The organism is Anabaena sp. UHCC 0204, from assembly GCF_009711975.1.
GTDB lineage: Bacteria > Cyanobacteriota > Cyanobacteriia > Cyanobacteriales > Nostocaceae > Dolichospermum.
In genome coordinates this window covers 57672-115342 of the sequence record NZ_VIKW01000007.1, presented here as the reverse complement: position 1 = coordinate 115342, position 57671 = coordinate 57672, and the positions used below count along the sequence as shown (strand labels likewise).

General features: G+C 37.9%; 51 protein-coding genes, 1 tRNA gene and 1 pseudogene (2 of these 53 cut by a window edge). 29 read left to right on the top strand and 24 right to left on the bottom strand.

Annotation, left to right across the window (positions count from 1 at the left end; translation table 11 throughout):
• The 5 genes from devC to FJR04_RS08035 form a co-directional block, all read left to right on the top strand.
• Positions 1-429, top strand: the 3' end of a protein-coding gene (gene devC, locus FJR04_RS08055; RefSeq protein ID WP_168493419.1) for an ABC transporter permease DevC. It extends 750 nt beyond the left edge of the window; 429 of the gene's 1179 nt are visible here — the last part of the coding sequence; the start codon falls outside the window, past its left edge; the stop codon is at positions 427-429.
• 240 nt (positions 430-669) lie between these two features.
• Positions 670-1674, top strand: coding sequence for an NAD(P)-dependent oxidoreductase (locus FJR04_RS08050; RefSeq protein ID WP_168493417.1), 1005 nt, complete (start codon positions 670-672; stop codon positions 1672-1674).
• Positions 1675-1709: 35 nt separating this feature from the next.
• Entirely contained in the window at positions 1710-2168 is a 459-nt protein-coding gene (locus FJR04_RS08045) for a DUF2141 domain-containing protein (RefSeq protein WP_168493415.1), read from the top strand.
• Positions 2169-2234: 66 nt separating this feature from the next.
• On the top strand, positions 2235-3494 hold the full coding sequence (locus FJR04_RS08040; protein WP_168493413.1) for a glycosyltransferase family 2 protein: 1260 nt from the start codon (positions 2235-2237) through the stop codon (positions 3492-3494).
• Between the two features lie 89 nt (positions 3495-3583).
• Entirely contained in the window at positions 3584-4840 is a 1257-nt protein-coding gene (locus tag FJR04_RS08035; protein ID WP_168493411.1) for a glycosyltransferase, read from the top strand.
• A 248-nt stretch (positions 4841-5088) separates the two neighbouring features.
• Here FJR04_RS08035 and FJR04_RS26450 read toward each other — a convergent pair whose 3' ends face one another.
• Complete coding sequence (locus tag FJR04_RS26450; protein WP_256366790.1) at positions 5089-5217, bottom strand: hypothetical protein; 129 nt, start codon at positions 5215-5217, stop codon at positions 5089-5091.
• A gap of 687 nt (positions 5218-5904) precedes the next feature.
• Between FJR04_RS26450 and FJR04_RS08030 the strand changes: the two genes are divergently transcribed.
• Positions 5905-7524 (top strand): serine/threonine-protein kinase, encoded by a 1620-nt coding sequence (locus FJR04_RS08030; protein WP_168493409.1) that lies wholly within the window; start codon positions 5905-5907, stop codon positions 7522-7524.
• A 22-nt stretch (positions 7525-7546) separates the two neighbouring features.
• Here FJR04_RS08030 and FJR04_RS08025 read toward each other — a convergent pair.
• A tRNA-Ser gene (locus tag FJR04_RS08025) sits at positions 7547-7631 on the bottom strand.
• Positions 7632-7728: 97 nt separating this feature from the next.
• On the opposite strand from FJR04_RS08025, the gene FJR04_RS08020 reads away from it, so the two are divergent.
• Positions 7729-8310: a Uma2 family endonuclease gene (locus FJR04_RS08020; protein ID WP_168493407.1), complete on the top strand. Its 582-nt coding sequence runs from the start codon at positions 7729-7731 to the stop codon at positions 8308-8310.
• Here the strand turns inward: FJR04_RS08020 and FJR04_RS08015 are convergent.
• The 3 genes from FJR04_RS08015 to yidD form a co-directional block, all read right to left on the bottom strand.
• Positions 8271-8987: a M15 family metallopeptidase gene (locus FJR04_RS08015; RefSeq protein ID WP_168493406.1), complete on the bottom strand. Its 717-nt coding sequence runs from the start codon at positions 8985-8987 to the stop codon at positions 8271-8273. The genes FJR04_RS08020 and FJR04_RS08015 overlap by 40 nt on opposite strands.
• 23 nt (positions 8988-9010) lie before the next feature.
• Positions 9011-9541, bottom strand: coding sequence for a TIGR02281 family clan AA aspartic protease (locus FJR04_RS08010; protein ID WP_168493405.1), 531 nt, complete (start codon positions 9539-9541; stop codon positions 9011-9013).
• A 280-nt stretch (positions 9542-9821) separates the two neighbouring features.
• The gene (gene yidD, locus FJR04_RS08005) at positions 9822-10067 is read right to left on the bottom strand and encodes a membrane protein insertion efficiency factor YidD (protein WP_168493404.1); all 246 of its coding nucleotides are present in this window, start codon (positions 10065-10067) and stop codon (positions 9822-9824) included.
• A gap of 52 nt (positions 10068-10119) precedes the next feature.
• Between yidD and FJR04_RS08000 the strand changes: the two genes are divergently transcribed.
• The 8 genes from FJR04_RS08000 to FJR04_RS07965 all read left to right on the top strand — a co-directional run bounded on the left by FJR04_RS08000 (position 10120) and on the right by FJR04_RS07965 (position 18364).
• A complete protein-coding gene (locus FJR04_RS08000) occupies positions 10120-10827 on the top strand; it encodes a diacylglycerol/polyprenol kinase family protein (protein ID WP_168493403.1) in 708 nt (235 codons plus the stop codon).
• A 290-nt stretch (positions 10828-11117) separates the two neighbouring features.
• A complete protein-coding gene (locus tag FJR04_RS07995; RefSeq protein ID WP_168493402.1) occupies positions 11118-11474 on the top strand; it encodes a CTB family bacteriocin in 357 nt (118 codons plus the stop codon).
• 829 nt (positions 11475-12303) lie between these two features.
• On the top strand, positions 12304-13812 hold the full coding sequence (locus FJR04_RS07990) for an HlyD family efflux transporter periplasmic adaptor subunit (protein WP_168493401.1): 1509 nt from the start codon (positions 12304-12306) through the stop codon (positions 13810-13812).
• A gap of 64 nt (positions 13813-13876) precedes the next feature.
• Positions 13877-16045, top strand: coding sequence for a peptidase domain-containing ABC transporter (locus FJR04_RS07985; protein WP_168493400.1), 2169 nt, complete (start codon positions 13877-13879; stop codon positions 16043-16045).
• 51 nt (positions 16046-16096) lie between these two features.
• Positions 16097-16429 (top strand): hypothetical protein, encoded by a 333-nt coding sequence (locus FJR04_RS07980; RefSeq protein WP_168493398.1) that lies wholly within the window; start codon positions 16097-16099, stop codon positions 16427-16429.
• A 408-nt stretch (positions 16430-16837) separates the two neighbouring features.
• On the top strand, positions 16838-17092 hold the full coding sequence (locus FJR04_RS07975; RefSeq protein WP_168493396.1) for a hypothetical protein: 255 nt from the start codon (positions 16838-16840) through the stop codon (positions 17090-17092).
• 345 nt (positions 17093-17437) lie between these two features.
• The gene (locus tag FJR04_RS07970) at positions 17438-17668 is read left to right on the top strand and encodes a hypothetical protein (protein ID WP_168493236.1); all 231 of its coding nucleotides are present in this window, start codon (positions 17438-17440) and stop codon (positions 17666-17668) included.
• Between the two features lie 507 nt (positions 17669-18175).
• Positions 18176-18364: a hypothetical protein gene (locus FJR04_RS07965; protein ID WP_168493394.1), complete on the top strand. Its 189-nt coding sequence runs from the start codon at positions 18176-18178 to the stop codon at positions 18362-18364.
• An 82-nt stretch (positions 18365-18446) separates the two neighbouring features.
• Here the strand turns inward: FJR04_RS07965 and FJR04_RS07960 are convergent, their stop codons facing one another.
• Positions 18447-19337 (bottom strand): alpha/beta fold hydrolase, encoded by an 891-nt coding sequence (locus tag FJR04_RS07960; protein WP_168493392.1) that lies wholly within the window; start codon positions 19335-19337, stop codon positions 18447-18449.
• Positions 19338-20266: 929 nt separating this feature from the next.
• On the opposite strand from FJR04_RS07960, the gene FJR04_RS07955 reads away from it, so the two are divergent.
• From FJR04_RS07955 to FJR04_RS07940, 4 genes are all read left to right on the top strand, one after another.
• Positions 20267-20824, top strand: a complete 558-nt coding sequence (locus FJR04_RS07955; RefSeq protein WP_168493390.1) for a thioredoxin family protein — start codon at positions 20267-20269, stop codon at positions 20822-20824.
• A 74-nt stretch (positions 20825-20898) separates the two neighbouring features.
• Positions 20899-21627 (top strand): UMP kinase, encoded by a 729-nt coding sequence (gene pyrH, locus FJR04_RS07950; RefSeq protein ID WP_168493388.1) that lies wholly within the window; start codon positions 20899-20901, stop codon positions 21625-21627.
• Complete coding sequence (gene frr, locus FJR04_RS07945) at positions 21614-22162, top strand: ribosome recycling factor (RefSeq protein WP_168493387.1); 549 nt, start codon at positions 21614-21616, stop codon at positions 22160-22162. The genes pyrH and frr overlap by 14 nt, the downstream gene beginning before the upstream one ends.
• A 201-nt stretch (positions 22163-22363) precedes the next feature.
• Entirely contained in the window at positions 22364-23482 is a 1119-nt protein-coding gene (locus FJR04_RS07940) for a geranylgeranyl reductase family protein (protein ID WP_168493384.1), read from the top strand.
• A gap of 159 nt (positions 23483-23641) precedes the next feature.
• On the opposite strand, the gene FJR04_RS07935 is transcribed toward FJR04_RS07940, so the two are convergent.
• Together FJR04_RS07935 and FJR04_RS07930 are read right to left on the bottom strand one after the other, a co-directional pair.
• Positions 23642-24736 (bottom strand): AI-2E family transporter, encoded by a 1095-nt coding sequence (locus tag FJR04_RS07935; protein ID WP_168493383.1) that lies wholly within the window; start codon positions 24734-24736, stop codon positions 23642-23644.
• 87 nt (positions 24737-24823) lie between these two features.
• Positions 24824-25015 carry a hypothetical protein gene (locus FJR04_RS07930; protein WP_168493381.1) on the bottom strand — a complete coding sequence of 64 codons (192 nt, stop codon included), beginning with the start codon at positions 25013-25015 and terminating at the stop codon, positions 24824-24826.
• A gap of 281 nt (positions 25016-25296) precedes the next feature.
• Here FJR04_RS07930 and FJR04_RS07925 point away from each other — a divergent pair, with 281 nt between their 5' ends.
• The 5 genes and pseudogenes from FJR04_RS07925 to trxA form a co-directional block, all read left to right on the top strand.
• Positions 25297-25965: a DUF1614 domain-containing protein gene (locus FJR04_RS07925; RefSeq protein ID WP_168493379.1), complete on the top strand. Its 669-nt coding sequence runs from the start codon at positions 25297-25299 to the stop codon at positions 25963-25965.
• A 284-nt stretch (positions 25966-26249) separates the two neighbouring features.
• On the top strand, positions 26250-28187 hold the full coding sequence (gene ftsH / locus FJR04_RS07920) for an ATP-dependent zinc metalloprotease FtsH (protein ID WP_168493377.1): 1938 nt from the start codon (positions 26250-26252) through the stop codon (positions 28185-28187).
• A 650-nt stretch (positions 28188-28837) separates the two neighbouring features.
• A complete protein-coding gene (locus FJR04_RS07915; RefSeq protein WP_168493375.1) occupies positions 28838-29365 on the top strand; it encodes a YdcF family protein in 528 nt (175 codons plus the stop codon).
• 191 nt (positions 29366-29556) lie between these two features.
• On the top strand, positions 29557-30720 hold the full coding sequence (locus FJR04_RS07910) for a GuaB3 family IMP dehydrogenase-related protein (RefSeq protein ID WP_168493374.1): 1164 nt from the start codon (positions 29557-29559) through the stop codon (positions 30718-30720).
• A gap of 386 nt (positions 30721-31106) precedes the next feature.
• Positions 31107-31460, top strand: a pseudogene (trxA, locus tag FJR04_RS07905) (thioredoxin); the annotation flags it as partial.
• Positions 31461-31750: 290 nt separating this feature from the next.
• Here the strand turns inward: trxA and FJR04_RS07900 are convergent.
• Entirely contained in the window at positions 31751-33379 is a 1629-nt protein-coding gene (locus FJR04_RS07900) for a glycosyltransferase family 39 protein (protein WP_168493370.1), read from the bottom strand.
• 261 nt (positions 33380-33640) lie between these two features.
• On the opposite strand from FJR04_RS07900, the gene FJR04_RS07895 reads away from it, so the two are divergent.
• Together FJR04_RS07895 and FJR04_RS07890 are read left to right on the top strand one after the other, a co-directional pair.
• Complete coding sequence (locus FJR04_RS07895; protein WP_168493368.1) at positions 33641-34711, top strand: LOG family protein; 1071 nt, start codon at positions 33641-33643, stop codon at positions 34709-34711.
• A gap of 405 nt (positions 34712-35116) precedes the next feature.
• The gene (locus FJR04_RS07890) at positions 35117-36436 is read left to right on the top strand and encodes a D-alanyl-D-alanine carboxypeptidase (RefSeq protein ID WP_168493366.1); all 1320 of its coding nucleotides are present in this window, start codon (positions 35117-35119) and stop codon (positions 36434-36436) included.
• Positions 36437-36558: 122 nt separating this feature from the next.
• Here the strand turns inward: FJR04_RS07890 and lptC are convergent, their stop codons facing one another.
• The 3 genes from lptC to metG all read right to left on the bottom strand — a co-directional run bounded on the left by lptC (position 36559) and on the right by metG (position 40248).
• Positions 36559-37803 carry an LPS export ABC transporter periplasmic protein LptC gene (lptC, locus tag FJR04_RS07885; RefSeq protein ID WP_168493365.1) on the bottom strand — a complete coding sequence of 415 codons (1245 nt, stop codon included), beginning with the start codon at positions 37801-37803 and terminating at the stop codon, positions 36559-36561.
• Positions 37803-38432: an NYN domain-containing protein gene (locus FJR04_RS07880; RefSeq protein ID WP_168493364.1), complete on the bottom strand. Its 630-nt coding sequence runs from the start codon at positions 38430-38432 to the stop codon at positions 37803-37805. Before FJR04_RS07880 ends, lptC begins: the two co-directional genes overlap by 1 nt.
• A gap of 217 nt (positions 38433-38649) precedes the next feature.
• Positions 38650-40248 (bottom strand): methionine--tRNA ligase, encoded by a 1599-nt coding sequence (gene metG / locus FJR04_RS07875; RefSeq protein WP_168493363.1) that lies wholly within the window; start codon positions 40246-40248, stop codon positions 38650-38652.
• An 838-nt stretch (positions 40249-41086) separates the two neighbouring features.
• Between metG and FJR04_RS07870 the strand changes: the two genes are divergently transcribed.
• Positions 41087-41995: an alpha/beta fold hydrolase gene (locus FJR04_RS07870; protein ID WP_168493362.1), complete on the top strand. Its 909-nt coding sequence runs from the start codon at positions 41087-41089 to the stop codon at positions 41993-41995.
• Positions 41996-42072: 77 nt separating this feature from the next.
• On the opposite strand, the gene FJR04_RS07865 is transcribed toward FJR04_RS07870, so the two are convergent.
• The 3 genes from FJR04_RS07865 to FJR04_RS07855 form a co-directional block, all read right to left on the bottom strand.
• Positions 42073-42462 carry a DUF1815 family protein gene (locus FJR04_RS07865; protein WP_168493361.1) on the bottom strand — a complete coding sequence of 130 codons (390 nt, stop codon included), beginning with the start codon at positions 42460-42462 and terminating at the stop codon, positions 42073-42075.
• A gap of 612 nt (positions 42463-43074) precedes the next feature.
• Positions 43075-43407 carry a hypothetical protein gene (locus tag FJR04_RS07860; protein ID WP_168493360.1) on the bottom strand — a complete coding sequence of 111 codons (333 nt, stop codon included), beginning with the start codon at positions 43405-43407 and terminating at the stop codon, positions 43075-43077.
• On the bottom strand, positions 43394-43798 hold the full coding sequence (locus tag FJR04_RS07855; protein ID WP_168493359.1) for a hypothetical protein: 405 nt from the start codon (positions 43796-43798) through the stop codon (positions 43394-43396). Before FJR04_RS07855 ends, FJR04_RS07860 begins: the two co-directional genes overlap by 14 nt.
• A gap of 745 nt (positions 43799-44543) precedes the next feature.
• Here FJR04_RS07855 and dapB point away from each other — a divergent pair.
• A complete protein-coding gene (gene dapB, locus FJR04_RS07850; protein ID WP_168493358.1) occupies positions 44544-45380 on the top strand; it encodes a 4-hydroxy-tetrahydrodipicolinate reductase in 837 nt (278 codons plus the stop codon).
• Between the two features lie 32 nt (positions 45381-45412).
• Entirely contained in the window at positions 45413-46102 is a 690-nt protein-coding gene (locus tag FJR04_RS07845; protein ID WP_168493357.1) for a phosphate ABC transporter permease, read from the top strand.
• Positions 46103-46289: 187 nt separating this feature from the next.
• Here FJR04_RS07845 and FJR04_RS07840 read toward each other — a convergent pair whose 3' ends face one another.
• From FJR04_RS07840 to cydB, 9 genes are all read right to left on the bottom strand, one after another.
• On the bottom strand, positions 46290-46919 hold the full coding sequence (locus tag FJR04_RS07840) for a precorrin-8X methylmutase (RefSeq protein ID WP_168493356.1): 630 nt from the start codon (positions 46917-46919) through the stop codon (positions 46290-46292).
• 141 nt (positions 46920-47060) lie between these two features.
• On the bottom strand, positions 47061-47870 hold the full coding sequence (locus FJR04_RS07835) for a TPM domain-containing protein (RefSeq protein WP_168493355.1): 810 nt from the start codon (positions 47868-47870) through the stop codon (positions 47061-47063).
• A gap of 157 nt (positions 47871-48027) precedes the next feature.
• Entirely contained in the window at positions 48028-48483 is a 456-nt protein-coding gene (locus FJR04_RS07830) for a DUF948 domain-containing protein (RefSeq protein ID WP_168493354.1), read from the bottom strand.
• 23 nt (positions 48484-48506) lie between these two features.
• The gene (locus tag FJR04_RS07825; RefSeq protein WP_168493353.1) at positions 48507-48863 is read right to left on the bottom strand and encodes a YtxH domain-containing protein; all 357 of its coding nucleotides are present in this window, start codon (positions 48861-48863) and stop codon (positions 48507-48509) included.
• Positions 48864-48898: 35 nt separating this feature from the next.
• Complete coding sequence (locus tag FJR04_RS07820) at positions 48899-54010, bottom strand: CHAT domain-containing protein (RefSeq protein WP_168493352.1); 5112 nt, start codon at positions 54008-54010, stop codon at positions 48899-48901.
• Positions 54011-54268: 258 nt separating this feature from the next.
• On the bottom strand, positions 54269-55435 hold the full coding sequence (locus FJR04_RS07815; protein WP_168493350.1) for a methanobactin export MATE transporter MbnM: 1167 nt from the start codon (positions 55433-55435) through the stop codon (positions 54269-54271).
• A complete protein-coding gene (locus FJR04_RS07810; protein ID WP_168493348.1) occupies positions 55432-56331 on the bottom strand; it encodes an MbnP family copper-binding protein in 900 nt (299 codons plus the stop codon). Before FJR04_RS07810 ends, FJR04_RS07815 begins: the two co-directional genes overlap by 4 nt.
• A 250-nt stretch (positions 56332-56581) precedes the next feature.
• Positions 56582-56794 (bottom strand): chlorophyll a/b-binding protein, encoded by a 213-nt coding sequence (locus tag FJR04_RS07805; RefSeq protein ID WP_168493346.1) that lies wholly within the window; start codon positions 56792-56794, stop codon positions 56582-56584.
• Positions 56795-56942: 148 nt separating this feature from the next.
• Positions 56943-57671: the 3' portion of a cytochrome d ubiquinol oxidase subunit II gene (gene cydB, locus FJR04_RS07800; protein WP_168493344.1), read on the bottom strand. Its footprint extends 285 nt past the window's final position; only the last 729 of its 1014 coding nucleotides appear in the window; its start codon lies beyond the right edge, outside the window; the stop codon is at positions 56943-56945.

Genomic DNA, 57671 nt, shown 5'->3' with positions numbered 1-57671 from the left:
ACTCGTCAGGGTTTTATTGATTTTGAAAAACAATATTGGTCAGCAAGAACACCAATTGGTTTTATCCTCAATTTGATGTTAATTATGGCTTCTGTTGTTGGTGTGGTCATTGTTTACCAGATTTTGTATAGCAATATTGCTACTCAATTTATTGCCTATGCAACTTTAAAAGCTATTGGTTATGCCAATGGATATTTATTAAATGTAGTTTTTCAGCAAGCCATAGTATTAGCAATATTCGCTTATATACCAGGCTTTATAATTTCCTTAATTTTATATGATTTTGCTATGAAAGTAACTAAATTACCAATAATTATGACTAGCAACAATGCTTTAATTGTCTTGACATCTACTGTTTTAATTTGCATCACTTCGGGATCTCTAGCTATTAATAAATTGCGTTCTGCTGATCCGGCTGATATTTTCTAGCAATTTAGGTAAAACCAATGCAATTAATAGATTTTCGATATTTGATGCACCAGATAAGCAACATCTAGAATGACAATTTCGTGATTTCTATTATGATTAAGACTGCTGAATTTTCAAGATATCCTTGAAAATTAACACTAACTAAAGATAGAAGTTTAGTGTAATCAACAACACTACAATTATCTTACCAACTTGTGTGATTGTTGGCATTTTCCAGAAAATACTTATTTATTTCGCAACATGAACTTCCAAAACAAAACTCTGCTAATTACTGGAATTGATGAATTTGTTGGTTTGCGTGCAGCCGAGTTAGCGATCGCTCAAGGAATGAAGGTTAGAGGACTACAAAGTTCCCAAGTTAAGGATAAAACAGCGCAGAATTTAGGTATTGAAATTATCGTTGGTAATATTACTGATCCTGTAATTTGCTCGAAAGCTTGTCAGGGAGTAGATATAGTTTTACACAATGCTCAAATTGCCGAAGAAGCTGGGGATATTAAACATTTCCGGGAAATAAATGTTGGTGGTACTGTTAATATTGCTAAGGCTGCTAAACAAGCTGGTGTAAAAACATTTGTACATCTTTCTACTGCTTTAGTATATGGGTTTGATTACCCGGAAAAGGTTACAGAATCAGGTGTACTTTCTGGCGAAAATAATGCCTATTGTCAAACAAAAATTGAGGCAGAAATCGAGGTTTTAAAACTTAATAATGCCCCAGATTTTGGAGTAATAGTGCTTCGGGCTGGAGATGTTTATGGTCCGGGAAGTATTCCTTGGATAGTGCGCCCAGTTCACATGATGCGACAGAAATTATTTGCCTATGCTAATGATGGTAAAGGTGTGATGAATCATTTATATGTAGATAATTTAATTGATGCCATCTTTTTAGCTATAGGAAAATCAGCTTATGGGGAGATTTTCAATATTACCGATGGTAAAGAAACTTCCTGGAAGGAGTATTTTATTCATTTAGCCTCGTTGGAAGGTTTACCAGCACCAATGTCTTTACCTAAAGAGGAAATGAAATTGTTTCTGCGGGTACGATTACAAGGACAAAAACTATTTCGGAAAAAAGCTGATATTCTCCCAGAATCAGTTGATTTTATGAGTCGTCCTTATGCTTATTCTATCGCCAAAGCGGAAAGTGTTTTAAATTATCAAGCCAAGGTTGATTTGCAAGAAGGAATGCGTCGAACTCATGAATGGTTGCAAAAAACTGACATTCAGAAATTGATGAAATAAATCAAATTCCATTCACAATAAGGAAGTATTTACTAATGGTGAAAGTTGTAAATTTGTTCATGGCTACTTTATTAAGTCTCAGCTTTACTAATGTAGCAAATGCTGAACAGACAACATCTTTAAGTGTTGTTGTTAACGGCATTCGTAACAAAACTGGAGAAATTTGTATGAGAGTTTTTAACTCTGAAAAAGGATTTCCTAACAGTGATAAAAGTGAAGTTAAAAGTGGCTGTACTAAGATTACAGGTAGTTCTGTGAAGAAAGTATTTACTGGATTAAAACCTGGTACTTATGCTGTAGCTGTAGTTGATGATCAAAATGGCGATCGCAAACTCAATAAAGATTTTTTTGGCATTCCTAAAGAGGGTTTTGGACTTTCTAAAAATCCTACTGTTTCCATTAGCACTGGTACACCTCCTTTCAAAAATGTTAGTTTTAAGGTGAACAAGAATACTAGCATTAATATCTTCATGAAGTATTCTCTTGATCCCTAATTTTAGTTAGGGGATTAGGAATTGGGTAGTAATTACAAATTACCGACTTATAGCAATTCAGAGATAATGCCAGATTTAATGATATTTCTATCTCAGTCTTTGCTGAGTTGGTTGATTATTCAGGCGTGTTTAACGCTAGTATTTCTATGGTATTTGCATTCACATAAACCAAAGTTATTACCAGATGAACAGTTACCTAAAACTGCGGTGATTCTTTGTTTACGGGGTGCTGATCCATTTTTACCTAATTGTGTGCGATCGCTTTTAAAACAAAACTACCCCCAATATGATTTAAAGCTGATTATTGATAGTAAAGAAGATCCAGCTTTTAAAATTGTCACAGAAACAATTAATGAACTGGGTGCAACTAACGTCCAAATTAGCACATTAAGAGCAGTTCGTCATAATTGTAGTCTCAAATGCAGTGCTTTATTACAAGCTGTCTCCGATTTGGATAATGCTTATCAAGTCATAGCTTTTATTGATGCTGATACCATAGTTCATCCTCATTGGTTGCGAGAATTAGTTACTCCTCTCATGGATGCTAAAGTTGGACTCACAACAGGAAATCGTTGGTATCTTCCCACAGGTAATTATTGGGGTTCATTAGTTCGCTACTCCGGTAATGTTTCTACTGTAGTGCAAATGTTTCTATTCCAAATTCCCTGGGGTGGAACTTTAGCTATCAAAACAGAAGTATTAAACCGCATAGAACTTTTGGATAAATGGGGAGAAGTTTTAACAGATGATATGCTCCTCCATAAACTCCTCAAACAACATAAGTTACAGATTAAGTTTGTTCCTTCTTTATTAATGCTAAATCGGGAAGAAAGTAATTTACAAAATTTACTAGAATCTCTCAAACGCTTAATTCTTGGTTCTAGACTTTATCATCCCCAATGGTTAGCTATAGTTAGTGAAGCATTTTCTAGCATCCTCATTCCCAATGTAGTGATCATCGTCATTTTTCAGCTATTATTTCAGGCTCAATGGTATGCTGCTGCTTTATTATTGGCTTCCTATGTTTCCTACACAATGGGCTTACTATTGTTGATGTTATTGATGGAATTAGGAGTACATAAAGTCCTTTCTCATCAAGGTGAACAACTCCCAAAACTATCACCTTTTACAATTATCAAAATGTTAATTGCTATCCCTTTAACACAGTGGGTTTATGGGTTAGTAATGCTATCTTCTTTGTGGACATCAACCATTACATGGCGTGGACTTACTTATCGAGTTCAAGGGCGTGAAAATATCCGTCTAGTAGAATATCGTCCTTATCAATGGTTAGATCAACCAATTGATCCAAAAGCTTCTCTTTAATGGAATGGGAAAATTTTAGATTCAGCCGCAAAAACCTCCCAGTTCCCATGCAAACAATTATTAAAAACCATAGCTTCAGCCAGATTACCATGAAAAATAAACCTCTCCGTATTGCCTTATTTACTGGATTGTATGCTCCATTTTTGACAGGAGTTTCTGTTGCAGTTCATCAGCGAGTTCACTGGTTATTAAAACAAGGACACGAAGTTTTTTTAGTTCACCCAGAAATTAATAATCAATATCCTCCACAAGTTGGTAATCGTCCCATGTCGGGACTTAGTGAACTACAACCTTTTCCTAATTTTTCTGCTTTTGCATTTCCTACAGAACCACTCATTTTATATAAATCTTTACCCCAACCATTAAACCATCGTCATTGGAATGATACTAAATTACTGAAGGAATTCCAACCTGATGTAATTATTGTCGAAGAAGCAGCACAAATGAAAGGTTTGTATGCTTTTTTCTTACAAGGTTATGGGCGTTCTGTTGGATCTGAATATGCAAAGCAAACAAAAACACCAATTATATCAGTTTTCCATACTGATATTATCGCCTATATCCGATATTATCTGGGAGATATTTTCTTCAATTTAATCAGTCCTATATTGCCATTTGTTATTAAACAATTTAGCGAAACCTATGATGTAAATTTATTTCCATCACGTGAACAATTAGCGAAATACAAAAAGTTACAATGTCAACGCTGCGAATATGTACCCTATCAAGGAATTGATTGCGAGAAATTCCATCCCCGCAATATTTGTTATGATCCAATTCCTGATGATAAACGGCCAACTATTCTCTTTGTAGGACGCATTACCGCCGAAAAAAATGTTACCCAACTTTTAGATATCTATCCCCTAATTGCTGCTCAAATTCCTGATGTTCACTTAGTAATTGTTGGTAGTGGTCCTTTAGATGCAGAAATTCGCCGTCGTGCTGAGAAGTTCCCTCATGGTGTGACTATTTGGGGTGAATCTCATGGTAAAGAACTATTAGGTTGGTTTGCGAGAGCAGATATATTTGTTAACCCTTCAGTTACAGAAAACTTCTGTACCACAACTAACGAAGCTCTTGCTTCTGGAACTCCTGTAGTAGCGGCTTTTGCACCTTCCACAACTGAACAAGTATCTTCTGGTGTGAATGGCTTTTTATCTAAACCGAATAACCCTCAAGATTTTGCTGAAAATGTGATTACAATTCTTAAAAATCCTGAACTCAAAGCCAAAATGACTGAGCAAGCTCGTCCTTCTATTCTGGAATTTGATTGGTCAGCTTGTACGCAAAAGTTTGAAGATAAGCTTTACGAATTAGTGAATATCTCTCAAAAGGTAGATGTCTAAATCAGATCCAAAAAAAACGCCAATTTGGCTACTGAGATAGAAATGTTCCTGCTACACTATTTTAGTAGTTGACCTGTGGGCTTTTAGGTTCTTAATTTGAGACACTGACAAATTTGGCTATCTTGTTATTAATTTTAAAATTGCCTACTCCAATTAATCGCAAGATGGCTATTGTCCTCAATCGTTCCTAAAACTCTTTATGCCTCAGAAGTTATCACTTCTGAGGTTTTTATATTTTCAATTATTGATCAGAAGTCTATTAAATTGAAACCTGCTGGTAGTAATGGATAAATATCTTTAATATGGCTAATTATTTCATTGGGTTGTAGTAATAATTCAGCTAGTTTACGGACTGCATTTAAAGAAATACCTATCATTATTTCATTTCTATAAATAAAACAACTGCCAAATTTTTGACGGTACGTAACAAAATAAAGTGTAGGAGTTGAAAGCTCCTGGTGAGAATTTTCGTTGTGGGTGATGGTTTGGATGTTCATATCAAGTTGTATAAATAAGGCTTACTCAAAAAGTCTCTTATGTAGGGATTTTTGGCTCTATAGTATTTATGTGGTGCAACTTTATACAGGATTTATATAAGTTTTATAAAAATAAACTTACAAGATTTATATTCAGTGATTTCTAGAAATTGTACAGTGATGAAAATACTGAAATTGCGTGATTTGTATCACCTTGTATTTGTGATTTGTGAACAGAATATTCAGTAATATTCCTCTTTATTTCCATGTCATTAGTATTAGAAGATACTATTGATCTTGACATCAATATTTGTTTTCAGACTGATGCGAGAATTTTTCCCTGATCAATTATGATGATGACTAATTACAGCAGAGAACAGGGAATAGGGAACTCTCAACTGGTTTGAATGTCTCTTGGTATATGGCTTTGTTCTTAAATCATGTACATCATGTATCTGCAATCTGCTGTAACTTTATAGGTGATATTTCACAATTAATATTTATTCAGAATCAAAAACCGTTGTCATAATAGGTAAGAGTGTTACAACCAAGTCAATTATCTGCTCATTCTAAGACTCAAAAAACCCTATGTTAGCAGGCACAATTTTGCAGAATGGAAAATATACCATCCTCCAGGAAATAGGGCGGGGCGGATTTGGTGTTACCTTTAAAGCCATACATCACTATTTAGGACAAGAAGTAGTGATGAAAACTATTAATGAGAGGTTGCGGCAACATCCCGATTTTCCTAAGTTCCAGCGCCAATTTCAAGATGAAGCCAAAAGATTAGCTGCTTGCGTTCATCCTCATATTGTCCGAGTAAGCGACTTTTTCGAGGAGGATAATCTACCTTATATGGTGATGGAATACGTTCCTGGAGACACTTTAGGCGCTGCATTTGTCTTACCAGGAATACCCCTACCTGAAGCTACGGCTATCCATTATATTCGTCAAATAGGCGCGGCATTGCAGGTGGTACATCATAATGGTTTGCTGCACCGAGATATAAAACCAGATAATATTATTTTGCGCCAAGGAACTCAGGAAGTTGTGCTAATTGATTTTGGCATTGCTAGAGAATTTAATAACGGGGCAAAACAGACACACACAGGTTTAGTCAGCGAGGGTTATGCACCTATTGAACAGTATTTAACTCAAGCTGCACGAACAACAGCTACAGATGTTTATGGTTTAGCAGCAACGTTATATGCACTCCTAACAGGACAAGTTCCTATGCCAGCATTATTGCGCGATAGCGAAGCGTTGCGGAGGAATCGGGAACAAATGCCTTCTCCCCGTGAACTACAACCCCATCTGAGTGAAGCTGTTAATCAAGCAGTTATGAAAGGAATGGCTGTAGAACAGCAGTTTCGTCCCACGACAGTAGCCGAATGGTTGCAACTACTACCGGGAAATGCGCTCAAGTTTACATCACCAGTTGTACCGACTCAAGCTGTACCTACTATTAATTTATCAGATTTAAAAGCAGAAGATTTACATAAAAAAGCTTTTCTTCACCCCATTTCTACACCTTCACGAAGAGAGAAAGCCGCCGACATAGGAAAAAAAGCAGGTGTATCGAAGGCAGCTATTAGTATTAGTATCGCCTTGGTTGCAGCTACGGGCGGATTTAGTATGACGCGGATATTATCAAAATCTAATTTACAATCATTACCGACACCAGTTGTTGAACAACCTATTTACGAATCTAATCCGCCTAAACCTGTTGTGGAAATATCACCATCATCTGCAACTCCAAAGATTCAAAAATCCTCTTTGAACGAATCTGCACCAGTCCCTAGTTTGAGAAGAATCCGGAAAAATACTCCTGTTTCTCCCGAACCAACTCCTACTAGTAATGGTAGTTCTGAAGAACAAGCACCTAAAAATAATTCTCAACCTATTCTACCTCGTAATCCCACAGTCAAGAAATCAACACCGATTGTTACTCCTTCACCATCTTTAATGGATACCTTGCGTGATGCTAAAGAATCTCAGAAGGCTTCCCCTCCCCCAGAAAAAACTGTACCAGATTCTAATCAAAATCAGGTGTTACCTCCACCTTCCCAAGAATCTAATCCTGTAGTTATTCCAGCCAAGGAATCTCAGCCAGTGAATTCTTCTTCTGTGGTAGTTCCCACCATAGAAACAAATCAAAATCCAGCACCAGAAATTAAGCAGCAAAAGGAAGAAAAGCCGCCAGAATAATTGAGGTTTTGATTGAATTTAACGGAGAGGGGGGGATTTGAACCCCCGTTGGGTTTCCCCAAAACGCATTTCGAGTGCGTCACCATCAACCACTCGGACACCTCTCCAAAACAGATTATGAATTTTTTAATTCACAAGTAGCATTTATAATTATAGCACAACTGTAGATATTTACCCACATATAAATTACATTAGGTCATACTCATGATTGCAACTCCCAGTTACGACTATATTTCCCCTACAGAATATCTCGAAGGGGAAGAAACCAGCCCTATCAAACATGAATACAGACAGGGACAGGTTTATGCAATGGCAGGAGCAAGTAATACTCATGTAGTTATTACTCTTAATATTGCTTCACTATTGCGAAATCATCTGCGTGGTAGTGGATGTCAAGCTTACGTTGCTGATACTAAGGCACATATTGAATTAATTGATACCTATTACTATCCTGATGTGATAGTTAGTTGTGATCAGAGAGATAAGGCCTTTAATAACTTTTTGCGTTATCCCTGTTTAATTATCGAAGTTTTATCTCCTACGACAGAAGCGTTTGATAGAGGTGATAAATTTGCAGATTATAGACAATTAGAATCACTACAAGAATATGTGTTAGTCAGTCAAAATAGGACAAATGTAGAAGTTTTCCGCCGTAATGCAGAAGGTCAATGGGTGTTTTATAGTTATGGACAAGGAGAAAATATACATCTAACCAGTGTAGATTTTCAACTTGCGGTTGCAGATGTCTATGAAGATATCAGTTTTGAACCTGTTAACCTGCCATAACGTGCTGTCATTATAGTTTCAGGATGAGATTGATTATATAACCAAGCCCACATTTGATCACCAAAGGAAAAATGCCACCATTCTTTAGGATTGCGTTGAAATCCGGCTTTTAGCATGACATCTAGTAATAATTGCCGATTGCTATTGTACAGTTGATGACTATTAATATAGTATTCGGGAAGTGAGCGATCGCACATTTCATCAATTGGTGAACCCATATCCACAACTTCCCCAAGATCATTTACCAGTGTAATATCCACCGCAGCCCCTGTACTATGAGGGGGAGGGGTATTCAGATCCAAACTGGGTACAGCCCAAATTTCATAAACCGCTTTCCATACTTCTTCCCGTTGTTGGGGTAACAATTCCTCTTCTTTCCAACCCCTTTCTCGCAATGCTTCCCCAAAGCTGTAATCTACCATAAACTGCTGGACAGCTACAGGACGATAAGCATCGAATATCTGAATATACCAATCAGGATGTAGTAATTGTAAATAATTTTGCGCCTGAATCAAGTTTTCAATCACACTTTGGCGCAGATAATAAGGTGAATGTCCCTCATAATCAGCACCTAATTTTTCATACGGGTGAGGAGATTCCACCGCAAACAATTCCAGAGGAATCTTAACTAAAGGTTCACCACATTCAATAATCGGGATTTGGTGATATGGTCGCATTTTAATTGATAATGTTTAACTTCTCAACGCTGATGAAATTCTATGTATTTATCTAAGATTTTAATATCATAATTCTCAAAAAAAGCCTGACCTAGTAGACCAATTTGAGCTTTAGGAGCAACTGCAACTTTGGGATTATTCACAACCAAACTACCGACACCAACAGATGGGATTGTCCCAGTTTGCAATTCTATTATACTACCATCAGCAATGCTGACTTTGATTGTTCCTGCTGATTTAATTTTTAAAGCTTTTGCCATTTCTTGAGTAATTAAGATACCACTTGCACCAGTATCAAAAACCATCTCAAAAAATTGATTACCGTTAAAGTTAACATCTATAATTGGGGTTTTAGCCTGACGGCGTTTAATTGGTATTCGCAAAACAGTTTCAGTTGGTTGTGTGACTTGGCACAGTTGACCTAAATTGATCTTTTTACCGGAAGATGTCACCATGAAACAAAGTCCAGGATCATTAGCTTTTGCTACCGATGGTATGGTGACAACAATTAACCCCAACGTAACTGCAATCCAGCTATTTTTAAAAGGTTGCATTATCTTGAATTTATTCTCAATGGCTATAAATTATTATACAACTAAGATACGATTTTTATAGTTAACATTACTCACTTTTCATTAATAAATAGATTCTCTCGTTGCGGCTAATGCTTCATCTCCGCTGTTTGGGACTGCTGCAAGATATAAGTTAAAGTGAGGTACACCGAAGAGGGAATTAACCGCAGATAAATTTGTATCAAAATCAAACTTCTTCTAGTCAAGAAAACTGCACCGCTACAAAATATCTGTGCAATCCTTTAATCTCTTTAATCTGTGTTCAGTGTTCATGTTCACAACAAGACTTTTTTTCTACATCTGGAACAGGATCATAACCACCTGGATGAAAAGGATGACAGCGTAAAATCCTCATTATACCCATCCAGCTACCACGAAACACCCCAAACCGTTCAATAGCTTGAATAGCATACATAGAACAGGTTGGTTGAAAGCGACAAGTGGGGGAAAATAGGGGAGAAATGAATAAGCGATAACCTTTAATTAGCCAAATCAATAATATTTTCATACTCAAATCTAATAAAGTAGTATCAAACCTTGAAAATACCTCTGTTGGATCATTGTCTAATATATTCCTCAATTTAGAAACACTTTACCCATTGTCGCTGCAAATTGCCCCCGCGGCGGCTTGGGTAGGATTTATTATTTGCGTTGCGTGGGTGGTTAGTCGTTTTCCTCATAGCGAACCAGAAATTATTCGTAAAATCGTGCATATTGGCACAGGTAACGTTATTGTTATCGCTTGGTGGTTAGATATTCCCCCATTTGTGGGAATTACAGCTTCGATTTTCGCCAGTATTGTCACTTTATTATCTTATAAATTCCCCATTCTTCCTGGGATTAATAGCGTTGGTCGTCACAGTTTGGGAACATTTTTCTATGCTGTGAGTATTGGTGTTTTAGTTGCTGGTTTTTGGCATTTACACCAACCACAATATGCTGTTTTAGGAATTATGATTATGGCTTGGGGTGATGGATTAGCGGCTTTAATTGGTAAACGCTTTGGCAAACATAAATATATAATTTTTGGTTCTCAAAAAAGCTGGGAAGGTTCTTTCACCGTCACTTTAGTTAGTTATTTGATTTGTGTAACTATTTTACTCCTTACCCAAGGAAATATTTGGCAAACTTGGATAATCTCGTTAATTATCGCCTTAATAGCTACGATTTTAGAAGCATTTTCTTTTTTAGGTGTAGATAATTTAACAGTTCCTATCGGTAGTGCTGTCTGTGCTTATATGTTAACGCAGCTACTTTCTAGTTACTGAATATGCTTGGAAAATTAGAGATGTCTATATTTTTTAGGGAGTGGAGAATTTTTATCAATCAATATAATCCGACTTCTCTATAAAAATAAATATTAGGCAGATTTTCTAGAATAAAATTATTTTTATAATACTCCTATTTTAGTAAGCATAAACTATTTTGTCTCTACTTATAGAGGTAAATTTGTAAACTCTACTTTCTACCTGTAGGTTTATGAATTCCTAAGCAACAATGCTTATAGTTGAATTATTAGGTGGTCAAACACCTATTTACGTAAGTGAGGCTAATAATTATGTCAAATCAAATGAATACTTCCAGTTTGTTGATTGCATTATCTGATGAACAACAAGAGATAGTCACTGGTGGGGCTGATTTTGAACTAGCTGCTAGTAATTACGGGAATAGAGGATCAGCTTTATTAGGAACAAGCACCTCTGGTCCACAAGGTAGCACTGCAACCTCCGCCGGTCGTGCTAATACCATATTGACTGCGGCACAAGATTTCTTAGGTTTGGGTGGAGACATTCCTCTTGGTGTAGGACCTTTAGGATCAGCAGTGTTACCAACCGAAGGATCTGGAGGAGTCGTTACACCACCTGCTGTAGGTATAGATCAAGGAGATGCAACTCAGTCTGGACTGGTGATCTAGATATAGACTTCTCAGGCTAGAAGTTGCCCTATTTCAATGCAGGATTAAACTAGTACCGTAGGGCGAAATTAGAAATTAAAAAAGCAGATTTCCCAAGCTGTTTATTAATTTTTAATGGTTAGTTATTTTTGCCGCGCTGACTAGTGTAATTAGGCAAAAGATAGATTCCAGAGTTTTCCTGCCATGTTCAATAAATGCAAAACCCGATTCATCTAACTGGATGCGTATGGGATGACTGCATGATTGAATCAGTCTCTGGAATCTTTATTTATGCAAATGAAAACCAATTTCAAGATCATGTCTACTCAAATCATCATTTCCTAGACAAGATAACCTCTCGGCTCAAAGTTTTGATGACAGCAATTTTTATGTATTTAGACCACACTCAAAATTAATCTCTTGCCTTCTTTCCTCCTTGCTATGAAATTTTAATCAAGATGTGGTTCATATTCCTGAAAATAGCTGTAAATTTTGGGCTAACTTTTTGGAAATATAAAAAAGGGGTTAGAGGAGATGATAATAACTCGCTCAACGTAAGTGAGGACTTTGAGAGAGTTTGAGCGTTCTCCTCTATTTTCTTTACGCTTTTTAGGCGTTAAAGATTTGAGAAAGTTAATTTGCATTTTCCTGGCAAAACTTTCTCTACCCCTTCCTTAATTATAAACCATTATCAAAGTAGTTTCCACAATGTGAATAATCTGAATACAGGTATTTCCTGATTTTTATTTCTGATAATTTACTACCTGGGATAGTTACTTTTTTATTCCATAATATTTGCCACTTAAATCTCAGAACAGCATATTCTAGTCCTAATATAAGGTGCGATGTCGTGAACTCGTTACAGCGTGAAGACAACAATTCTTGGAATCGTTTAAATGAGACGATTCCAGAGGATCTGCCCATACTACAAGCTAATGAGTTTCTTCCCCATATTGGTAAATGGCTCAATATTGGTGGGGGGGTGATGATTAGTATCTTTGTAATTGCTGTCAGTCTCACATCTGTCCTCAATTACAATGTCACAGTTAAAGTTCCTGCAACTATTCGACCATTGGGAGAGTTACGGTTAGTTGAATCTGCAATGACGGGAACGGTGAGAAAGATTGCAGTCAAGGAAAATCAGTTTGTCAATAAGGGAGAAATAATTGCTTATCTTGATGATTCCCAATTACAATCTCAGAAAAAACAACTGCAAAATACTATTGAGAAAAATCAATTACAAATCAATCAAGTTAATGCTCAAATCAATCAAGTCAATGCTCAAATACTTGCTCAAACTAATTTAAATGAACGCAGTATTATAGCTGCACAAGCTGAGTTAACTGGTAGTGAACGCAACTATAAAGATCAGGGAATTCAAGCGAATGCGGAAATGAGACAAGCGGAAGTAGCTTTGAAATTAGCGCAGGAACAACTCAAAAGATTACAAACAGAGAAGGTTTTAGAAACAACTATAAAAGAGGCAGAATCAAGCTTAAATTTGGCTAAATTACAGCGCGATCGCTTGCAGGAGATAGTGAAATCAGGAGCAATATCTCAGAATTTACTGGAAGAAAAAGAACAAGCTGTAAAAACGGCTGAAGCCAAATTAGAACAAGCTAAATCTAGTTCTAAAAATCTCCAAGAAGAAAAAGAACAAGCTGTAAAATTAGCTAAAATAAACCTACAAAAAGCCAAAATTGCGATTAATCCTAGTAATGCCAATGTCACAGTAGCATCGGAAAGAATTAAACAAGAACAGTCTAGGGGTAGAGCTACTTTAGCTGCTTTACAAAAAGAAGGAGAGACATTATTTCAGCAAAGATTAGAACTACAAAAACAACAAATTCGCGCTCGTCAAGAATTACAACAACTAGAAAATGACTTGAATAAAAGTGTAATTCGTTCTCCCACAACTGGGACACTAATGCAACTGAAACTCCGCAACTCTGAACAGGTAGTGCAAATCAGTGAAGCGATCGCTCAAATTGCTCCTCTTGATGCTCCTTTAGTAATCAAAGCTCGTGTTTCTGCAAAAGATATTGACAAAGTGGAAGTCAATCAAGCCGTAAAAATGCAAGTTTCCGCTTGTCCCTATCCAGAGTATGGAACTCTCAATGGAACTGTGAAAGCAGTTGCACCAGATGCTGTAGCCATAGTACAAAACAATTTAGTTCCAAGTACACCCCAAGCATCTACTTACGAAGTCAATATTGAACCAGAAAATATATATCTAGGGAAAGGCGATCGCTTGTGTCATCTTAAATCTGGTATGGAAGGACGCGCTGATATTATTTCCCGGAGGGAAACTGTCATGAAATTTATTCTCAGAAAAGGCAGACTAATCACGGACTTATAGAAATTAAGCAACAGCACAATTCCATATTCTCACCAGTTTTATTAATGTTAAATCTTTAACGTTTATGTTCAATATCTTCAAAAGTCCTCAAAAATACAAGTGTACTTTACAGTTAAGTGAAGAAGACTGTGGAGCAGCTTGTCTAGTTTCCATTACCAAGCATTATGGGCGCTTTTTAAGTATGAATAAAAGCCGTGATGCCGTGGGAACTGGACAACTAGGAACAACTTTATTAGGATTAAAACGAGGCTCAGAAAATCTTGGTTTTAATGCTAGAGCCGTCAAAGCTTCCCCAGAAATTATAGACAGAATCACAGAAATTACATTACCTGCAATTATCCATTGGCAAGGCTATCATTGGGTAGTTTTATATGGTAAAAAAGGCAGAAAATACGTAATTGCCGATCCTGCTGTCGGCATTCGTTATCTCACCAAAGAAGAATTAACTACGGCTTGGAATGGAGTCATGCTCTTAGTAGAGCCAGATCCAGAGCGATTTTTTGATCAACCTCAAGAAGAATCGAAAGGTGGAATAATGCGATTTTTTCGCCGCATTCTACCCTATCGTGGCTTACTAACTCAGGTTTTAATGATCAATATTGTTCTTGGCATACTAGCTTTAGGAACTCCTGTTTTGATTCAATTATTAACAGATGATGTTCTCGTTCGGGGAGATGTACAATTACTGACAGTTGTGGTTTCTGCCGTTATCATCATGAGTTTATTTAGTGGAGGTTTACAAGTATTTCAATCTTTAATGATTTCTCACTTTGGACAAAGATTACAATTAGGTTTAGTTCTAGAATTTGGGCGGAAACTTCTCCAATTACCACTAAATTATTATGAATCTCGACGAAGTGGGGAAATCACTAGCCGATTGAGAGATATTAGTGAAATTAATCAATTAGTATCACAAATTGTGATTGTGTTACCCAGCCAGTTTTTTATTGCTGTTATCTCTTTAGGTTTAATGTTATTTTATAGCTGGCAATTAACAATAGCAGTTCTATTAATTGCTGCTTTAATGACTTTATCTACTTTACCTTTTTTACCCATTCTCCAACAAAAAACTCGCAGTCTTTTAGTGTTAGGAGCAGAAAATCAAGGGGTTTTAGTAGAAACATTTAAAGGCGCACAGGTAATCAAAACTACAAATGCCGCTCCTCAATTTTGGGATGAATTTCAAAGTCGTTTTGGTCGTCTAGCGAATCTGACTTTTAGTACAATTCAATTAGCAATTATTAACGGGACTGTGGCTAAACTTTTATCTACAGTTGGTGGTGTAGTCTTACTAGGATTTGGCAGTATTTTAGTTATTCGAGGTAATTTAAGTATTGGACAAATGTTAGCTTTTAATGCTTTACAAGTTAATGTTTTAGTTTTAATTAGCTCATTAGTTGGCTTTGTTGATGAATATTTTCGCTCTCAAACCGCAGTTTCTCGATTATTAGAAGTGATTGATGCGACACCAGAAGTAGTAGGAGGTAGTCAAAAACCCATCGCCCAAATTTCTAGTCATGCAGATATTAGTTGTTCCCATATCAAGTTTCATCACCCCGGAAGAGTGGATTTACTAGATGATTTTTCTCTTCAGCTTCCTGGGGGAAAAGTAATTGCTTTAATTGGTAAATCAGGCTGTGGTAAAAGCACTTTAGCTAAATTATTGGCTGGGTTATATCAACCAGATTCTGGTAATATCCGCATCGGTTTTTTTAATATGCAAGATATCGCTTTAGATTGTTTACGACAACAAGTAGTTTATGTTCCCCAAGAACCTCATTTTTGGAGTCGTTCAATTTTAGAAAACTTCCAATTAGGAACACCTTCTATTTCTTTTGAAGAAGTTGTGCGAGCTTGTGATATTGCTGACGCAGATGGCTTTATTAGTCAATTACCTAATAAATATCAAACTGTATTAGGAGAATTTGGCGCAAATCTTTCTGGTGGACAAAGACAAAGATTAGCGATCGCTCGCGGAATTCTCACAAATCCACCTATACTCATTTTAGATGAAGCTACAGCCGGACTAGATCCTATGAGTGAGGCTCATGTTCTAGATCGTCTTTTGGAATATCGTGCAGGAAAAACCACAATTTTAATTACCCATCGTCCGAGTGTTATCCATCGCGCTAATTGGATTGTATTGATAGAAAAAGGTCAAGTACAAATTCAAGGAACTCCTGATACATTTTTATCAAAACCGGGAGAACATCTACAGTTTTTAACTGTATAAATCAATAGTTATTAAGTTCTTTATTTACTGATTATTTCAACCCATAACAATATGTTTTACAATACTCAACTCAATCAACCTCAATTATTCATATCTCTGTCTGAAGCAGAACAAGAATCTCTCGTTGGTGGACAAATATCCTCTATGTTCGGGGAAGGATTAGATGAGGGAAATTTATTTTTCCAGAAAACTGATATCGAAACCGAAGGTAACAATAATTTAAATCTTGCAGCAGGTGATTCTAGTTCAGAAAATACTAAATATAAACTTTCCCAAATCACCATGATTATTCCTATGAACTTGGGAATGGGACAATTAAATAATATTGATACTAACAAACAGAATAATAATTTAATGCTTTTATTTAAATATTTATTCTCTTAGTTAGTTGTTTTTTAACTCCCTCTCGATGTAAAGTAAGTAGGTAGGTGGGAAAACTTATAACTATGTCATTGCGAGTGGAACGGAGTGGAACGCAGCAATCCCAAGAGTTTTGGGTAATTTACAGTTCGTTACATAGTTGGGTTGATTAGCATCTACCTACTTATCATATTTTCACCATTTCTATGTATTTTGGTCGCTAGAACCGTTGTTTTAGGTTGTAGTTAATGCCCAATTGAGAATTATTGAGCATGGTAGAAAATATGAGGATATTCATGGAGTAGTAAATCAGGTTGATTTTTTGGCATAAGATATTATGTCTTTAGGTGAATTAAATATTTAGACTTTATATTTATAAATAAAGTTAAAGGTGTTTTTCACCTTTATAAATCAATAATGAGGTTAATGATCATGTCACATCAAGTCATGCAATCGGATTTAATTGTTGACTTATCAACAGATGAACAAGAGATATTAACTGGAGGGCGCTATAGTCCTTCTCATGAAGAAGAAAACGGTAAATTTAATGGGGGTAGATTTAACGGTTCTTCTTCCTCTGATGATGATGATGATGATGAATGTCAAAAGAAAGATGGTAAATCTAAATATAACTTTTTAGTTTACCGTCCCACTATCTATAACCCCAAATTTTATATCAAAGCCTAATTAGTCATCTCTTTTATTTCCATGATTTGGAAATAAGTTTGACTACTGGAAACCCACCAATTTGAAGAATATATCAAGGTCGTAGTTATAATTTTGCACCCATCAAGATATGTAAATATTATGGGTGTATTTTATTGATCAAAATAGTTAGTTGAAATTATTTACATGTAATTTATCTTATTCAATAAATACAGTTATAAATTAATAACTACTATAATAGTCCATAAGAAATAAAAGAAATCTTTCGTATTTATAACTATGGGCGAATTACTATCATAAAAAAAATAGTTATAAATAAATTAATAGATGCCACACATCTATAGTAAATTAGTGAGGCTAACAATCATGACTTCTCAAATCACTACATCAAATTTGCTTGTAGAATTATCCACCGAAGACCAGGAACTTTTATCTGGGGGAAGAAGAAGATGTGTCCGCAAATGTTACTGGGATTGCTATCCCAAAAAATCCTACGGTGGACAAAAAGGTGGCTATGATGACAGAAATGGCTATGATGACAGAGGTGGCTATGATGATGACAGAGGTGGCTATGATGATGACAGAGGTCGCTATTAGGATGAATAAGGTAACTAAGAATGCCTAACCTCTGTCCTTCAACAACTGATAACATAACCAGGCTGAAGCCATAGATTTTTAGGTGATTTAGTTGTCTAAAGATGATCTTTGTTATATCCCGTCAGGAAATTCAGTTTCTTGCGGGATATAACTTTTACGTTTGACTTATGTAACGGATATATTGTAATTTAGAATATGCAATCTGTAATCTTTGAATTATATCAAATGTTATTAAATCAGCAAATATCAGAATATCTTCTGGTTTTTACTAATCCTAATTCTAAGATTCTATGCTGATTTAATAGCTGTATTACTTGGGAGATAAATCACTATAATCGAAAATGTATTTAGCCTAATCAAAAGCTATATTTTTATCTTTTTTAATTCTAACTCTAGGAGAAGTGAATTTTCAACAAACATATTTACAAATAGAAGAGAGGATTACAAACTTAACACTTACTTAATTTAAGTGAGTAAACTCTAAACTATTAATTGAGGTGAACAATTATGTCAGATCAAAACATTTCATCTGAGTTATTGACTGAATTATCCGCAGAAGATCAGGAACTACTCTCCGGTGGTCACTACTGGGGTGGTGGCTGGGGTCGTCCACGCTGGGGTGGTGGCTGGGGTCGTCCACGCTGGGGTGGTGGCTGGGGTCGTCCACGCTGGGGTGGTGGCTATCGTCGTTGGTAATCTAATGGACTCAACTTTGAATACTGTACGATCTTGATTCAATCTAATTTTATATAGAGACGTTCTGTGGAACGTCTCTATCTTATTTTTCGGCAATATCTAAAACCAACTCACCAATCCAATTTAGTAAAATCGGATTTACTAACTCAGGTGCTTCATCTTGAGGACAATGACCTACTCCTTCCAAAGAAATAAATTTTTGGACTTGGGGAAAATTGGCTAACTCTCTACCTAAATTAATGGGTTCCCAAGGGTCAGCCGTTCCCCATAAAATAATCGCTGGACAAGATAATATAGGTAATAAGTCTTCTGGTAAAGGTCCGCTGGAATAAGCAGTAAAAGCCAAGAATACAGCAGCAGCACCTGAATCTTTCGCTGGTGTCATCAAAATCTCTACTAATTCATCTGTGACTGTTTCCCCGTTAGCATAGGCTTGTAAAAGAATATTTTTGACTGTTTTCGGTTGAGCGAGGCGATTGAAAAAGAAATCACCTACTTGTTTAATAGATAAAAAGTTTTGCAAAATTGGCGCACCAACCCGCTTTATCCAAGGTAAAGTAATGCGTTTGCGATCGTGCAATAATCGCAAAGAACAATTAAGTAAAGCAGTTCCCAAAGTCATATCCGGGTTAATTACCGCAGCTTGCATGGCGACAATACAACCAATGGAATTTCCCACTAAAAACGCTGGTTCACCCACTACTTCCCGACAAAAATCAACTATTTGCTGTCCCCAGGTTTCTAGTGTGTAGGTAATTTTTTCTCCTGGTGTCGGTTTGGCTGAACCGCCAAAGCCTATTAAATCAATGGCATAAACTCGACAACTTTCTGCTAAAACTGGGATATTTTTGCGCCAGTGCTGCCATGATGCCCCAAATCCATGGATGAGGATTACAGCAGGGCCTGTAGTCCCTTGGGTTTGGTAACAAATTGGGAAACCTTGCCAAAGCCAGATTTTTGTAGAGGTGGTCATAGGAAATATGATCGAAGATTACTTTGTTCAGTATGGCAGTTGTCAATCAATCATCAAAAATCGCTCATTTTCCCAAATTCGAGACTATATTAACAATTAACAATTGATAATTGACAATTGACAATGCTTAATAAAGTGAAAACCTAGATCAATCAATGACAATTGATAATTGACTGGGCGCAGGCCTTGCGCCCCTACCTTGTGATTCCTTGCTTTGTAACTGCTCAATAATCTGGGGTAAATCGTTCAAGAACAAGCCTCAAATGGCGTAAAATCGCTCCCTAATAGGTAGTACGCACCCATTTATTGATGTGGATTCCTCGCTCTGATGAAAGAACTTTTTCCGAGCCTCTTACTTAGTGACTTGTACTACTTCTGTAAAATTGGCTGAGGTTTACATATCAATTTTTGGTAAATTTAATCCTAAAGTTTTCAATAAAAAATTACTATGTTTTAAAAAAGTTCGGTAAATTTTACTAGGAGATAAATTGAATACAGTCAGTATTATGATTATACTAAAGTGACTACAGTCATTTCCCTGTAATTAAAACTTATAAGGAAATTTAAAACCGCTTTAGAGATATTTTGTACAGCATTTCCATGATGTGTTGTGTTTAATTGTAAAATATTCTGAGTTGGTGAATTTATTTACAAAAATCTATGAAAGTTAGCTGGAGAATTCCCAACAATGATATAGTTAATGATGATAAAATAATTACCATTACTAGAGTCAATTATTTTACATTCTGCACCTTTTCAATTTAGACTTAAAACCGAATGCCGAAGTTAACACAAATTTTTTGTGCCTAGTTAACCACAGCGGAAATAAACTACTATTCCCAACTTTACAAAAAGCTCAAATTGTATTTAGTTTGAATGTTAAATTTTGGATTCCGCCAAGTTGTACTAGTTCTTTCGAGTCAGAGCAGATGAATATACTAGAAACAAGTGATACTCCAATTGGGAGTTATGCCCCAGATTTTGAACTGCCCGGAATTGACAAACAAGTACACCATTTAAGTCGCTATCTGGAAAAATTCCATTTAATCTGTGTGATTTCATTAAACAATGATTGTCCCTATGTAGAGATGTACATAGATAGACTCAAAAATATTCAAGCGGAATTTGCAGATAGTGGGTTTACACTGATTGGTTTAAATGGTTGTAGTGGCGAAAATGAGATGGGAGACCATTTTGAACAGATGAAAGCTTTTGCCGAGCGTCATCAACTAAATTTTCCCTATATATGGGACTCAACTCAAGATGTAACTCGCAGCTTTGGTGTAATGACGACACCTACAGCTTTTTTAATAGATCATCATGGGATTGTCCGCTATAAAGGGCAGATAGATGATCACCCCGATCAAGCATCAGCAGCGGGAGTGGATTATTTAAGAAATGCGATCGCGTGTTTATTTCAAGAACAAGAAATACAGCCAGCCCAAACCGAACAAATAGGTACTGTATTCAGATGGCGTACAACCTAACTAGACACAGATAGTCACTGTACTGCTATCTTAAATTGGAGGCAATTGCAACTTTTTTGATAAAGCGGAACTTCATGGGAACGAATTACCGACGGGTTTTACTTAAACTGAGCGGTGAAGCCTTAATGGGCAACCTGGGCTATGGCATTGATCCAGAAGTGGTCGAGGGAATAGCCAAGGAAATAGGAGAGGTGATAGCCACTGGTGTGCAGATAGCCATCGTTGTTGGCGGTGGGAATATTTTTCGAGGCGTGAAAGCAGCATCGGCGGGTATGGATCGGGCAACTGCTGATTATATCGGGATGATTGCTACGGTAATGAACGCCATGACCTTGCAAGATTCTCTAGAACGGATGGGAATACAGACAAGGGTACAAACGGCGATCGCTATGCAAGAACTAGCAGAACCATATATTCGCCGTCGAGCCATCCGTCATCTAGAAAAAGGGCGGGTGGTAATTTTTGGGGCTGGTTCAGGCAATCCCTTCTTTACCACAGATACGACTGCGGCCTTAAGAGCCGCAGAAATTGAAGCAGAAGTGATTTTTAAAGCTACCAAAGTAGACGGTATCTACGATGCTGATCCCAAACTTCATCCTGATGCCAAACGGTTTACGACTCTTACCTACGCCCACGTTTTGGCTAAAGATTTGCGAGTCATGGATAGTACCGCAATTGCCTTATGTAAAGAAAATAATCTCCCCATTCTAGTATTTGACCTAACGGTGCGAGGTAACATCCACCGGGCAGTCATGGGAGAATCCATTGGCACCCTTGTGGGAGGTTCTTGTGAAATTAGCTGAAGCTCAAGAGACAATGCAGAAAACCGTTGAGTCCACTCAACGAGCTTTTAATACCATTCGCACTGGTCGCGCTAATGCGAGTTTATTAGATAAGGTACAAGTGGAGTATTACGGTACACCCACATCCTTAAAATCACTAGCAAACATTAGCACACCAGATTCTTCAACCATCCTGATTCAGCCTTACGATAAGAGCAGCTTGAATATTATTGAAAAAGCCATCTCTTTATCCGACGTGGGTTTAACAACCAATAACGACGGGACTGTGATTCGGTTGAATATTCCGCCATTAACCAGCGATCGCCGGAAAGAATTTGTTAAACTTGCGGCTAAGTATGCAGAGGAAGGTCGTGTAGCAATTCGCAATATCCGCCGAGATGCTATAGACTCTATCCGCAAACAGGAAAAAAATGCCGAAATCTCAGAAGATGAATCACGGGATCAACAAGACAAACTCCAAAAGCTGACTAACAAGCACACAGAAAAAATTGACCACTTGTTGGCAGAAAAGGAAAAAGACATCACCACTGTCTAATCTGGGGACTCTTTCATGGGGTGACAGGGTGATGGGGAGACAAAACAAGTTAAAAGTCAAAATTCAAGAATTTCTGCCTCTTGCCTGTTCCCTGTTCCCTGTTCCCTGTTCCCATATTCACTAAAAATTTATAAAAAATCATAAACCCTTATATATACTAGAAAATCAACTAACTAAAATAAAAAGCAAAAATTAGCCATTATGTACGACTGTATCATCGTCGGTGCTGGACCAGCAGGTGGAACAGCAGCATATCATCTAGCCAAAAAAGGTCGCTCAGTTTTAGTTTTAGAAAAAGAATCCTTGCCCAGATATAAGCCTTGTGGCGGTGGTGTGTCACCAGCGATCGCTCAATGGTTCGATTTTGACTTTAGCCCCGCCATTTCCGTAAAAGCCGACTCTTTGAGCTTCACTTGGAAATTAGGCGACCCTGTAGAAGCAAAAATTGATACCAAAGATCCAGTTTGGATGGTACGGCGAGATATTTTCGATCATTTTCTAGTTCAACAAGCCCAAAACCAAGGGGCTGAACTACGGGACAATACAGAAGTCACAGGGATCGAATTTAAAACCGATCATTGGCAAGTTAATACAGCTAATGGACCAGTTACAGGCCGCTATCTGATTGCTGCCGATGGTGCAAAAGGTTCAATGGCTAAATGGCTAGGTTTTAAAGAACGCAAACGCCGATTAGCAGGAGCATTAGAAGCCGAAATTCCCGCAACTGTCGAGAAAAAAACCACAATTCACTTTGAATTTGGCTTAGTCAAAAATGGCTATATTTGGAACTTCCCCAAAGCTGACTCTTATTCCATCGGCGTGGGAACATTTATTGGTGGTGAACCCCAAGACTTTAAGAAAATTTTAGATGAATATGCCAAATCTTTTAATGTAGATGTCAAAAATAGTAAACAATATGGTCATCCCCTGTGTATTTGGGATGGAAACCAAAAACTGCACACCCAAAACGCAGTTTTAGCTGGAGAAGCAGCTTGTGTAGTTGATCCCTTTACAGCCGAAGGCATTCGTCCTTCTATTTTTAGCGGTGTTCTAGCCGCAGGATTTATTAACGATGCTTTAAGTGGTGATATTAATGCCCTAGCTAATTATACCGATGCCATTAACGAACAATGGGGAAGCGATATGGCTTGGGCGCAAAAACTAGCAGGAGCATTTTACCGCTTCCCTGGTATTGGCTACAAAGTCGGTGTTAAACGCCCCTCTGGCGCTCAAATCATGGGTAAAATCCTCTGTGGCGAACTGCGCTATGGTGATGTCGCCGGTCGTGCTTTAAAGCGATTAATTCCTGGTTTTGGTTGATATAGCAGGGAGTAGGGGAGCAGGGGAGCAGGGAGCAGAGGAGCAGGGAGAAGGCAGAAGGGAGAAGGGAGCAGGGGAGCAGGGAGCAGGGGGTCGGAGAAAAATATTCTTTTGCAACGGACAACGGACAACTGACAACGGACAACGGACAACTGACTCCTACTCCTCAATATCAGCGTCATGGAGAGCAGGATATTCCTTAACGATCACTAACTCTGTATTATCTTCCTCATACTTACCCCATTGATCTAACACATCTTTAATCAACACTTCTTGCACCCAAATTTTTGCAACAACGGTGAGAGGAAGTGCTAAAAATAATCCTAAAAATCCAAAGAAAGTCACAAAAAATAACTGAGAAATTAGAGTGACAGCAGGTAGTAAAGATACTTGATGTGCCATAACTACAGGTGTAATGAAATTGCTCTCTGCTTGTTGAATAAAAAAGAAGAGAATAAAAACAGCAACAGCTTTCCAGGGACTATCCAAAAGAGCGATCGCCATAGCAGGAACTACACTCATAGTTGGACCCAAATTAGGAATTAAATTCATAAATCCTGCTAACACCGACAAAGCTAATGCGGCTTTAATGTGTAAAATTGATAAACCCACCAAACTCATCAACCCGACTACAAAAACACCAATTGCTGCACCTGTAACCCATCCTCCTAAAGAAACTTCGCACTGTTCTACAATTCCTCCTACCCGTCGCCGATAAAAGGAGGGAAATATGCGGATAAATACTTTCTGATAAGCATCAGGATCAACTAGAAACATTCCGGTTAAAACCAGAACTAAGAGAATTTTCAGGACTACTTCTAAAGATCCAGAAACAAAAGCAAAAGAGTTACCTAATAGGCGATTAAATAGCGGTTGTGCTTGTTCAATCAAACTATTCAAATCCGGTATGTAGGGTAATAATTGTTGAGGAATATGAGTTCTTTGTTCATCAATCCAACTATTAAACCGCTCAAATCCTTGGGGAACTCTATAGGTGAGTTCATTAAATTGCTGGATAAAAGGTGGTACAATTAACCAGAAAAAACAGATCACACCAGCAAAGAAAATTCCTACAGATAATAAAACTGCTAATCCTCGTTTTATTCCTAAACTTTGCAAACGTTGAGCTAAACGATTTAAAGTCGTCGCTAAAACAACAGCAGCAAATATCAGCAGCAAAACTTCACGAAGTTGCCATAATATATATAAAGATATAATTAAGGCCATTAAACCTATCCATTGACCAAGATTCACAAGCGAGACTCCCAGCTTGATAAGATACTTTTTATGACAATGCAGTTAGATTAGCTGATTTTAGCTACACTACTGACATTTTTTGTGTTAATTTTCTTTTTGTTTTGGTATTCTCAACAGTAAAGTTGTTGCCATAATCACAGTTGGTAATAAAACTATAATTAGCACATTCGTCACTGTGGCTGGAATCCATAAAAACGGCGCAGCATATTTAATTAATACTGATAGCAAAGCCGAAAACAATAATAGCTTCAGCAAAAATCCTAGTTGATTTTCCATGATAGTACGGTAATACACATAATTTTATGGGGCATATACTAATTTAGACTTTACAGCAACAGATAGTTTAGTAATTGTTAGAATTTTTGTAAGCAGAATAGACTGAATAATTCAAAGTTTGTAGTGAGGACTTTAGTCCTCATTTAAGGGCTGAAGCCCTTACTACCAAATCATCTCAATATTTTTACATTACTTAATCTACTTTGATTTATTTTCGTCTACTTACTTATCGGCTAGATTTGATGCTTTGATTTCCAAAGTTATTCTATTCTCCCATTGCCATGATATATCTACCGATTTCATTCCTGCTATTTATTGGGTTATTGCTGTTGCTGCCATTTATTTGGTTTGCGGTAGCAGTAGACGTGGTGGAAATTGCGGTAGCTAAGTTGGGGTTTTCTCCTAACATTGCTTTTTTATTATTGGTACTAGTCATAGTTACCAGCACAATCAACATTCCCATCTACCGCTTAGAAGCTCCAGTTCAATTAACGGATGAATTTGCAGCACTGTGGGTAAGAGAATTTTGGGGGATTCCCTTAAGGAAAATGCAACGTTCTACCGTGATAGCTCTGAATGTAGGTGGTGGATTGATACCAGTGGTTTTGGCATTATATCAGTTTTCCCAGGGAAATACACTGGCAATTCTTTTAGTTACAGCAATTGTGACTGTTGTCAGCTACTTTGCAGCCAGGGTAGTACCAGGAATTGGTATTCAAATGAATCCCTTGCTTGCACCGTTGAGTGCGGCTGTTTCTGCAATGCTTATAGCCTCATCTCATGCTGCACCTGTAGCTTTTGCGGGTGGTGTACTGGGTACTTTGATTGGCGCTGATTTGCTACATCTCAAGGACATTCAAGCCATGAGTTCAGGTGTGTTGAGCATTGGCGGTGCTGGTGTATTTGATGGGATTGCTTTATGTGGACTATTTGCATTGTTATTAAGTTGATATTTGTCAGTTGCTAATAATTAAAGCGAGGCGAAAAGAAGCATCAGCATTCGGTGTAAGGGCGAAGCATTCGGAAAATAAACTTGGGAAAAACCGATAATTTGTCGCCCGAATGCTTCGCCCCTACTTGGGAAAAAAATGGATAATTAATTTTCTCTTCTCCTCCCTGTCACCTGTCACTTTCTTCACCCGTCAATTATCAATTGTTATTGATTTATCCAGGTTTTTAATTTATTAAGCACTGATCACTGGATTCATGAAAAAATTTGATTGAGGTAAATGAAATGCCTGTAGAAACTAATAATAAGAACCAGATGAAAACGCCGATAATTAGGCAATTTGGCGGTAGTTTGCTAATTTTATTGACTTTTTTGTTATTGCTGAATTTGATAGTTCCCAGTATATTTGGAACTCGGTTACAACAAGTTCCCTATAGTGATTTTATCGCTCAGGTGCAAGCAGGTAAAGTAGATAAAGCCATTGTCGGCAGCGATCGCATTGAATATGCAATCAAAACCCAAACTCCAGAAGGAAAAACAGTTGAACAAGTCTTTCGGACTACACCAGTCGCCATTGACTTAGATTTACCCAAAATTCTCAGACAGCATAATGTCGAATTTACCGCGCCACCACCAGCCGAAAACGCTTGGATTGGAACTTTATTAAGTTGGTTAGCTCCTCCCTTAATTTTCTTTGGGATTTGGGCATTTTTAATGAGTCGTCAAGGTGGAGGACCGGCTGCACTCACAGTGGGAAAAAGCAAAGCCCGGATTTATTCTGAAGGCAGTACCGGTGTAAAATTCCCGGATGTAGCAGGTGTAGATGAAGCCAAAGCCGAATTAGAAGAAATCATTGATTTTCTCAAAAATGCCACCAAATACACAACTTTAGGGGCAAAGATTCCCAAAGGTGTATTATTAGTTGGACCTCCTGGTACTGGAAAAACATTACTAGCAAAAGCGATCGCTGGGGAAGCCAGTGTTCCTTTTTTCAGTATCTCCGGTTCGGAATTTATCGAATTATTCGTTGGTGTTGGTGCAGCACGAGTCCGCGATTTATTTGAACAAGCCAAACAACAAGCACCCTGTATTGTCTTTATTGACGAATTAGACGCACTGGGTAAATCGCGCGGTGGTCCCGGTGGTTTTGTTGGTGGGAACGATGAACGGGAACAAACCCTCAACCAATTACTCACGGAAATGGATGGTTTTGATGCTAACACTGGTGTCATTATTATCGCTGCTACCAACCGTCCCGAAATCCTTGATCCCGCCTTACGTCGTCCTGGTCGTTTTGACCGTCAAGTAGTCGTGGATAGACCTGATAAAATCGGTCGGGAAGCCATTCTCAAAGTCCACGCTAGAAATGTAAAATTAGCCGAAGATGTGGATTTAGGAATTATTGCTACCCGGACTCCCGGCTTTGCTGGTGCAGATTTAGCTAACCTGGTCAATGAAGCCGCTTTATTAGCAGCTAGAAACAACCGCCAAGCCGTAATTATGGTAGATTTTAATGAAGCCATTGAACGGTTAGTTGCAGGGTTAGAAAAACGTTCTCGTGTCTTAAATGAAATCGAGAAAAAAACCGTCGCTTATCACGAAGTTGGACACGCTATTATTGGCTCATTAATGCCCGGTGCTGGTAAAGTTGAGAAAATTTCCGTTGTTCCTCGTGGTGTCGGTGCATTGGGTTATACAATCCAAATGCCAGAAGAAGACCGCTTTTTAATGATAGAAGATGAAATTCGCGGACGGATTGCTACGTTATTAGGTGGACGTTCGGCTGAAGAAATTGTTTTTGGAAAAGTATCTACCGGCGCTGCTGACGATATCCAAAAAGCCACTGACTTAGCAGAACGGACTGTTACCATTTATGGTATGAGTAACAAACTCGGTCCAGTAGCTTTCGAGAAAATTCAACAGCAGTTTATTGAAGGCTATGGAAATCCTCGTCGAGCGATTAGTCCCCAAGTAGCAGAAGACATTGACCACGAAGTTAAGCAGATAGTGGATAATGCTCATCACATTGCCTTAACTATTCTCCACTTTAACCGCGATTTACTAGAAGAAATTGCCCAGGAATTGTTACAAAAAGAAATTCTTGAAGGTGGCTATCTCCGGGAACGTATTACTCAAGCTCAAGCACCAGCAGAACTCACAGAATGGCTGAGAACTGGTCAGTTGGAAAATGACAAACCTTTGATGCAAACTTTGTTAGTGTGAACTACCACACACTGACTTTCGGTACAGCGTGGGCTTCCCAATTCATTGGGAAGTTTTTTCCGCCTTATATCCCGCCACTGATTCACAAGTACCAAATTCAGTGGGGGACTTACGGCGAATAGTCAACTGAATTTTTACTGGTTATTATTAAAACTCAATAATGAAGTAAATATAACGATATGTGTATTATTCCCTGATTGTATTAATTAAGAAATGAAAACTTTATTTATGAAAATCAATAAATCATCAACTTAAACCTCATCCATCTTGAAAACTTGAGTTTTCGCCATAGAAAAAACTATGGATTTCAACTTGGAAGGGGTTTATTTAGCAAAAAATTACACTAACTCAATTTTTTGGTTATGTTACCTCTTTTATGTACATCTAAAAAATAATTTTGTAAATGAGTGGTGAGACACCTTTGATTAATTTCCTAATATGGTTTAGGATATGGCAGAAATTACAATAATGTAGATTCAGTGACGATAATTGCAAAGTTACCCAATCCTTTAGGCATACTTCGCAAAAATTTATACTAACTACCATTCTCAACCTTCATTGTGCTGATTTTTAAAGAAAATTCCAGTCCAAATAGACATACCTATAGAGCCTTGAATAAGCTACTTTTGAGAGGTAAATCTGTGAGGGTTATGGCCTGTATGCTGCCCTTATTCATCTGGTGGGGATGCAAAGCAGTACAAAGCCACTTTGTACAACCACAAGCAATATTAGTTTTAGGTGGTTCTACTCGCCTATTAGAAAGGGAAAAGTTTACAGCAAAATTAGCTCACCAACATCCAAATATACCCATTTGGATTTCTGGAGGCAGTCCACCTCAGTATACTAAAAAAATATTTGCTAATGCCGGCATTGATCCCCGACGTTTAAACTTAGATTATGAAGCTGTAGACACAGTTACTAACTTTACGACCTTAGTGGATGAATTGCGATCGCGTGGAATTAAAAGTGTCTATTTAATTACATCTGACTTTCATATGCGCCGTGCTTGTGTAGTTGGTGAAATTGTTTTAGGTAGTCGGGGAATGAACTTCAAACCCGTACCAGTTCCTTCCCAAAGTTCACCAGAACCGATTGAAAAATCTATCCGGGATGGAGTCAGGGCAGTGATTTGGTTAGCTACAGGCTATACAGGTGCTGATAGTGCAGTGAGAAAATAAGCCATCAAACTCTTATCTGTTCCCTGTTCCCTATTCCCTATTCCCTATTCTCTGTTCCCTGTTCCCTGTTCCCTATTCCCTATTCCCTTATCTCAAGCAACAATTTAAATTTTTAATTTTGGATATCCCCATTTCCCAATATCTCCACAATTTGATACCCTAGCTTAAACAGTTTTGAGAAAAGTTAAAGCGTGGAAATTCAACTTGGGCGGGGAAAAATGGCTCGTCGAGCCTATGGAATTGATGAAATTGCTTTAGTCCCTGGTAAAAGAACGCTCGATCCGAGTTTAGCTGATACTCAGTGGAAAATTGGCAATATCGAGCGAAACATCCCCATTATTGCCAGTGCAATGGATGGTGTTGTTGATGTAAATATGGCTGTTCGCCTGTCCCAATTGGGAGCATTAGGCGTGATTAACTTAGAGGGTATTCAAACTCGCTATGCTGACCCCGAACCGATTTTAGATCGGATTGCCTCTGTCGGTAAAGATGAATTTGTTAGCCTCATGCAAGAACTTTATGCCGAACCAATAAAGCCGGAATTAATTGAAAAACGTATTCAGGAAATTAAACAACAAGGCGGTATTGCGGCAGTTAGCGCAACTCCAGCAGGTGCAAGCAAATATGGTGAATTTGTAGCTAAAGCAGGAGCAGATTTATTTTTTATCCAAGCTACAGTAGTTTCTACTGCTCACCTATCTCCAGAGTCTATTACTCCACTTGATTTAGCAGAATTTTGCCGTTCTATGCCCATCCCTGTGGCATTAGGAAATTGTGTAACTTATGAAGTCACCTTGGATTTAATGAAAGCTGGTGCAGCAGCAGTATTAGTGGGTATTGGACCCGGTGCTGCTTGTACTTCCCGTGGAGTGCTGGGTGTAGGCGTACCTCAAGCTACAGCGATCGCCGATTGTACAGCCGCTAGAGACGATTATTACCGGGAAACTGGTCAATATGTCCCTATCATCGCTGACGGCGGTCTTATCACCGGTGGAGACATCTGTAAATGTATCGCCTGTGGCGCTGATGGCGTGATGATTGGTTCTCCATTTGCCAGAGCCGCTGAAGCTCCAGGGCGTGGTTATCACTGGGGTATGGCAACTCCCAGCCCAGTATTACCCCGTGGTACTCGCATTCGTGTTGGTACTACTGGAACTCTAGAACAAATACTCACAGGTCCTGCAGGTTTAGATGACGGTACTCATAATCTTTTAGGCGCTTTAAAGACCAGTATGGGGACTTTAGGTGCTAAAAATATCAAGGAAATGCAGCAAGTTGAAGTTGTCATTGCCCCTTCCCTGCTAACTGAAGGTAAGGTTTACCAAAAAGCCCAACAGTTAGGTATGGGCAAATAACTCAACGGGTCAATGGTCAGTGGTCAGTGGTCAGTGGTCAATAGTCAGTGGTCAGTGGTCAGTGGTCAATGGTCAATGGTCAATGGTTAGTAGTCATCGTTAAGGGTTTTCGGCTGACAACGGACAACTGACAACGGACAACTGACAACTTCAAAAACTTTTCTAGTGGTCTGAAAGAATCACTGGAAAAATCATATATCTAGCCTACAATAGAGATAGCGGAGACAAATGTTTCCGTTCACTCCTCACACCACACTCCGCCCGGACTATTGTTCGGGCGGTTCCTTATGTAGTCTAAATTCTCTAGTATTTGTAAATGTATATCCTTTACTCCTAAGAGGATGTTTTTGCTATGGTAGAATTTTCACCAAGATCAGAAATATCATAGGCAAAGGTTTTTAGGTATGTCAGCAGCGACAAACGTTACAGATTCAAGCTTTAAGGAAGATGTACTCGACAGCGAAGTTCCCGTATTAGTAGACTTTTGGGCTCCCTGGTGTGGTCCATGCCGAATGGTAGCCCCTATTGTCGAAGAAATTGCAGCTCAGTACGAAGGACAAATCAAGGTTGTGAAAGTCAATACTGATGAAAATCCTCAGATTGCTAGTCAGTATGGTATTCGTAGTATTCCCACATTAATGATTTTCAAAGATGGACAAAAAGTAGATATGGTTGTCGGTGCTGTACCTAAAACCACTTTATCTAACACTTTGGAAAAGTATCTTTCCCCTCCTCAATAGGCAACAAACCCCTCTTGAGTTATTCAATTACAAGATAAATTATTGGGCGAAAATGGTACTTCCCCTACCTTTTTTACAAAATCTAAAAAGTCTAGGGATAGTACCATTTTTGTAGAGCAACTAATAAGTCCAACAATTGACAATTACCTTGCTCTGGAAGTGGGAGGATTGAGAAAGAAGAATTTTTTGGCTTTTTTCTCCTTTAAAGTAGAAGTTTTCATTAAAACGTTAACTCAAAATGAAGCCCTTTTTGGAAGGTAATTCAAAATCTAATTTAAACTTAAAATCGCTTAAATTTTCTCAAATTTCCATAAACCTCCAGGAGGTACATTAAGTATTTTTATTACCTTCAAAAAATAGGTTTGATCCTGCTCTAATTTATGAAATAAACTACTATTGTTTTGCATAAATAAAATATGATTATATTCTGAAGAAATATCTATTAAACTATCATTTGCCACCGGGAGTAAATTAACTTCTGGTAAATAGCCACTTAAGGTGAGAATTCCCCCCAAATTAATAGAAGAGTCATTAATTACTAACAAAGGTTTCTCTAATTGTTTGAGAACTTGACCTGTCTCTATGATAAATTTACCGTCCGATTGTATCCACCAATTCTGGGCTTGGAAAAATCTCACATCTGAAATCAACCCAGCGACGAGTAATCCGACTATGATAAATTGAAAGACTTTTGTCTGGTAGGTCTTGTCTTGGCAAATATGAACAGCTAAAATATAGGCTACTATAATTTCAACACTAAGATATAAAGGCAATTGGTAGCGAAATTGAATAGAGCGAATTCCTCCTGAAAGTAAATCATATATCAATAAAAATGAACTAGTAAATCCTCCTAATAAAAAAATCAATAAACTTGTTTGATTACTGGGAAATTTCACGAGAAAAAACCCTAAGTAAATAATTAAACTTAAACTAAATATTAATGCAGAAATACTATAAAATAAAGATCCTTCCAGAGTAAAACTATTAAAAATGAGTATGTCTGAAGTTAAATTAAGATCGAAAAATATGCGAGTAACTCGAATCAAAAAAATAGCAATTAGTTCAAAAGGATTATTTATGAATTTTTCTGCCGAACTTGAAGTTAGCTCGATAGCTATACTAATATGATTGATGATCACCATCAACCAAGGTGAAAACATTAAGAAAGCCGCAATAGTAACTAATAGATAATTAAACAAGGTTTTAGTAAGTCGAAACTTTTGTTGAATAATTACATAAATACCATGAGATATTATTACCAAAACTGTGAATAAATGAGTGTATAATCCCATAACTAAGGTGAGAGTATACACCCCCCAATTTACTTTATTTTCTTTGCTGATTGCACGCAACAAAACAGCACTCGATCCTAAAATTTCTACCATCCATAAACTGTATTGACGTGCTTCTTGAGCAAAGAATAATTGCAAAGGAGAAACCGCAACTAATGCCATTGCAATCCACCCCACTAGAGCAGAATCAAATAACTCTAAACACAGCCAATACACGCTAGGAAATATTAACAGACTAATTAGTGCTGATAAACTTCTAACTCCAGTAGGTGAATCTCCAAATACTTGCGCCCACAATCTCACCATCACATAATACAAGGGGGGGTGCTGCGGATCTGAAGTGATTAAGTAATTAATCGTGTCAGCTACACTATGATTTGGGTTAATGTGCTGATATTTGTTGAAATTGGTAATAGGAATTATGCCTTGGTGATGAGAAACTTCCTGTTTTAGTTCAGCTACTGTATAACCAGAAATGGCTACGGATGTCCAAGATTCATCACAGCAGTATATTTTCTGGTCTAGATGAGCAAAACGGAAGAAAATACCGAATCCTATGAGGACTATTACTAAGATTTTTAACCACGTTGGGGGATTAACTTTTGCTACTAATTGTGGCGTATCCATTTATTAAATATATTTTATGACTGGAGTTTATACTCAATGAGCAAAATACAGCTACAATTACCCACAAGCTAACAGTAAAAATTATATCACGTAAAATAACTATGAGGCGAATATGATCGAGATTTCGACTTCATTGAGTTTGAATTTTGAAAAAATCTCAGTATTTGTAGGGTAAGTTAGCGATCGCACCCTACGTATAGTTCAAAAATCAAATAGGAGTTCTATAGGTTAAAATATAGTGCCATTATTAGGGCAGCACTTATGAACTCTGAAGCGTATTCTCCTTCATTAGATTCTCTCCAAGCGGATATTGCTGAATTAATAGATCGTTTACCGACACTAAAACATCGGCAATTTATTCAGCAGTCTCTGTCCACAATTTTGCGTCTTGCTGATAGTGAAATCGAACGTCTTGATTGGAAAATATTATCTGCTGCTTTAGCAGATATGGAGCGTGGTTTCCAGTTATTTTATGACTACCGTCATGTTCGTAAAATTACTATTTTTGGTTCTGCGCGTTTAGCACCAGATACACCAGCATACCAAATGGCGGTTGAATTTAGTCGCGCTGTTTCTGAACTAGGATTTATGATTATGACCGGTGGTGGTGGTGGTATTATGCAAGCTGGTCAAGAAGGTGCAGGTAGAGAAAATTCTTTTGGTTTAAATATTCAGTTACCTTTTGAGCAACAAGCTAATCCGATTATTGAAGGTGATTCTAAACTAATTAACTTCAAATATTTCTTCACCCGTAAGTTATTTCTCCTTAAAGAAAGTGATGCTGTGGCTTTATTTCCTGGTGGTTTTGGGACTCAAGATGAGGCTTTTGAATGTATGACATTAAGCCAAACAGGTAAATTTGGTCCAGTTCCTTTAGTGTTAATTGATCACCCTGGTGGTGATTATTGGCGTTCTTGGAGTAAATATATTGATGAGCAATTGGTAAAAACTGGGCTGGTTAGTCCAGATGATCCTAGTTTATACACTATTACAGATAATCTCCAAGTTGCCTGTAATGCCATTACTGGTTTTTACCAAGTTTATCATTCTAGCCGTTATGTCGGTGATCGGTTAGTTATTAGATTGAGAGAAGATTTATCTGATGCTCAAGTTGAAGAACTTAATCATAACTTCAGTGATATTCTAGTGACTGGCAAAATTACTAAGAGTCAAGTATTACCTGAAGAAGGGCAAGATGAAACATCTGATTTACCTCGCTTAGTTTTATATTTCAATCAACGCGATTTGGGACGTTTATATCAAATGATTGGGATAATTAATCAAGTAGGAATTCCCACACCGGAGGAAGCCGCACATCCAGAAAGAAAATAGATGATAGCAATCTGTTTAGTATCCAAAATATAGTAGGGAACAGGGAATAGGGAACAGGGAATACAGAGATTGTTGTTTTTCCAAAAATGTTGAATTAATTTTACTGCGGTACTTGTACCTAGAATTTCTGATGATCATCAGTGTGAATATCACGTTTTTTTACAATTATATGAACAAGATTCTAGATGTGAATAATGTGATCTACTCTACTCATAAATTAGTAAAATACTAGTTATTATGACTCAATACTGATAAATATAATCAGGCTCGTATATTAGTAGAAGTTGCTAATTGAGCGATCGCGCATAAATTACAGGAGATAGAAGATCAAGTAATTACAAATTACAAACTACTAATGAGCAACTTGGGTGATGAATACAAGAAACAAGATAGAGGAATTTAAATATGTTGGAATTGTTAGGATCAGGTTTTTTGTCTCTATGGCTGGAAATAGCTAAGGTGCAGGTCAAGCCTTTAGATGCCTTGGGTGTATTGGCTTGGGAAGGTAGCACCAGCTTGATTCTTGTCCCTGATCCTAGTCCAGCAGGCGCTCTAACAGTTCAAGAATATCTTAAAGGTTTAATTACATCAAAATTAATTGACCAAAGTCTGATTTCCCATCAAGGTATTTGGTTGCAGTCTGGTCCAATGCTGATAGCTAATCATCAAGGTACTATACCTTTACCGGCTGCTTCTTTAACTAAGGTTGCTACTTCGTTAGTAGCTTTGAAAGCTTGGGGTCCAAATCACCAATTTGAGACTTTAGTTAGTAGCACAGGACCTTTAGTAAATGGTGTTGTGCAGGGTGATTTGGTGATCACGGGAAGTGGTGATCCGATGTTTGTTTGGGAAGAGGCGATCGCCCTGGGAAATACTCTCAATCAAATGGGTATTAAACAGGTAAAGGGCAATTTGGTGATTACTGGGGCTTTTGCGATGAATTTCCAACGTCATCCCCTGCTTGCTGGTCAATTATTTAAACAAGCACTAAATCATCAAACTTGGTCTCGTTCTGTGGTTTTCCAATACTCGCTGATGCCCAAAGGAACGGCTAAACCCCAGGTGAAGATTGCTGGTAATATTAAAGTAGAAGCTCAACCGCAAGTAGGAAAGACTTTACTGGTACGTCATCTTTCTTTACCTGTGCAAAAACTGATTAAGGAAATGAATATTTTCAGCAATAATGATATTGCGGAAATGTTAGCTGATTCTGTAGGAGGAGCAAATGTCGTTAGTAGCACAGCCGCTCAACTAGCTAGAGTCTCGAAGTCAGAAATTCTCCTGATTAATGGTTCTGGTTTGGGTAGGGAAAACCGCATTTCTCCCAGAGCAGTTAGTGCCATGTTTATGGCATTGCAACGAGAAGCAAATGCCTATGAGTTGACTTTAGCTGATTTTTTTCCTACCTCTGGGTTTGATCACCGAGGCACAATACATTCTCGACAAATGCCAAAAGCAACTGTGATGAAAACTGGGACCCTCAGTGATGTAAGTGCTTTGGCTGGAGTTGTACCTACACGCGATCGCGGTTTGGTCTGGTTTACTATCATCAATCGTGGCGGAAATATCTCGGCTTTCCGGGCTGAACAAGATAAACTTTTACGACTTTTAGAAAAAGAATTAGCAGTTTCTACGGAAATTCCTGCCACCCTCACACCTCATTTAGATAACTCCTCACCAAAATTTGGTACAGGTAATCGCAATAAGATTTTGTATAAAAGTTAAGGTAAAAAGTAGGGGCGCAGGGCCTGCGCCCAGTCATTGGTGATTGGTGATTGGTGATTGGTAAGAATTATTTCCCCTGCTCCCCTGCTCCCCTGCTCCCCTGCCCCCCTGCCCCCTGCCTCTTATCTACCTTCCTGGGGGATAATTTCCGTTACTACTCTGCGTCCAGTAGAATTACCACCTTTAACGACTATATTTTCTGTTTCTAAATTACCAACGGCTGTTTCCCCTTTAAAAGTTAATTTTGGTTCAATTTGACGATAGACTACATTTCCCTGGGCTTCTAACAATTTTTTATCTAAATACCAAGTGATTTGATTTGATTTTAAAGACTGACGACGTTGCCCAATTGCATTAACATTACCAGTTAGATATACAGTGTTTGTTGGTATTTGCATCCTTCCTTGATTAGCAGTAACAGTGACATTTTCAGCACTTTGAAATATACGAATGGGAGAATTTGTGGTGATAATTTCTTTGTTAAGATTCCAGGTTATTGAGTTACTAGTAATTTGCATTTTTTGAGCTATTAACTCTAATTGTGCCTGTGGTTGAAGAGTTGCAATTTGAGTTTTTAAGTTAATTTCGGCGGCATTGCCTTTACTGCGTCCAGTGATTTTATTATTTTCGTATTTATCTATTTGAATCGGGCGATCGCTAAATAATTTCTCCTCTTTAATTTGCCACATTAAACGCTCAGTCCGCATTTGCAACTGTGGTTCTGTGGATTTTGCTACTACTCCTCCTGAAAATTCTACTCTTTGTTCACGAGTTTTTACCTTAGCTTCTTGGGCTACTGCTTGTAATTGTTTGTGGCTACCATTTAACTGATTGCGAACAATCAATAAATCTTCTTGAGGTCGCCATTCTAACTCATTACCCTTCAAGACAATACCATTACTGGGATCAGTAGCAATAATCTTACCTTGAAGAAACAGTTGCTTACCATCTTGTCTAATGTCAGCTTTTTCTGCTTTAATTTGGTAAACAACCTTGCCATCTTGATAGAGTTCTCCTTCAGGACTTTCTGCTTCACCTATTTGTTTATCTGTAGTGTATTTTGCTTGTTTGGCTTTAACTTTCCAAATTGGCCTACCTACTTCATCAAATTGTTCTAAAGCCACACCAAAAAAAGTTAACTTAGTTTCATCATCTTCTGGAGATGAAACATCAGTTTTTGATTCGGTAGGGGATGGATTACCGCAAGAGAACAAACTTAAACTTAAGCACAATATCAATGGTAGGTAAACCCAACTTTTTGGTAATTTAAATTGTAACGATGAATAGAAATAGGGAGAATAATTTTTACTTCCCCTCTGACATTTTGAACTTTGTCTTCCATTCTCCCTGTCTTGTGAATATTGCATTATTCAGGAATTTCTAGATGTCTATTGCTATCTCTGGGATCTTCTAAAAAACCCATACTAGAAAATGGCCGATATGGATAACTTTGACGAGGAGTTTTTTGGATATCCTCTTTAATAGCTTCTAAATCAATATAGCGATCGCTCACGTTAATTAAACTATCACTAGTCATAGAACGTAAACTTACTACTTCTACTCTCACACCACGATAGCTCACAGAATTGACCGCATAAGCTAAATCACCATCACCGCTGACTAAAACTGCGGTATCATAGGAATCAACTAAAGCCATCATATCAACAGCGATTTCTACATCTAAGTTAGCTTTTTTAGAACCATCTGGTAGTTGCACCAAATCCTTAGCAATCACTCGATAACCATTCCGACGCATCCATAACAAAAAGCCCTGTTGCTTCTCGTTTGTTCGATCTACTCCTGTGTAGAAAAAAGATCGTAATAGTCTTGATCCTCCAGTCAATCGGCACAATAACTTAGTATAATCAATTTCGATTCCTAGTTGTAGTGCCGCATAAAATAAGTTTGAGCCATCAATAAAGATAGCCACTCGACCCCGATTTTCCAAAACCTGTTCTGGCGTAAATATTGAGTCGTTTTCCAAATTATTCAACATTGTTGTCATACCTTGTGTTGTTATCCCTGTTATGATAGAAATCTCTAACTACAAACTTGTTAGAATTGCTTATGATAAGTCTCCGGGGCTAATAGACTCCTGAGTTATACATCAGCAGCCCAACAGCATTGATTTTTCTACTCCCTTTACTGGCAATAAGTCGTAAATAAAGCCCCGAATCGTTTTCCTTGCAGGAATTAGCAGTTCCCAGAATTAATCATGATTGGGTTATTTCTATCCGCTTGAAAACCGGTTTAGGTGTCCCCAACTGTTGTTTATCGGATAATATCCCCCATGTTGCATGAGTACAAAAAGGTGCGGAAATTGCACTTTCTTTTTGTTCATTAAAGTTTATTCCCCAGCCTAATTGCTGATAAATATCACTGCTGATATTAGGAATAATAGGTGATAGAAGATAAGCTGCTAATCTGACGGATTCAAGAACTGCATATAACACTTCTTCCACTTCTTCCTGCTTTCCTTGTTTATATAATGACCAAGGAGCTTGATCATCAATAAATTTATTACTAGCTTGTACCAGCGATAAAACATAGTGGCAGGCTTCATTGAAAGCTAATACTGTATATGCTTGTTTCACCTTTTCCCCCAACTGTAACCCCATCACCTTTAAAGGATTTTCAGCCGGAATAGCTGACTGGGTAATTGACGGTACTTGACTAGCGCAGTATTTCTTCACCATGTTTAAAGTGCGGTTTAACAAATTACCTAAATCATTCGCTAAATCTGCATTCAAAACATTAATGAACCTAATTTCATTAAAATCGCCATCTTTGCCAAATTCGATTTCCTTAAGGAAGTAATAACGAACGGCATCACTACCATAATTTTCCACTAAAGCGATAGGATCTAGAGTATTACCTGAAGTTTTCCCCATTTTTTGACCGTCTTTAGTTAAAAAACCATGTCCAAATACTCTGTCTGGTAAAGGTAAACCCGCTGACATCAACATTGCTGGCCAGTAAACCGCATGAAATCGTAAAATATCTTTACCAATCAAGTGCAGGTTAATCGGCCACCATGTCTGTAAAGCATTGGCTAAAGTTGGTTCTACATCTGGTTCTAGCAGTGCTGTCACATAACCCAGCAAAGCATCAAACCATACATATAATGTATGTTTAGGATCAACGGGTACGGGAAAACCCCAATCCAGATTTACCCGCGAAATTGAGAAATCCTGTAAACCTTGAGCAACAAAATTGAAAACTTCATTCCGGCGGCTAATCGGTTGGATAAAATCTGGGTGGGTTTGGTAAAATTCCTCTAGCTGGGTTTGATACTTAGATAAGCGGAAGAAATAGTTCTGCTCATCTCGCCACTCTACTTGTTTGGTAGTATGAATGGGACAATGTTTATCTGCGAGTAAATCCCGTTCTTCCTTAAATTCTTCACAGGAAACGCAGTACCAACCCTGTTGTTGTCCTTGGTAGATGTCACCAGTTTCCCAAACGCGCTGAAAAAATTCTTTGACGATCGCTTGGTGACGGGTTGCAGTAGTCCGACTAAAGCGATCGTATTGAATATCTAGTACATCCCACAAGTGGATAAAACTAGGGACAATTCCATCACAAAAATCTTGTGGTGCTTTACCTAAACTGGCTGCTGAACGCTCGATTTTTTGACCGTGTTCATCTGTACCTGTAATTAGTAGCACTTGATCTCCCTGTAAGCGTTTGAACCGAGCTACTACATCTGCCGCTATAGTTGTATAAGCACTGCCAATATGGGGGACATCATTGACATAGTATAATGGTGTCGTCAGTGCAAAAGTCTTTTCTGTTTTATTCACTAGATTCATGGACAATAAAAGCAAATTATTAATTAGTTTTCTCTGTTAATAATCTAGATTATCTAGACAAAACTACGCAATTATATAACATTGCTACTGTTTTTTTCAAATTACACCTTGATGGTAACAAATTTATAGAGGCAAGATTTTTTTGATGACTTCTATAAATCCACCTGATTTATTGTCAAATCAGAGAAATTTGTTGCTAATAATCATGGTAAAACCTGTTTCTTTCATTGATAGTCTCAGAGAATACACTAACCCAAACTCTATAAATATCCCTATTTATATGGATATGATTCAACATCTAAAATTCTCCAATTCATAATTAACAAGACTTTTCGTTCCCAATACTTGTCGGTTAAGGGGGAAAGATGAAGGGAAAAAGAGGAGGGAAAACCTTGACTCTTTAACTTCTTCCTAAACCGACTTCATAATTACCAATTCTTAAACGAGCCGGATGGTGTTCGTTTCAATCTTGAGTATTTTCCGAACTTATCAAGAAAGAATTCAGAATTAAGTTCTGTATGAACAGGAAATTTATCAATGCTTTATATATGGCAATCCTCTTTAATTTAAGTTCATAAATCGTTGCGGAATGCTATATTATTTGCAATGCCAATGTGACACTATTGCCAGCTAGGAGGATTTGACGCTTTCACATACTTATATATGATGAATACAAATCGCCATAAATTCTGTAATCATGGTTTCAGAGTCGGTTATTTTTTATCTGGAAAGGTTGATTTTAGGAAAGAGGAAAAAGTCCAAAATTATCCCCTAATTCCCATCTGGATAACGGAAACGGTAAAGTTAAAGATAGAATAGATCAATAAAAATAAGCAAAATGCCAGTAGTTGACTCTAAGCCTTGTTTTTTAATTCCAAACCCTGTACAATCAGATTCTCCCTTATTTATATATTTACCAGGAATGGATGGGACTGGTAAATTATTGCAATCTCAAATGCCTGAATTAGCAATGGATTTAGATATTCGTTGTTTGGCTATACCTAAGAACTATCTTGCTACTTGGGATGTTTTAGCCAAGAATGTTTTAGACTTGATTCATGCCGAATTGGAACAAAGCTGTCAACGCCAAATCTACCTATGTGGTGAATCTTTTGGTGGTTGTTTAGCGATGAAAGTAGCAACCCAATCACCGCATTTATTTAAACGCATTATCCTCATTAATCCTGCTTCGGCTTTTCAGCATCACCCTTGGTTTAATTGGATATCTCAAGTTACTCACTTTGTCCCATCATTATTATTTAATGTTGGTGCATTAGGTTTATTACCATTCCTAGCATCACTAGAACGAATTTCTAAGAGCGATCGCCTGATCCTGCTCACAACAATGCGTTCTATACCACCAGAAACTATCAACTGGCGGTTATCATTATTACGAGATTTCCAAATTGATAAAAAGCAATTACAAAGCCTCACACAACCGGTTCTATTGATTGGTAGTGGTAGCGATCGCTTATTACCTTCTGTTAGTGAAATCGCCAGATTAGCGGAGATTCTACCAAATACGAAAACGTTTATCTTACCAAATAGCGGTCATGCTTGTTTGTTAGAGACAGATGTAAACTTGTATCAAATCCTGAAAGAGAACGATTTTTTAGGGTGTAATCTACCAACAACTTCCCAATTTGCTACAAAAATTATAGAAGGCCAACAAATTGATTTGTCAGCCTCTGAAGTGAATAGTATCGCTGTTTCCAGAATGTTTACCAAAGGTGTTCCTAGAGGATGATAATAAGAAATGTCAACAATTTTGAACATTCTTAGATCAAAAACACCAATCTGAAGTTCCGTCATAGTTTCAGGTTGTTACCTATGGGCTTTCAGATTTCCTGGATGATTCTGTAAAACGCGTTTACCTTTTGTAGATGAATACTCAGTATCTTTAGAAGTTTGCATAGACTGCTTGACAAGAGTAGCTAGTTCTTCTAACTGATTAATTGCTTCTGCACCCTCTAATTTCATTAATTCCCGATCATCACGCATTTCTGTCCACGTAATTCCATAATCCGATACCAGAAAGCGAATTAGATGATTGTCTCCTAAACTCACCATAAAAGATGCGCTATTCATCTGATTGCCGCAAGTATAGCAGGAAGCAAGATAACCATGCCGTTCTAGTACAATCGCCAAGGCTTGTAGGTTCATTACCAAATCTTGTACGAATTGTCTGTGTTCATTTGCCAATCTCAAAAACACTTTTGTCCTCCAGACACCACAGTCATTTGAGTTTATTTTATATTTTCTTTAGATTCTCTCACAAACTTGTATTGTATAATGTAAAACACAATTTTTATTTGCTTGTGAGTTCGTTAATGACCTTGTTCAGGTTAGTAGATAACGATTTTTTAAGCGGTATCAAACCATGCAATTTTACAAGCACTTAGAGTAGACAGAGTTACTAAAATTTACATTTTTGCCACTGCTATCTATACAAAATCGTACTTAATAAAATTAAGACGTTTCGTTTTCAGCCTAACTTAAATCCACTGATAGTCAAGTTCGCTAAAGCTGTATATTGTACCATCACAGATGATGTACAGCCGACTTGAGATGATTTATTAACTCTAACGTCTATTTTCGTTGCTTATATTTTTCTCCATTTCAAATAAACCTCAAATCATATTACATAGACTGAGATTAACACAAGTGTTGATTATACTTAATTAAATGTTCGCTCAAATACATAAATCCATACAAATTATCAAATCTTCTTCCCTGATATAGCAGAATTCACTGAGTCAGATGGAAAACTAGCCTGATATTTGATAGCAGAATGTAGCATATTTTGATTCTCAGTTGCGAGGGGATTTAATCATATCTATCTTTTTTAGATTTAATCACTTCAATGACATTATCATGATCTTGACCACCAATAATATCTTTTAAATGAATTTTGCCTTCAATATACTGTAAATGAATTCGCCAACCAGATATTTTATCAATATCAGCCCGATAGATAGCTTGTTTAATACCTGTGACTTTATGCAATCTAGTTTTAGGAAAATTTCTAGTTCTGTGACATTCATTGTCTTCTAATTCTGCCAAAGCTTGAAGAAAATGAACTTTCAACTCTGTTGGTAAAACCTTCATTGCTTCATAAATAACGCCATATTCATCTAACAGCGGTTTAATTTGTGCCATTGGCAAGAATAACAGCTTCTAATTCTTGATTTTCTTCTACTGTAAAATCTTGATAAATTAACTCAGCTACAGCGTTATATGCTTTTTGAGCATCTTCTAATTTAACTAATCTGAATAAAGTAATCACTGTACAATCAAAGATTGGATCATCGTCAATAGTTAAAATTACTCTTTGAATATCATTGATTTTCAAGGCATATATAGTTGAATCATAGGAGTGATTGAGTTTGATATTTCTGAGTTGTTCGCTACTTTGATAAAATAACATCTTATCCAATGATAATGTTTCAAAATACCGATTCATCTCTTTAATAACTTTAAATTTTTCCGTATCATTAAATTGTTCTAAATCTTTTTCAAAGTCTTTTGTCGAATCAATGAGTATATCCACAGTTTGAACTCCTGAGTCGAAATTATGCGGTTGTGTATTACTGTAAATTTAACTTTAGATATACAGGCAATATGAGAATTCTGATATAATAGAATAATTCGATTATATTGTTAGTTAACTTTTTTGACAAGATCAACAACTATTGTATGTTTACATCTGACACAGATTAGTTTATTCGTATACAAGAAATAATAATTCCCGGCGTACTGCCAGTTTAGGCATATATGAGTGGCATTTGTGAGACAATTTCTGTGTTGAATTAAAAATAATTATTTAATCTGTCAGTAACCCAGCCCTAAAGGGACTGGGCTTGCAAGAGTAATCAAGTAAGCCGTGCTGACCAGACCACCCTGAGTTTACTCTCACGGTAGCCGTTATTTGAGTCACGACACCCTGTGGATGCGTAGCTAGTCCCCTGCTCTGTCGCTTGTGATTAAACAGTTCTAAGGTCACTGGAACAGTGTTGCAAGCCTAACAAGCTCTGATAACTGGTCAAAGCTAACATTACCCCAGAAATGGGAGGCACTTCGGAGCAATACATTATGCGTACAGAGTTGGAAAATTTGAATCGGTAATTGTCCCGTTGAAAGTACATCACAAAAGTACCCCAAATTTTCCGATTCCAAGGCGGTAATGAAGAAATATTCAAAGCGGTTAAACCCGCTTGAGTCGCGGCTGGTGAGCTGCGTCGAACCATCCCTCTCAGCACTAAAGTGACTGAGTTTCCCACTTACCGCGAGGTCTTATGAGCAATCAAACTTCTATTCCCGTTATTGTCAATGGTGCTGCTGGTAAAATGGGACGTGAGGTAATTAAAGCAGTAGCCCAAGCATCTGATTTGATTTTACTGGGTGCAATTGACACGACTCCTGAACATCAAGGTAAAGACGCTGGGGAACTAGCGGGTTTAAGTGAACCCTTAGAAGTTCCAATTACCAATCAATTAGAACCGATGTTGGGGTATGTAGCTGGGGAAAGACAGATGCAACCGGGGGTATTAGTTGATTTTACCCATCCTGACGCAGTATATGACAATATTCGGAGTGCGATCGCCTATGGAATTCGTCCAGTTGTCGGTACTACAGGTTTAAGTCCAGCACAACTCCAACAATTAGCCGATTTTGCCGAAAAAGCTAGTACCGGTTGTCTAATTATTCCTAACTTTTCCATTGGCATGGTACTACTACAAGAAGCCGCAGTTAGAGCTTCCCAGTATTTTGATCATGTAGAAATCATCGAACTTCATCATAACCAAAAAGCCGACGCTCCCAGCGGCACAGCAATTCAAACCGCCCAACTCCTAGCGGAAATGGGTAAAACTTTTAACACCGCCATTGTGGAAGAAACTGAGAAAATAGCCGGGGCTAGAGGCAGTTTAGCAGACGAAGGGATTAGAATTCATAGTGTGCGCTTACCAGGATTAATTGCCCACCAAGAAGTAATTTTTGGTGCAGCCGGGCAAATTTATACCTTACGTCATGATACAAGCGATCGCGCCTGTTATATGCCAGGAGTATTACTAGCCATTCGCAAAGTCAACCAGCTAAAGTCATTAGTATATGGATTAGAAAAAATTCTTTAGAACTACGATTTTCCTATCTAAAAGCCAAAAATATGCTCGTCCCCCTAACTCGCCAAAAATTTGAACAAATCATTCCCCTCATTGCGTCTGGTCCACAATATAAATACTATTGGGGGAAGTTCAGTAATTCTTTGCAGCGGATACTAATTTCCGTAGTTACCGTAGCTGTGCTTTTGCTAATACAATTCTTGTTCAGAGTAGAATTTGGGTTAATATTCGGTTTTGGTGTATTTGGTGCTTTTTTTTGGCTCTGGTATCCCATATTCCAAGCGAGTATCCGCAATAAAAAATGTCGCAGTTACAAATATAGTGGGTTTTTCCGGGGACGAGTGCTAGATTGGTGGATCACAGATCGGTTAATGGGCAAACAGGAAACCGTTAACAGCAAAGGTGAGTTAGTAATTATCGAAAACCGCGAAAAGCGGATTAACTTAGAAATAGGCGACGACACAGGATTTAGTGTTGATTTTGAAGCACCACTACGTCCTGCCCACAAAGCGATCGCACGTGGTCAAATAGCCGAAATGGTGGTCATGTCAAATCGCCCTGATTTAAGCACAATAGAAGAATTCAGCGATATATACATTCCTAGTCGTGACCTATGGGTTAGTGATTATCCCTATGTCCGCAAAGACTTTTTTAACGAAGTCAGTATGCGCTTACGTGAAGGACAAGAAAGAAAACCCCGCCGCCGTTCAGGACGACAGGGAAATAGGGAATAGGAGTCAGTTGTCAGTTGTCAGTTGTCCGTTGTCCGTTGAAAATATATTCTCCCTGCCCCTCTGCTCCCCTGCCCCTCTGCCCCTCTGCCCCTCTGCCCCTCTGCCCCTCTGCTCCTCTGCTCCCCTGCTCCCCTGCTCCCCTGCTCCCCTGCTCCCCTGCTCCCCTGCTCCCCTGCCTCCCAGAGCCTCACCCACCACCAGTTCTATCTTGTCCATAGGCTTGCCAGGCTAAATCAACTAAGCCATCAACAATAGCCGCAGCTACGACGGCATTGCCCTTGCGGCCTTCAATAGTGATATAAGGAACTAGTGATTCTTGCAATCGTTCCTTAGCAGTTTCTAAATTAATAAACCCTGCGGGAGTAGCAATTATTAAAGCCGGTCTGATTTCCTCAGCTTCAATTAATTCAACCAGTGCAGTTAATGCTGTTTGTGCTTGACCAACTACAAAAATCCCTTCTGGATAACGCCTAGCTAGGGTTTCAATACCCCAAGCAGAGCGAGTTTTTTCCTTTTGGGGTCGTGTTAGTGCTTCCATACTGCAATACACTGGATTAGAAAAAGTATTTTGAATGTCATAAGCTATACCAACTTGCACCATGGGCGCGTCTACCACAATAGTAGTTCGTGCTGCTAGGGCTGCTGCTCCAGCTTGTAAGGCTTGTTCTGAAAAACGTATTAAGGATTTATACTCAAAATCAGAGGTGGCGTATACTACTCGCCGGACGATTTCATACTCTGCTGGTGAAAAAACATGATCACCAATTTCACTATCAATAATTGCCAAGCTTTGAGCATCAGTTACGTGCCATTCCATTGCTATTTAGCTTCTCATATATTAGCTTTTAGCTTATCAGTTTCCGTGCGTAGTCATGAGTAATTGGTCATCAAAAAGAATTTATTCCCAATCTCCAATCCCTAGTCCCCAATTCCCAATCCCCATAATCGCTATGACATTTCAGGATTCTGCACTAGAAGAAGGACGACTGAACGCAGGTGATAAATAAGCTACTAAAGCACCAATAGCAAAAGCGGAAATATTACGAACGAGAGGCAACCAGTCGCTTGTACGGGTAATAACTGGGGCAATACCAAAGGCAATAAACAACATTCCCCATAAAGGTGAGAAAATTAACGCCCATTGCCAAGCTACTATTTGTTTGTCGTTCCGGGGTTGAGCCGCAAAACCACAAATAATGCCACCGACAGCGGAGGTAACAAGGGTAAGTATCCATTGTTCTCTAGGTAGTCCAGGAACTACATTACAACCCCCTTTGAGTAAACAACCTTTAACTGAATCTAAAGCTTGAAGAATGGCTTGGTCTTCTCCTTCTTCGCGGACAAAGTATAAGTTACCAAAGCGGGTTTGGAGTTCAATCCAGAAGGTGCGGGGTAAGAATTCATAAACTGCATCACCAACGCTAAAGCTGAGGATGTTACCACCACGAGCATCTGCTACTAAGAGAATGCTTTTGTCATCTAAACCCCAATATTTAATTACTGCTCGGCCTGGAGTGCGGTCATATTGAGTTAATACGCGCAATTTCCAACCAGTATCAGTTTCAAATTGCTCCAATTCTTTAACTAGCTTTTCTTCTTGGGGGTCAGGGAGAGTTTTTGCTAAATCTACTACTGGTGTTACAAAGCCGGGTAGTAAATCGGGATTTTCATAAGCTAGGGCTGATGGAGAATTAATTGCCCAAATTGAGCCAGCAAAGCAGAATACGGCAATTGATACTAAAATTCGTCGCCAAAAACACAGGTGCATGAACGTTTTTATACTATTGTCAAGAGTAAAATGGAACAAGTGCTTTTCAAAGAGTAAGGTAAAAGTGATACTTCTTTACACTTCTTTACTTTACTCTAATAATTGATATCTCAACAAAATCTGATTTGGAAATTGGGGAATGGTCAATATTTTTGATTCATCCTTCATGCCTTTTTGATTCCCGTTCTCGTAATGTTAGAGATGGTTTATCATTACTTGATAAGCGTTCAGGATTTCTTCTGACGGGTTTTTTGCGAGTAAAGCTTTTCCAAGCTGCTTTAAAGCCAACTAGGACGCTCCGGGTGCTAATTTGAATATTTTCTGCTTGTTTTTTGGCGCTATCTAAACTTTGATCAAATTGTTTAACAACTTGACTGGCGCTTTTGACACCTTCGCTGACATCATCTGTTAAGTCTGTTATTTCTAAGCTGGTGTTGCGGATAGCATTGAGAGTAGGTGGCAACTCGCGTGAAAGGGTATCAAAGAATTTTTCAGCACTGCGAGCAGCGCGGGCTAATTCCTGCAAGGCGGGTATGGCTGCTACCAAAACGGCTGTAAGGCTTGTAGCAACGAAGAGGATGGATAGTCCCAGCCAAAATAAAGGATCAATCACGGTTATGCCATTTTATAAACGTTCTAGTTTTGAGTCAGAGTATCGGCAATGTCGGCGGTACTGCTGATATCAACAGTATTTTGCTTGTTGAAATTTTGGCTCTCGCGCTGGGTAGCATCTATACCTATAGCGATCGCTTCCCGAAATCTATCTACAGTATCATCAAAATTTCGCAAGGTGCTGCTAGAAAGACGATCTGCTTGAATTTGCACGCTAGTAGAGATATCTTCGGCTAATTCGGGGATAGCATTGGCGGATTTTTTAATAAGTTTACGGGTTTCGCGTCCTGCTCGTGGAGCAACTAGCAAACCGGCTAGAGTGCCGATAGCTGCTCCTAACATCAAACCACCAATAAAAATTCCAGAACGGTTGTTAGACATTTTTTTATTTTCAGCCTATTTTCTTATTACCTACTTTACCAAGGATTCCCAATCATAGTGAAAGCAGACCAGAAGTAGGGATGTTGTAAATCTTTATTGCCAATTCTCTTCAATAGGGGTGGTAAATTCACATCACCGCGAGAAATCCGTAATTTACCATCTTGGATGCGGACTTCTCCTGTTAACATAGCAATTTGAGCTTGCCTTAATGCTTCGGCTTTAATTGGTGATGTTTTTAACTGTTTATAGAACTCACTCATTAATCCTAAAGTACCTTCATCAGAAACATACCACAAACTCGCCAATGCAGACTTAGCACCAGCCTGGACTGCAAAACCGGCAAAACCTAATTCAGCTTGTTCATCTCCTATGGCTGTCCGACAAGCACTTAATACGACTAATTCCACGGGGGGATTATTCCAACCCAATTGTCGTAATTGATTCATTTTTAACCGAGTATCCCACAACTGGATATAGGAGTTACTTGCGGACCCGCTTTGAAATTCACCATGAGTAGCTAGGTGAATAATGCCATAAGGGATTTCTTTTCTCTGGTTTTGGAGATTTTTGAGGGTAAAGCTTTCATTTAAGAATGATTTTCCTGTCCATAGTTGGTTGGTAATAGCTAATAATTCTGTAGGTACGGCGGGTAAGGGATCTTGATCAATGAATGTGGAAGCACCCATACCTAGAACTTGAGCTTTTTTAATATCAACATAGTTGGTATCAGTGAGGCTCAGACTCGGCATTAAACCAACACTGTAACGTTCTACAAGATGTTTTTCACCATCATACAAGGCAGCAATGGGAAGCGATCGCAATCCCCCATCCATGATAAATACTAAATTATCTATTTTTTGCTGTTGCAGTTCTGACTCTATGGGTTGAATTAGCCAGTCGTACAGTTGTTTTCCTGGCTGCTTATAGTTACGACGGAAGGTGTTATCTGTAACGGCGCTTCTAAAGCTTCTGGCGACTTCTATAACTTGAGAACGAGTCACATTGATGACTTTGCGAATTGGTTCACCCTTGCTAGTGATAATTAATAATTCTAAGCGATCGCTATCAGATTTGAGAATTTGTGATGCTTCACCTGAGATAGTTGTCGGTACAAAATTGACATATATAAGTGCTGGCTGAACACCAGTTGCATTATTAATTTTCGACAGGATTCCACGGGATTCATTCACAGATACAACTTCAATATTTTCTTCAATTGATAAATATTGTTTAAACTCAGCCGTAAATTTTTCATCAATTTCTCCAGGGAAATTGGTTTGATTTTCTTTATATATGGAAGTTTTACCTAAGTTTGTGTCAATAATTGTCGTGGGTTCAAAAGAATTATCCTCTTGACTTTGATTCGTTAAACTAAAATTTGCCGGAGTTAAAATCCCATTATTAGCACTAATGCTGTAACTCCCAGCAATAGAATTTGCTGTCACAGGAATAGATACAATTCCGCTATTATCAGTAATTAAAGTATTACTACCAGTAAAACTTGCACTTGCACCACTACCGGGAGCATTAAAAGTCACACTTACATTAGGAATTGCTTTATTAAAACCATCTTCTGTTACTTCTGCCTGTAAATTCGTGCCAAAAGTAGTATTTACAGTGGTACTTTGTCCCGAACCAGCAATAGGCGTAAGGGTATAACCCACTACCTCAAATGCCCCAATATCCGGTGCTGCACCTTGAAAACGACTAATACCACGTTGATCTGTAGTAAAATCATTATCTAAAATAGCGGTATTAATAGCAGGACTATCTGGTAATAAAGCCATGGTTTGAGTTGTACCACCATAATCTCCTAATACTGCTAATTTAGGATCAATTGGTGCAATATTAGAGCCTACTAAATTACCATTGTCGCCGTTGTTGATACCAATCCCAGTACCATTACCAATGAGATTGTAGTTACTCGGAGAATCAACACTTCCAAAAATATCAGGACTTGTAGAGCTTGTATTACCTGCTACAATAGTATTTTTAAGTAAGATGTTTCCATCACTTGAGTTGTAAATACCTCCACCAAGATTAGTTGCAGTATTACTACTTAAAGTACCGCTGATAACACTTATAGTTCCAGCAAGATTATAGATAGCTCCACCGTCAGTTGCTTGATTACCACTAAAGGTACTATTACGAACAAATACTATACCACCGTCACCACCTTGGTTATAAATAGCACCGCCATCAGATGTGGATGAATTTCCACTCAAGGTACTATTGTTAATGGTTACTGTACCAAAAGAATTATAAATAGCACCACCATCAGATGTGGATGAATTTCCACTCAAGGTACTATTGTTGATAGTTACTGTGCCAGAAGAATTATAAATAGCACCACCATTGTTGATTGCAGTGTTATTACTAAAGATGCTATTAGTAATATTTACAGTTCCACTTGAATTGTAAATAGCGCCACCGTCAGAAAAAGCAGAATTATTATTATTAAAGGTACTATTAATAATATTTATAGTACCACCTGAATTGTAGATAGCACCACCGTTAGAAGGAGCAGAATTATTATTGAAGGCAAGGTTATTAATATTTAGTGTATTTGAGGTTGTGTTATAAATAGCACTACCATAGAAAGAACTTGCATTGCCATTAAGAATAGAAAAGTTATTGAGAGTAACTGTATCAGAACTAGATATCTGAAACACAGAGTTATTGTTCTGAGCATCCAGTATTGTATTAGTTAAACCAGCCCCATTTATAGTCAAGGGTTGATTAATAAAGACTGTATTCCCTGTATAAGTACCTGCACCCAGGTTAATTGTTGTACCTCCTGCTACAGTACCAATAGCATTAATGGCATTCTGAATTGAACTATTAGGTGCTATTGTTTCTGGATTAACCTGATTTATGTTAAACGTCAATGCACCCGTGCTATTCATATTAATTGTGCCATAGGGACCCCGAAAAAATCGCCGTCCCGTCAGTGTTAGAGATGCACTTCCTCCTAATGTTTGACCAATGGAATTAGTCAACGTAATATCACCACTACCACCTGTACCACCAGCAGTCGTGATAGTGACATTTGTACCACTATTTAAAGCCGATTCGATGGTAGTGGGAGCAATGGTACTATTAGTGGCTGGATCAAAAATACCACCAGTTAAAGTTCCTGTACCAGCAGTGACAATATTGATATTAGTCGGATCTAGTAACCAAGTTCCTGCTTGTCCATTGCTACCACTAGCATCAACTGTTGCACCATTGACATCTAAGAAGTTTTTACCAGAAGTTTCTACGAAACCACCATTAACACCTTTGGCGCTAATAGTACCAAAAAAGCGGGTAGCATCATCCGCCCAAACTATGACTTTACCACCGTTTTGTAAGCCGTTAGCAGTAATAATAGAGTCACTGCTAACAAAGGTACTGGTTGCTGTGGGGACTGTTCCCTGTCCTTGATCATCTCCCCCTATCAGAACCGTACCACTGTTGACACCATTAGCATTGATGTTGGCATTGAATAGGGCTATGCGATCGCCTAAAATCTGAATTTCTGGTGTAGTATTATTAGTATTATTAGTATTATTAGAGTTAGCAACTGATATTTCTCCACTAACAATAGTTGTACCAGGATTAGTAGGAATAACTGTATTTGTACTCGTCAGCTTAATTTCCCCATTTTCTACAGCAAATCCTGTTGCAGCAGCAAGATTTCCACCCGTAAGCAGTTGTGGTAAAGAAAGAGGTGAGAATACTTGAGGATTAATTTGAGATTGTGTATCTAGTGGTAAATCTACACTCAATAAACTATTTTCTGGAGTAATTCTGACAATTTTCTCTCCAGGGACTGCCATAATTTTGATGTTACCACCAGGAGCAGTTATTGTCCCTGTATTCATAACAGTACCACCTAATAAGGTGAGACTTTGCCCTTCCCCAACTGCTAAATTTCCGGCATTAAAAATACTACCTGGTTGATTAGTTGTAAAACCAAAACCTGTAGGATTACCAAGTAAATTACTATAATTATTTGTACCAATAGCATTAAACCATTGATTGTTAGCAAATTCAATGCCATTAGCTGTAGTTGCGGTAAAGGCAGCAGGAACATTTAAACTAGAATTTCCACCAAAAATAATTCCGGCTGGATTCATTAAATATAAATTGGCATTACCACCTGTTACCTGAATTAAGCCATTAATTACAGAAGCATTGCCACCTGTTACCCGTCCTAAAATATTTTGAATTTGTGGGTTAGCAAGAAAATTAGCAGTTTGATTGGCATCTAATCCAAATTGGGAGAAACTGTGGAATAAATTAGTATTATCACTGCTTAAACTTCCTCCACTAATATTAATATTATTGTCCTGATTATTAATAATTGTGCCTGTACTATCATTAGCTGGTGTAATTGATTGTGCTTGGGCAAAGTTGGGAAATAGCCCCAATAATAAAGGGATAAAACTGGCAGCTAAAGAACTTCTCCAAGATTTGCGGCGTTTTTGGGCTTTAACTACAGCTTTGTAGGAGTCTTTAATTTGCTGATAACTCCGTTGCCAAGATAGGCTATTTGGATGGCTACGATAATAATAAAGTGGTTTAAATATATGCTCAACTTTTGCTATTTCGGAAAGTCGCATACATAAATCGTAATCTTCTACTTCTAAAGATTCATCAATTCCACCCGCTAATTCAAATACTTCTCGACGGATTAGCCGAAAGTGGAATGTCATAAACTTATTTAATAGTTCTTCCCGATTGTAGGGAAAAAGACAACGATAACCATAGCTAAGAATTGTGTCTTTTTCGTTAATATCTAAATAATCGGTGTAAACCCAACCAATATCTGGTTTTTTATCTAAAACTGCCGCAGTTTCACTCAGTGCTGTTGGTGCTAGTAAATCGTCGCTGTCTACCCAAGCAATATAAGGGGCTGTAGTTTGGGAAATTGCTAATTTTAAAGCTAATCCTCGTCCCAAATGTTTTGCAACTATTACCCGTACCCGCTGATCTCGTTTTGCATACTCACGGGCTATTTCTACGGAACTATCTGTTGAACCATCATCCCAAATTAGGAGTTCAAAATCACCCCTAGTCTGAGTTAAAATACTCTCAATAGTAGCAGCTAGATAGCGATCGCGGTTATAAGCTGTAATGACAAGGGAAATGGCTGGTAGCATAAAATTTCTAATATCAGACTTTTGATGTCATCAAAAGATTATATCCCATCTTCCGCACCCCCTGGTGTCACAATCGGTTTTTTCTGATTTTTCTCCACATTTAATGTTTGATTTTTGACAAAACCCAACTAATATTCGTAGGCGATAGGGAAGCGCTGCTGCAAGCAGTTCGCCAATCCCATATCTCCAAACGACCAATTTCCGTTGTGTGACAATTTAGGGTGCGGAAGGTAGGATTTAAGTTACCTGCGATTATTTTTATTTTACTTTCTCTGGGTAGGGATTACTAAAAGCAGGGTTTTTAACAAACTCTTCATCAGTCAGACTTCGCAAAAATGCCAGTAAATCCTGTTTTTCAGTGTCACTTAATTTAAAACCACTAATAAACTCACTTTTGAAAGGATTTGTATTGCCGATTCCGGCAAACTCCCCTGTTTTAATAGTTCTTCCACCTGCTTGATAATGGTCAATTACTTCTTCTAAAGTCGCTATACTCCCATCGTGCATATAGGGAGCAGTGAGGGCAATATTACGCAAAGTAGGAGCTTTAAAACGACCCATATCTGTTGGTTTAGAGGTAATTTCATAAACACCAGTGTTATCTGCTGGATAAGAACCTTTACCATCAATGTTATAAAGCCCAGTATTGTGAAAAGCAATTTCTTGAAAGGCTAATTTTTCGTGCATGACTGAATCTGTAAAATTAATTCCACCATGACAGTGAAAACATTCTAAATTTTCGCTATTAAATAGTTTTTCACCCCGTTTTGCTGCTGGAGAAATGGCATTAGTATCACCACCAAAGCGATATTTATCATAGGGAGAATTCACGGAAATTAAAGTGCGTTCAAAAGCTGCTAAAGCTTTAGTAATATTATTGAGATTAAGAGGATTTTTCTCATTTCTAAAAGCATCTGTAAACATCTGCCGATATTTCGCGTCATCTCGCAACATTGCTAATATTTGTTTCTCCCTTCCTACCATCCCCATTTCCACTGGATGTTCCCCAAATATTGGCACTAAAGCTTGATTTTCCAGCTTTGTAATTAAAGGGTTAGCCCAAGTTAATACAGGGTTATAGGCAATATTAGCAAGACTCATAGAGTTACGAGGGTGTTTTTCCCCAGTTGCTCCCACAGCTACTGTTTTACCATCAGTAAAAGCCAATTTTTGGAGATGACAAGCAGCACAGGAAAATTCACCTGTAATTGATAAACGTTGCTCATAAAAAAGATGTCTTCCCAAGTCCACTTTTTGGGAATTCATGGGGTTATCGGCTGGTACTATTGGTTTAGGCATCCAAACTGGAAGATTCCAGTTATATGCTGAAGTTGGAGATGCAGAAATGGCTGTACTCAGTCCAATTGATAAACAAACTGAGAACAAACAAATTGTCAGCAAGGTGAACCAGCGAGATAATTTCATTCAACTCTAAAAAATTTCTGTTTAGCAGCAGGTTTACCATTAAAAGGTAGACCGAAATTAGTCATAATCACATTGCAGTCACTATCATCTGGAGATGACATACAACCGGGGGGAGTATTTTTTTGATTAATTGTTAAATTTGTGCTTCGTATTAAGGATGCAATATCAGCAATTACGACATTTTTATTAATATCAAACTTGGTAAAAATGACTTTTGAGGTATTCAAATTACTACAAGTTGATGGTTTTTGACTTCCTTCATTTGCTTGACAACCAGTGCTACCCAAATGAATTGGGAAACCCTGAGCTTTTTCACTTTTTTCACCATGCTTTACCTGAGAATTATGAGTTTGTGTTTTCCAATCCAAACGAGCAAATTTATAACCAAAAAGCCAATTCCACCATAAAGAAGTCAGATTTAATGGTGAAGGTGCGGTGACAGAATCAGCATGATTAAGATTGACAGGAACACCTAAAGTAAATTGTAACCCTTGATAATTACCTTTGGGTATTGTCCCCATAATTTGATTGCGTGTTTCGACTGTACCATTAATGCAGCCACCAGATTTATTTTCAAAGTCTAAGAGAGCGACATTTTGATATTGCCATTTTCCATCCTGTGTTAAATTCACAGGTATAGATTTACCATTATTATCAATTAAGGCAATATCAGATACATAAAAACGGAAGTCATCAGGAGTAACTTTTGTGGCTGGTTTACCTAAAGTATAGGTTTTACCGCATTCAAAAGGTTGTTTACCCACTCTTGCTTGAAAATTAATTGTTACTTCTTGGGTGTTAGTAGTTTGAGCTACAGTTTTGGTAACGCCCCAAAAATTTCCCGCCAGAATAATTCCTACCATTGTGGTAGATGTTAATAATAATTGCCGTTTCATGGTTATTTGTATGAATACATGAATTTAGTCTGAAAGTAGGTGTATCTCTAATGTATTCAATTTTCAGTTAAATAAATCACTAAGTCAAAAGACAAGCTGTCAAACTTGATTTTCGATTTTGTGGGTTTGGAGAAATCGCTACATATTTAAATCAAAAAAAGCCCTAGTTTAAAAAACTAAGACTTCATGTGAGATTATTTAATATTTTCCTAATTTAATTAATGCTTTTTTTATTGATTCAAAATCTGATTTACAGGTTTGTTAACCATGCAATCAAGCCATTTCCAGTAATCGCTTCTACAGCTATGAGTGAAACGAAGCCAATCATTGCTAAACGTCCATTCAGCTTTTCTGCGTATTCTGTGAAACCTGTTCTTGGGGTTTGGTCTACATATACTTTGGGTTCAATTGCAAAGCTGTTGAGTTGACCGAGTTCGTTGGTAGTAAAGCCTTTAACTGTCATGTTTTTTTCCTTTTTGTTTTCTTATGTAAATAAATATAACATTTCGTAAATATTTTTTGCAAGGGCTTGACATGATAAAAAAAATACGGTAAGCCGTACTAAATATCGTTCGGTATACCGTATAATCAAGTTCGGTTAGAATGCGATATTATTCGCCGTAATGACTACTAACTACTTTGCCTCGAAATACCCTATATAGATAGGCATTATAGAACAGCATAATCGGTACAAAAAAGCCAATGAAGGTAATCATTAAAACTTGAGAACTAAAGGAAGAAGCTGCCTCAAAAATGGTGATTTGGGTGGGAATAATGTAAGGAAAGATGACAAAAGCTAAACCCACAGTTGTAATTAAGAATACCACAACTGCCCAAATAAAAGGTGTCATCTCCAGACGAGCATTGATGCTGTAAATTAATCGGCTAACTGCTAAAAGAGCCAGTATAGGAATTAACGCAAAGATAAATACTTCTGGTTGATGAAACAAGCGATCGCGTATATTTTCATAGTACACGGGAACAGCAGCAGTAATCACAATTGCCCCAATAACTGTCGCCCAAGTTGATAATAAAGCTGTGCGATAGTAGGTTTTTTGTAGTTCACCTTCTGTTTTGATAATTAGATAGGTTGCACCAATCATCACATAGCCTTGCATGACAGTTAAAGCTACGAGAATTGATGGTAAATTTAACCAATCCCAAATCCCACCAATAAACGCACCTGTACTATCAACTTTGATTCCAGCTAAAACCCCGCCCAAAATTAATCCTTGGGATAAAGTAGCTAGTAAACTACCACCGCCAAAGGCAAAACTCCAAAAAGTTTTATTGTGGGAATGTTCTCGAAATTCAAATGCAACCGCCCGCAAAATAAATCC

What these genes read in the sequence shown, in the direction of transcription:
- FJR04_RS08050 (WP_168493417.1), top strand. Translation starts at nt 670, where the DNA reads ATGAACTTCCAAAACAAAACTCTGCTAATTACTGGAATTGATGAATTT.
- FJR04_RS08045 (WP_168493415.1), top strand. Translation starts at nt 1,710, where the DNA reads ATGGTGAAAGTTGTAAATTTGTTCATGGCTACTTTATTAAGTCTCAGC.
- FJR04_RS08040 (WP_168493413.1), top strand. Translation starts at nt 2,235, where the DNA reads ATGCCAGATTTAATGATATTTCTATCTCAGTCTTTGCTGAGTTGGTTG.
- FJR04_RS08035 (WP_168493411.1), top strand. Translation starts at nt 3,584, where the DNA reads ATGAAAAATAAACCTCTCCGTATTGCCTTATTTACTGGATTGTATGCT.
- FJR04_RS26450 (WP_256366790.1), bottom strand. Translation starts at nt 5,217, where the DNA reads ATGATAGGTATTTCTTTAAATGCAGTCCGTAAACTAGCTGAATTATTA.
- FJR04_RS08030 (WP_168493409.1), top strand. Translation starts at nt 5,905, where the DNA reads ATGTTAGCAGGCACAATTTTGCAGAATGGAAAATATACCATCCTCCAG.
- FJR04_RS08020 (WP_168493407.1), top strand. Translation starts at nt 7,729, where the DNA reads ATGATTGCAACTCCCAGTTACGACTATATTTCCCCTACAGAATATCTC.
- FJR04_RS08015 (WP_168493406.1), bottom strand. Translation starts at nt 8,987, where the DNA reads ATGCGACCATATCACCAAATCCCGATTATTGAATGTGGTGAACCTTTA.
- FJR04_RS08010 (WP_168493405.1), bottom strand. Translation starts at nt 9,541, where the DNA reads ATGCAACCTTTTAAAAATAGCTGGATTGCAGTTACGTTGGGGTTAATT.
- yidD (WP_168493404.1), bottom strand. Translation starts at nt 10,067, where the DNA reads ATGAAAATATTATTGATTTGGCTAATTAAAGGTTATCGCTTATTCATT.
- FJR04_RS07995 (WP_168493402.1), top strand. Translation starts at nt 11,118, where the DNA reads ATGTCAAATCAAATGAATACTTCCAGTTTGTTGATTGCATTATCTGAT.
- FJR04_RS07985 (WP_168493400.1), top strand. Translation starts at nt 13,877, where the DNA reads ATGTTCAATATCTTCAAAAGTCCTCAAAAATACAAGTGTACTTTACAG.
- FJR04_RS07980 (WP_168493398.1), top strand. Translation starts at nt 16,097, where the DNA reads ATGTTTTACAATACTCAACTCAATCAACCTCAATTATTCATATCTCTG.
- FJR04_RS07975 (WP_168493396.1), top strand. Translation starts at nt 16,838, where the DNA reads ATGTCACATCAAGTCATGCAATCGGATTTAATTGTTGACTTATCAACA.
- FJR04_RS07970 (WP_168493236.1), top strand. Translation starts at nt 17,438, where the DNA reads ATGACTTCTCAAATCACTACATCAAATTTGCTTGTAGAATTATCCACC.
- FJR04_RS07965 (WP_168493394.1), top strand. Translation starts at nt 18,176, where the DNA reads ATGTCAGATCAAAACATTTCATCTGAGTTATTGACTGAATTATCCGCA.
- FJR04_RS07960 (WP_168493392.1), bottom strand. Translation starts at nt 19,337, where the DNA reads ATGACCACCTCTACAAAAATCTGGCTTTGGCAAGGTTTCCCAATTTGT.
- FJR04_RS07955 (WP_168493390.1), top strand. Translation starts at nt 20,267, where the DNA reads ATGAATATACTAGAAACAAGTGATACTCCAATTGGGAGTTATGCCCCA.
- pyrH (WP_168493388.1), top strand. Translation starts at nt 20,899, where the DNA reads ATGGGAACGAATTACCGACGGGTTTTACTTAAACTGAGCGGTGAAGCC.
- FJR04_RS07940 (WP_168493384.1), top strand. Translation starts at nt 22,364, where the DNA reads ATGTACGACTGTATCATCGTCGGTGCTGGACCAGCAGGTGGAACAGCA.
- FJR04_RS07930 (WP_168493381.1), bottom strand. Translation starts at nt 25,015, where the DNA reads ATGGAAAATCAACTAGGATTTTTGCTGAAGCTATTATTGTTTTCGGCT.
- FJR04_RS07925 (WP_168493379.1), top strand. Translation starts at nt 25,297, where the DNA reads ATGATATATCTACCGATTTCATTCCTGCTATTTATTGGGTTATTGCTG.
- ftsH (WP_168493377.1), top strand. Translation starts at nt 26,250, where the DNA reads ATGCCTGTAGAAACTAATAATAAGAACCAGATGAAAACGCCGATAATT.
- FJR04_RS07915 (WP_168493375.1), top strand. Translation starts at nt 28,838, where the DNA reads ATGGCCTGTATGCTGCCCTTATTCATCTGGTGGGGATGCAAAGCAGTA.
- FJR04_RS07900 (WP_168493370.1), bottom strand. Translation starts at nt 33,379, where the DNA reads ATGGATACGCCACAATTAGTAGCAAAAGTTAATCCCCCAACGTGGTTA.
- FJR04_RS07895 (WP_168493368.1), top strand. Translation starts at nt 33,641, where the DNA reads ATGAACTCTGAAGCGTATTCTCCTTCATTAGATTCTCTCCAAGCGGAT.
- FJR04_RS07890 (WP_168493366.1), top strand. Translation starts at nt 35,117, where the DNA reads ATGTTGGAATTGTTAGGATCAGGTTTTTTGTCTCTATGGCTGGAAATA.
- lptC (WP_168493365.1), bottom strand. Translation starts at nt 37,803, where the DNA reads ATGCAATATTCACAAGACAGGGAGAATGGAAGACAAAGTTCAAAATGT.
- FJR04_RS07880 (WP_168493364.1), bottom strand. Translation starts at nt 38,432, where the DNA reads ATGTTGAATAATTTGGAAAACGACTCAATATTTACGCCAGAACAGGTT.
- metG (WP_168493363.1), bottom strand. Translation starts at nt 40,248, where the DNA reads ATGAATCTAGTGAATAAAACAGAAAAGACTTTTGCACTGACGACACCA.
- FJR04_RS07870 (WP_168493362.1), top strand. Translation starts at nt 41,087, where the DNA reads ATGCCAGTAGTTGACTCTAAGCCTTGTTTTTTAATTCCAAACCCTGTA.
- FJR04_RS07860 (WP_168493360.1), bottom strand. Translation starts at nt 43,407, where the DNA reads ATGGCACAAATTAAACCGCTGTTAGATGAATATGGCGTTATTTATGAA.
- dapB (WP_168493358.1), top strand. Translation starts at nt 44,544, where the DNA reads ATGAGCAATCAAACTTCTATTCCCGTTATTGTCAATGGTGCTGCTGGT.
- FJR04_RS07845 (WP_168493357.1), top strand. Translation starts at nt 45,413, where the DNA reads ATGCTCGTCCCCCTAACTCGCCAAAAATTTGAACAAATCATTCCCCTC.
- FJR04_RS07840 (WP_168493356.1), bottom strand. Translation starts at nt 46,919, where the DNA reads ATGGAATGGCACGTAACTGATGCTCAAAGCTTGGCAATTATTGATAGT.
- FJR04_RS07835 (WP_168493355.1), bottom strand. Translation starts at nt 47,870, where the DNA reads ATGCACCTGTGTTTTTGGCGACGAATTTTAGTATCAATTGCCGTATTC.
- FJR04_RS07825 (WP_168493353.1), bottom strand. Translation starts at nt 48,863, where the DNA reads ATGTCTAACAACCGTTCTGGAATTTTTATTGGTGGTTTGATGTTAGGA.
- FJR04_RS07820 (WP_168493352.1), bottom strand. Translation starts at nt 54,010, where the DNA reads ATGCTACCAGCCATTTCCCTTGTCATTACAGCTTATAACCGCGATCGC.
- FJR04_RS07815 (WP_168493350.1), bottom strand. Translation starts at nt 55,435, where the DNA reads ATGAAATTATCTCGCTGGTTCACCTTGCTGACAATTTGTTTGTTCTCA.
- FJR04_RS07810 (WP_168493348.1), bottom strand. Translation starts at nt 56,331, where the DNA reads ATGAAACGGCAATTATTATTAACATCTACCACAATGGTAGGAATTATT.
- FJR04_RS07805 (WP_168493346.1), bottom strand. Translation starts at nt 56,794, where the DNA reads ATGACAGTTAAAGGCTTTACTACCAACGAACTCGGTCAACTCAACAGC.